Source organism: Spirosoma liriopis, assembly GCF_023196085.1.
Taxonomy (GTDB): Bacteria; Bacteroidota; Bacteroidia; order Cytophagales; family Spirosomataceae; genus Spirosoma; species Spirosoma oryzicola.
Genome location: NZ_JALPRF010000002.1, coordinates 980416 through 1038086 on the forward strand (window position 1 = coordinate 980416; position 57671 = coordinate 1038086).

Below are 57671 nucleotides of genomic sequence, written 5' to 3' on the forward strand. Positions count from 1 at the left end.
GACTTCTTTCAAACGACGTTCCACCGCTGGCAGAATACGGGATGGGGTAAATCTGGTTAGATCTAACATTGGCTGATTGATTTTTCTTATTAAAATATCTTAGAATGAATGCGAAAAGGTTTATCATAAAAAATAAATAAACAATATTTTGATAGTAAAAACCGAACATAGTCTCAGTTATACCAGCTAAGTTGAAATATAGTATATTGCCTAATAGCAAGTATGAAACTTCTCTTTGAGAAGTCCAACTAATTATAATAGCTTTTATGATAGAATATTGTACTAAAGTGAATATGATTAGCCCAAAATATCCATAGTCAAGCGCAATTGACAAGAAAATATTATGAGGGTGCATAAATTCAGCGTTTTCATTGTCTCCAAATATATATGACCATTGCTGAGAAAGTCCCGCAGCATACTGCCCATATTCACCATAACCGAAGAGGTGATGTTCAGGCTTAAAAGCCAAAAAATCATTAAATGCGATTCCCCAAATTATTGAGCGAGCATTTCCTGTTGCCAAATCTTCCGAAGAACGTGATACGACCGCTCCATAGTCCGTTTGTGATAAAAATAATAAAGTTGAAAGAAGTAGGAATGGACCTACAAATCCGATTATCGGAACAATCCACAATAGTTTAGGTTTTTTTAGATTGGAAAAAAAGAATTTTATAGAGCAGTAAATTATGACAGGAAATATTATTGCTCCTCTACTATCAGTAAGCAATAAGGATATTAAAGATATTATTAAGCCGGATAAAAAAATATTTCGTTTTTGTTTTACTATTCCAAAGCCTATTAAGCTTAGATTGAATGCTATTCCTAATACAGCACCATAAGCATTTATTCCTGGAGATAGAAAGAATTCTACCCTTTCTATAGCTAAACCGAAATAAGATAAAATAACGGCTTGTCCAATGTTATAGTCAGAAGCTTTAAATCCTAAAAAAAATAAAAAAAGATTTATTGATAGGAAAAACAACAGTGGTTTATATGCAAAATTTACAAAAGTTGTCAGTAGATCATTATTTTTTACGTAATTGAATGCTGTATTAAAAAAAGCTATAACAAATGATAAAAACGTTAGGATTCTAAATGCTCTCAAATCGATAGAAACGTCCTTTCTGGTCGAAATGATTATACTTATAATTAATATAACAGCTAATATGTTTAATAGGCAAAAGTTTCTGTTTAAAAAGTTTATTTTAGGTTTTTTTATTATAAGTTCTTGAAAGATTATAGCTGAAAAAAAAATGATTGGTAATATTCTGACTATAGTGTAATGTGCAAAGTCAGAAAAATTTGTAAAAAGTATTATTAGGGCGATTGTTAGTCTATACATAAAAATGTTATCTAAGAGGTGCTAAGTCCTGTTGAATCATTTTTTGATAAAATCGTTTAATTTCATCCTTTCGAAAACTTCTAGTTTGCCACCTTCAGTACAGTTTACTATCTTTCGACCAAAGTGCTTATAGACTTTATCCGCAAGATCATAATGATACTCAGAACCTAGTAAATCGGGCAAGTCCCATTTTACGCCGTCTGCGAAATATTTTGGGTGAAAATGATTTGGGTCAGTTTCTCCCGCAATAGCAGTTTTATTAGATATTCCTTTTGTTTCGAAGTGGTGATCACAGCCAATAATAGCTACTTCTGAAAAACCCATATGGAATGCCAGTTGCATTGCAGTATAAGTTACTGTATGTCCTTGAAAAAGAGATATACTACAATCTCTAGCAAATTTTCGAGGTATACTTGAATAATTCACAAAGACGACATTATTTCTATTCTTGATAACATTGCTTTTGTCAGAGTTGAGAAATAATTGTATATCTGTTGAATTGTAAAAATCTTTATTTTGGTCAATTACAAAATAATTACTCGCAACTATCGCATTAGGCCTAAATTCTGTATCGTCGAACATTAAGTTGATCTTGTTTAGTCCAAAGAAATAGATGTCTGTTCCTATGAAAGAATCAAAGTCTACATTTTTCAAAGACGGTCCATTACAGATTATTATCGCTTTCTTTTTAGTATGAAAATCTTTAAGATTTCCCATTTTTTTTCTAGAAGACCAAGCGTTAGGGTTTAAATCCCATGCTAGCCTATTTTTTATGATCGAGAGAGCATTAAAGTATGGGTTTACTGTAGCCCTTTGTAATCGGTCAAATTGTTCTATTGATTCCATTTATTTGTTTATATAGGATTTGAACCAAGCTGTTAAGAAATTTATCTTCTGATTAGAGTTCATATTAGCCCTAAATAATAGGACTAATACTTTTAAATAAGATAAAGTAGAATTTTCTTTTTTTAAATAAGGTTTACTGTATTTTTGAGAAAGACTATTGAAAAAATTTAAATGTTGTTTCTCGTATTTTGTATAGTAGTTTTTATCTTTTAGTACTGAAGAGTGATTTTTAGTATGTACTCTATAGGCTGATAACTTATCCTGTAACGTTATTATTTCTCCCTCAAAAGCTGCATATCTTGTTAGCCTTATATCCACACAGATCATAGACAGATCGTCTTCTTTTAAGGGTAAAATTTTTTCTAGAAAGGATCTTTTGAAGCATTGTCCACTTGTTTGTGTGAAGAAGAAATCTAACCGTTTTGTATAATAAATGCCATCTAGAATGTTTATGCCGGAATACAGAGGCCGTTTTTCAGCATTGATTCTATTGTCTTCTTCATCAACTAGGTCAAACCTATGTTGTACGTATACAGCATTGGGATTCTTATTGAAAATTTCGACTACTTTTCTTACTTTATCTTCAAAGAACCAGTCATCACTATCCATTAAGAATATTATATCACCAGTACTTTTTTTAAAAGCTTCATTAACTGCATTTATCTGGTTCCAACAATGTCCTCTGCCGTAATTAGGTTTTGCTATTGTAATGATGTCTTTTGAAAATTTTTCAATTTTCTGTAATGACTGGTCTTTAGAGCCGTCGTCATAGACTATTACCTCAACCTTTTCGTAAGATTGGTTCAAGGCTGAAGCTATAGCTTTTTCAACATAAGCTTCATAGTTATAATTGTTTATTAATATAGATGCTTTCATAGGGAATTATGGGTGAGAAACTATAACATTAAATTGATCGTAATATAAAATAAGAACAGCAGTAGAGGTATAGTAGTCACCCGTTTCTCAAAGTTATAAAAGCTAATTGAGAGACTGTTTATTGAGAAAGAAGCTGCATACCACGCGTAGAATCCCAAGTAACCGGATAGCATTCCTATAGGAATAGCATATAATTCTAATGAGTTTATCAATGTAAAGCTAGTTACGATAAATATTATTCCGGAAATGCTATCAGCAATATGTGAAATTACATGATTAGTTGTTAAATAGAGTTGCATATGCATAGCGCCGTAACGATGAATAAAATAAGCTAATGACAACAGCAACCATAACTCGTTAGAAACAAACTTTATATCACTATTGATATACTCTAATAAATAGTTAGATGTAATGCTTACGAGAATAACTCCTATTGCAAAAACAAGGTGTGATAAGAACATTCCATGTTGTGCCTTTTGGATTAATTGTTTCATATCTCCTTGCACACGTAAACGAGCATATAATGGTATTTTACTGTAAAAGGGAGCCATTGATATCTCTCTAATTTGTGCTATAATACGTAGAGCCAGTAAGTAAGAGGCAATACTTTCGCTATTGCCGATTTGAGCATATAATACGCTGCTTAAATTGTTTAATCCATTTGACATGAAACCAGATATTCCACTTCGCCATGCCGCAGGCCATATTTTTCTGAATAATTGACGATCAAATGAATAGTCGATTTCAATAGTTTTAAATTTGTTATTTTCTACAGTTCTACTTAAAAAATAATTGCGTATGACTGATAAAAAAACCCAAAGCTGATTGATAAAAACTAGTACCAGTAAACTGTCACTTATATAAAGACCAATGATAGATGAGCTAATAGCAGCGGTTGATGTGAGCGCTTCCCAACGTCTTACAAGCGCAATTTTATTGAGGCCCTCTAGGTAATTTGAATAGATAGAACCGTAAAACCTACAAGCTGAAGCGATAATTATTATTCCCCAGGCTAGCCAAGCCGATTGTGCATCTTTTACAAATGAGATAGGGCGTACCATCGACCAGCTTCCCAAACTTCCCATTACAATGATTACCAAAGCGGTTAGCCATCCATACAGATAAGCCATGTTTGCATAGATCTTACCAACCAAGTTCCAGTTCGGACTATCTGATTTTCTAGCAACTACCTTTGCCGACACAACTTGGGTTATTTCTTCTATGCCGCCCATCGCGTACGAAATCAACCGGATGAACGTATTTCTGAAGCCCATGTCCAATAAACTTTGGAGGGCTATTATCGTAGAGAACAGGTACCACAAGGCAACTTCTCCATCATCAAAACGCTTTAATATCAGTGGTAGAACAACAAATAAGCTTAGCGCTCGTGTTGCGTAACTCATCCACGAAGTTATCGTGGGCGAATTCCAAAGCTTATCTACAATAGTTTTCACCTGCATGACTTTATCTCTGAATTGTCCGATGGAGAGCGGGCGAAGACGATTCTTTCGCCCGCTTTCAGTTGTTTAGCGCAAATAGGAATTGTTACAAATCCTTTAACACTGAGCTGATTCCGCCGTCTAGAGTCAGGTTAGCGCCATGGATGAAGCCGGAGCTCTCGGAGGCTAAGAACAAAGCCATTTTTGCTACATCGTTCGGGCAGCCGATGCGCTGTACGGGGTGAATTCTACGTAGCTCGTCCAACGCGCTTTGGTTGCCGTCGAAGCCAGCCAGTAGCATATCGGTTTCGATGGCTGCCGGGCTTATCGCGTTGACACGAACTCGCCCTTCCAGATCTACGGCTAACGCTCTGGTCAAGCCGATAAGCGCGCTTTTGGAGGTAGCGTAGCTAATGAATCGACGTTTGGTAAGCTGCTGGTGAATGCTACCGATGTTGATGATGCATCCGTTCCCTTCTTCGAGCTGATCAAGGAAATGCTGGCTTAAGAGCAGTGGCCCCGTCAGGTTTACGGCCATTGTGTGGTTCCACTCGCTTAACTTCAGGTCGTCTAGTCCATCGAGCAATTGTACAGCGGCATTGTTAACCAGTACATGAAGTTCTGGAATCAGCGCGTAAAATTTGAGCTTCCACTCCGAGCGGTACGCATCGTCGGTACTAAACCGGTGGAGGTCAAACTGAATCAGCTGGTCGGCCTGGTGATCGTCGGTATCACGAATATCCAGACCATACACGTAGTAACCATTTTCGCGGAACGATTGGGCGAGCGCACTACCGATACCACCCAATACCCCTGTGATTAGCGCCTTTTTCATAAATTATGCAACCGGTTCGGCGATTTCTAAAAATTCAAACATTGACTTGATTGCCTGATGGCTGGCGCGTTGAACACCCTGAATCGTATTGGAGCCGTTGTGCGTACCAAAGATGCAGCGGTCAAACTGGCGGAGCTCTGAATTAATTGGAAGGGGTTCGTTTTCGAATACGTCTAAACCAGCGGAATGTACTTTACCGGATTTAAGTGCGTCGATCAGGGCAGCTTCGTCAATGATTGGACCACGCGATACGTTGACAATCCGTACGCCGTCCTTCATGCGCTGAATACTTTCTGCATTGATTAAGTGCTTTGTTGCTGGCGTCAACGCGCAGGTTGTCACGACGAAATCGGCTTTCTCTAGTTCTTGCGGAAAATCAAGAAAGTTGTAGTTTGCCTCATCCGGCTCAGACTTTTTGGCGAAAGGATCATACACGTTGATGTGCATGTCGAAGGCTTTCAGGAACCGGGCTGTCGCTTTGCCAATGTCGCCGAAGCCAACCAGTGCTACCGTGTGACCAGCAAGAGACATCCCTGCTGGCTTAACCCAGTTGCCCGCCCGAACTTCACGATCAATGTAGTAGGTTTGTCGAGCCAGGCCCAGCACGTACGATACGGCGATGGTGGCCACTTCGGCTCCAAACATCATCGGCGTGTTTACGATTGGAATATCCAGTTCTTTGCACGCTTTGAAATCAACGTTGTCGACGCCAATGCCCCACTTGACAGCGGCTTTCAGCTTTCCGGCTTTGCCCGCCCGGAACACCCGCTCGGTCGCCTGATCATCACCGATAATCCAGCCATCAACGGTTGGCACCAGATCAATCAGTTCTTCTTCGGACAACGTTTGAACAACTTTCGGAGCAATTACTTCGATGCCTGCTTCTTCGAAGATGGGAAGAAATTCCGCCAACTGGCCAAGCATCGGTGGGCACGTAATTAAAACTTTCATAGGGCTAGTTCAGGATAAAGTTCAGTAAAGAGGAATTCGGCTACTTTAAAATTCAGTTCAACGTCGATGTCCTGCGCTTCGATTTCGGGAATATCGTGCATGAACGGCCGGTCACCGATACGGTTATGCTTCTGAACAAGTGTCTCTTTTTTGAACAGATACATGCAGGAGTTTTCCATGTAGAGCGGTGGTAGATCCTGGGTCCGAAGGAGGATCGCTGGATTATGGTTGACCGCCCGAACTAACTGATCCCACAACCGCACCTGCATGCGCGTAACACCAAAGAGCGTGTCGTAAATGGGGTAATTTTTTAGAAACTGCTGAATTCCTTTTTCAATCGTTTCGGCCGACAGTAGTGGGTTTGTGCTATGGGTCTGCAAATAAAAATCCGCCGGGATCTGCTCACAGGTATTGAGCAGGACATTGTTCATCGGAATAGCCCCGTCGCGCAGATGTTCGGGCCGTTCTAGAACGGTTACAGTCGGGTAATAGATCTCCGTCTGTTCGATGACCGTTGGGCTATCCGTGTCAATCACCACCTGGGTAATCGAAGGACACTCGAGCAGGGTATCAATAATGCGATGAAAAAGGGGTTTGCCCGCGAAATCTCGGTAGTTTTTTCCAGGAACGCGCTCGCTGGAATGACGCATGGGCACAATAGCAGCAACGGAGTATGACATAAGCTTTCTATTCGTTTACGATTTTAGCTAGTTAATTCTGATACAATACGGCCCGGCAAGGAACGCCTTCGAGGCCCTGAACTTTCAAGGGTAAACACACCAGCTGGTAGGTTCCCGGCTCTACATTACCCAGGTAAATACCTTCTAGAATGACAACCTGGTTGCGCAAAAGAATCTGGTGCGTCGCAGGTGAGTCGGCGTAGCGCTGGATTGATAAATAATCGATACCGATGACCTCGACCTGATTATCTACCAGCCATTCGGCTGCATCGGCCGCCAGTGCTGTAAACGATTGCTGAAACGGCTTCTCGTACCACTGTGTGCGTGAATTGTCGGTACGAAGCAACAACCGATTCGGTACATCGTGTCCTACGTAGCGTTCCAGCAACTCGCGCGTGATCGTGTCCGTATTTGGAATCGATACGACCCGGCAGGAGCCAACCAGCGTAGTCAAGGAGAGCGATGTCGTATCCGCCCCGTCGGCGACGAAGTGCAAAGGAGCATCCAGGTGCGTTCCTGTATGTACGTCCATGTCCAGTCGGCTCACGTTGGCGTCCGAATCGGGTCCAATCGTCTGAAGGGATTGAACCTGCACACCCATGCTGCCCGGCCAGGTAGGAAGGGTAGGGCCTAAGGTGACCGAGATATCGATTGGCGCTTGGCTATTCATACGCTATTTGTTTCATAAGCGGCTGAACGGCGTGTTCCACTTTCTCGCGCCGGAAGAACTCGTTCGGATAGTAGAACCGTTGGCGGAGCGTACGATCAAGCGTTCCTACGAAGCGGTAGCCCTGGTAAGTACCCCAGAATTGAAGCACCCGAAACATAGGTATATCAAACACATTGGCCAGAAAAGCTCCTGTTTGCATGGCAGCGCTGTAATCACTCAGAATATTGGTGATGGCCAAGTAAACGAAGTGCCAACTGTTGAACGTAGCGTGTGGCTTAAGCCGTTTAAACGCAATGGCTTCCCGGTAATACCGATTGTAGATCTTACGGGGTGTTTCTTCGTGCACGTGAACGATAACCGCATCGGCCTGGTAGGCAATTTTGTAACCCTGCTGCTGTATAGCGCCCGCCCAGTGAAGATCTTCTAGCCCCGTTAGTGACTCATCGTAGGTCATCTGTTCCCAAAGCGAGCGACGAATGGCCGTGTTGGCATTGTTGCAGAAGGGAATAGACTGGTTGCTGTTCGAAACGTCCGGGAACCACTTGGCAAACAGCTGTTGCTCCGAGAATTTGCTTAGGTGATTGCCAATCTGCCGACCGTACGTCAAGGCCACTTTAGAATCTTCGAATGGGGCCAGCATCCGGTCAATCCAGTTGGTGTAAACGGGATACACGTGGGCACTGGCAAAGAGCAGAATATCGCCGGACGCATACTGACATCCCAGATTGAGCGCTCGTCCGAAGGAAAACTCTTCGGGCCGGATTTTTATGACCTGCGCTCCTCTGCTTTCGGCAATCTGAACAGTATTATCGGTTGAGCCTGAGTCTACTAGAATTATCTCAATGGTGTGCTGACTCTCCTGACGAGCAATGCCATCAAGTAGCTTACCGATGTGTTTTTCTTCATTAAAGGCACGTATAATGATACTGCACTTCATAAGTACAAGCTTTTGTGTTCTTAAATCGTTTTCTGAAGCTCAATAGCAAATCGTTGAGGCAATGCAGACTGTATTGTTCGAAGGATTTGCTACTATGAAATGATTACCATGCTTTCTTGTCACCAGTAAGCATCTTGAAAGCTGTCCACCAGCAGATTGACAGGTCGAGCCAGGGCGATTGCTTGCTGATGTAAAAGCGGTCGAAGCGTACCCGGTGTTCCATGTCAATTAAGTTGGCCGTTTCGCCCCGGCAGCCACGTACCTGAGCCAATCCCGTTATGCCCGGTTTGACGGCGTAGCGGCTCGCGTAAGACGGCAGCGTGTACCAGTGCTGCGCATCCAGTTGGACAGGGTGTGGTCGCGGACCAACGATGCTCATATCACCTAGCAGTACATTAAACACCTGTGGTAATTCATCCAGATTCGTCTTGCGCAGAAAGCGGCCAATCGGCGTAATGCGGCTGTCATTCTTTGTCGCCTGCCGAAACTCTGCCTGTTTGTCAAACCGCATGGTTCGGAACTTCAGGCAGCGAAACGGACGACCGTTGCGGCCGGTACGTACTTGTCTGAACAGCATAGGACCGGGTGATGTCAACCTGATAAACAGACCAATAAGGGGTACGATCCAGATCAGCAGTGTAACGATAACCAATCCAGAAACAACAACGTCGAATAGTCGTTTACCCCATCTGTGTCCGCGGGACAACTTAACTTGGTGACTGACTGTTGCCGAAAACGATTCGTTAAGTACTGCTGAATCATCGAGCGATGGCAAAGAAAAGCCGAGCATATACGAGGTGGGTTGATGGTGCGTGATGTAACTAGGGCTGGTTACCGACGTTGACCAGTAGAGGCTTTCGCTATTTTAGCCGACTCTTCGTAATAACCACCATAACTGTAACCGCCATATCCGTACTGATACGAATCACCGCCAGTGCCAACTCCATTCAGGATTAAATTCAGCCGCTGGAATCGGTTTTCTTTGTAAAGCGTATCGATCATCCGTAGGTAAGCTTTCGGAGTATGATCATGGCGTACCATAAACATGGTTGCGTCAACGTGCGGAGCAATCAACTGAGCGTCTGTGACTAAGCCAATCGGAGGAGAGTCAACGATGATATAGGAGAAGCGCTCCCGTAACTCCTTGAATAGCTGCTCGAGGGCCGGGCTACTCAGCAACTCTGCCGGGTTTGGCGGGATAGGACCACAGGTGATGATGTGGTAATTCGGAAAACCCGGTATCGGTTGAAGCACATCGTCCAGCGTAGCTTCTTGGATCAGGTAGTTACTAATGCCTATCGTATTAGTCACACCCAGTACGGAGTGGATCTTAGGCTTGCGTAAATCCATTTCCAGGATGACAGTTGGCCGATCAACAAGAGCAAGGCTAGCGCCCAGATTTAAGGATAGGAACGACTTTCCTTCACCGCTGATGCTCGAGGTAAACATTATAACCTGGCTGCTGTTAGGATCACTTCGCAGGAATTGAAGATTCGTACGGAGGGCACGGATTTGTTCGGCGATAACCGAGCGCTGGTTCGATACCATGACCAGGGGCTCAACGCTCCGGCTGGCTACAATTTCTCCCAGGATTGGGACCTGTGATACCGACTCAACATCGGTCCGGCGATTTACGCGGTTGTTAAGGGCATCGCGGGCCGTCAATACACCCACGGGCATCATCAGACCAAAAAGGCCGAAGAGCAGGAAAATCATGCCTTTAACGGGTTTAATTGGCTCACTTCCCGTGCGGGGTGGGTCGATGGTACGGCTGTCAGCAACGGTCGATGCGTACGAAAGAGCTGTTTCTTCCCGCTTTGCCAACAAGTAGGTATACAGGTTGTTTTTGATTGACTGTTGACGGGTAATATCGACCAGCGCGCGCTCTTTACTAGGTATCGTGCGAATCTGATTTTCCAGCAAACGATTGGTCGCTTTTAGCTTTTCCTGTCTGCCGCTAATCATCAACTTTATATTCTGAATGTTTTCGCTCAAGCTTTCTTTGGTCGCTTTGATCTGCGAGTCCAGCGATTGCAGAATCGGGTTGCTTGGGGTCGTTGTCCGGCTAAGCTGATCGCGCTGCAACTCCAGTTCACTTACTTTACCAACCAAGCCAACAAGTACAGGATCGTTGATTGCCAATACGCTGGGAGCCACACCCCGCTCGTTGGATTTGCTGGTCACATAGCGTTCGAGTTCCTGAATAACACCCAGTTGAATAGAAGCCTGATTCAACTGATCATCGTTGTCTTTCACCGTCGACAGGAATAGCTGAGCCTGTGAGCCAAGGTCCGTAATGCCTTTCGACGACTTGTATGATTCAACACCTTTTTCAACAGTCGATAACTCGCCCGCAATGAGCTTCAACCGCTCTTCGATAAAGTTCAGCGTATTGGCAGCGACGATATTTTTATCAACAATAGCCGCCTGGTTGTACTCGGTGATCAGCTTGTTCAACATCGCTTCCCCTTTATCCGGCACGGCGTCTTCCAGGGTCATTAGCAGTACGGTCGACACTTTGCTGCTTGCGTCTACGGTCAGCCTTTTCAGGTACTTTTCTACTGTTTCGCGGTGAGGAGAAACCTGAACGATCATGGGCTCTGTAGACGCCTTTAGGGCGCGTTTTGGAAATACCCGCAAACGTCCGTACGGAGTCTGTATCGTTTGGTTAATCGGATAAACGGTACCCTCTATACGTACAGTTCTAGGACTCTCGATTGTGATCGGCAACGGTGTCTCATAAAGCTCATCATTACCTCTCTCAACGATCAGGCGTATCGGCGATTCATTGAAAATTTCCTGCTTCACCGTACTGGTGGGCCGAAAATATTGAACATCCAATCCAAGGCTCGTTACCACTTTGTCCATGAGCGCGTAGGACTTCAGAATTTCCATTTCGTTCTCAACGACCTTTTTAGGGGTGAAAATGTCCATCTCTTTCAGGATGTTATCCTCACTCAGGCCCTTCTTGTCGTCTTTGATCAAAAGGCTGGTCTGTACCTTATAGATTGGCGTCTGATAAATCAAGTAGGCATAAGCGGCTCCTCCTGCCAGCAAAACCGAAAGAACAAACCACTTCCAGTAATGCGCATACCGCATAAGAATCATTCGCAGATCAGGCGTAGTCTCCGCTTCGTACACTTGGTACGGAGCATAAGCATAGTTATTCTGATTCGACATGGTGATGCCTTTTAAGTGGATATAATGAGTTTTTAGAATCGAGAGAAAATGATCGCAACAAAGGATAATGCACTTAAAGCAATAGGGAGGAGCTGGTTGGCTCGGTCGGCAGTAGCTGCGCGTACGCGACCGGGCTCAACATACACGACATCGTTGGGATGTAAGTAATAGTAAGGAGAGGTAAACAAATCACGGCGGGTAAGATCAATCCGGGAGAACGTCCGCTTGCCGTTTTCTTCGCGAATGACCAGCACGTTATCACGGCGTCCGTAGATCGTTACGTCGCCCGACAGACTAAGGGCTTCCAGCAGCGTAATTTGTTCGTTGGGGATGGTGTACAAAGAAGGTCGCATAACTTCCCCCATAACCGAAATTCTAAAGTTCTGATTGCGGACATTGACCGTAGGCTCCTTCAGATATTCTTTCAACGATTCTCTAAGAAGGTCTTTGGTTTGAGCAACCGTTTTACCTTTTACGTTGACCTTGCCGATCATGGGCAAATCGATCATACCCGCGTCATCAACCAGGTAACCGTTAACGGATGGAAGAGGGGTCGTACTTGCTATTGTGTTGGTGGCAGGTCCCCGGTCGGCTACGGCAAAAGCCATGTACGGATTAAAGAAAGCTGATGCTTCAGGGTTGAGACTACTTACCTGAACGGATAAAACATCGCCCGGCTGAATTGAAGGTACATAGCGGGCGGCTAGCGCCAGAGTATCTACTTTACCCGGCTCCTGCTGAAAATAAGAAAGGCGTTTTGTGGATACGCAGCCTGTCAGGACCCAGCATCCGACAACGATACTGATTAAAATACCCGCAACACGTTGGGGTTTAATGACACTTGTTAAAGATGAGATCATAAGGTTAGAAATTTGTACGCTATTTGAAAGGGATGAAAAAGAATGATTTTGTTATCGTGAGTCCATGTATGGGAACATCTTGTCTTTTATCCTTATTTTTAACTAGTTACTTATCAGAGCTTACTATTAATGGTAATTAGGTATACTGTACTTTTCTTTTGTAAACCTTATGCAAATTTAGTAAAATTTTATTTACAAAAACAAGATAAAGTAAATTTAATAGTTCAAAAAAATACTGATTAGTTAGATGTGGTTTATTTTATTCTATAGTTTAATTATTTCTATGTTTTATTATAGAGTGTTGAACTTCAAAAGTGACCTTCATATATCTATTTTGATGCATATGCGGATGGAGGAATATATTGTTCCGATATATTAAATATTTCAGTATTAAATTCTGTTTAATGTGGGTATATTTTTAGATGAAGTAAAAAGTTCAAATGGCACTCAGCTTAGAAGGGTGTACGAATCATTTTCTCAAAGATATCTGTTTATGATAACTTAAATGTTACTTTTAGGCTGATATAGTAAAATAGATCTACTATAATTTGTTACCTTGATGAAGTACCTAGTCCTTCTAGTAGTAACTATGCTGTCATCAACTGGCTATTCGTTTCAGGCAAAGCCGGATTCTGTAGGAAGAAAAGCTTTGCCCTACTCTGTCAGTCTTCAGCTTGGAACAAGTGGAGTGGGTCTTTATTGTAACCATGTATTTAATCAGTCAAGACGGTTAGCGGTTCGAGTGGGTGGACAATATGTAGCATACCGCAAGCCCATTCGGATCGAAACCGCTCCGGATTCCTACATAGGTATCGACCCCGACTTGGTAATTAGCGTTTTGCAAGCGAGCCTTAAATGGAATCCCTTTCCGCATAACTCGTTTTTTATTGTTGGAGGGCTTGGCTACACCTGGCATCCAGCTATGCGTTTTGTCATTACCGTTAACGGCAAGCTTAATCTTGGCGGGCTGGAACTGACACCGCAGGATGTAGGAGTCGTTAAGCTCGGAGTTCGGTGGCATCCGCTTGTTGGCTACGTAGGCTGGGGCTTTGGGCAGACAATGCCTCGCAAGCGGTTTGGAATCGGTTTCGAAATGGGCGTTTACTACCTGGGCCGTCCAAGCATAAACCTTGATTATGAGGGCTTCCTGGAAACAACTACTATTGATGAGCAAGTACCGGTTGTCGAACGTAATCTGTCAGGCTACCGCTATCTGCCTTCGATCAATCTAACACTCACGTATGCCCTCCATCGTTCTCGTTAACTGCTGTATTGTATGACATACCGTCACTGGCTGTTTAGCCTTGTTGGAGCCATTGTAATCGTAGAGTCCTGCCGAAATCCACTTGATGGTGTTCAGCTTCGGACGAAAGATCCAATTCAGGCGGGCGTTGTTGAGCTCCGTCTTTACGATCCAGCCAGCAACCCGTTACCATCAACTAATCAAGTTAAAATAGCGGGACCCGACGCGGCCAACATCGTCACCACGCTAAACACGACTCGCTATAAAGTTAATGCCGACGGAAATTTATTACTGGCGGCTTCGCCAACGGTTACGTTGTCTAGCCAGACGCCCTTGCGATTCACCGCTGTCGTTGAGGCTGCCGATTACCTGACTGTAATCCAGCCCATGACGTTAACGAGTCCCAGCCGGGTAACGCGCTATGTTCGCCGAATCAATATCAATAAGCCGCCCCGCACACTTACGGCGGCTCGTACAATGGGGAGCGCTGATACCGATGGTACGGTATCCACAACCTTGAGGTTGACAACTGCCGAGCAAACGAAAGACAGCGATCACGCAACCGTCACGATTCCGTCCGGAACAAAATTGATTGATCGTGACGGGCAGGTCGTCGGTGGTAAGCTAACAATGACCGTTATTCACACGAATGCACGTAGCAGCGATGCTACCAGCCAGGTTCCGGGAAACGGTATACTGTCGTACGTTAATGGCCGTAACGGGGCTCCCTCGCTTGGAAGTTTGCGCGTGACATCGATTGCCGGTTCGGTAACGTTCGAGGTTTATAACGAGAACTACTTAGTAGCGACTAAACTCTCGCAACCGGCTCGCTGGTCAATGGAACTTAATCCGGCAACGGTCAATGGCAAAACGGGTCGGCCTGTTCGGATCGGTGATTCGATTCCTCTTTACAGCTACGACGCCTTTATGAATCGCTGGCAGGAGGAAACACCCGGCGTAGTAAAACGTAATGCCTCTGGTTCGCTTGAGTACGAAGCGCAGGCTGCTGCCGTTGGGTCGTATGTCGCAACCTGGACTGAGCCAATTTGTGACGTCGGTCCTGTATTTAAAATAGTAGGCAGTAAGCTTGCGAATGTAGACGTGAATTACCGTTGCAAACTCATTGATGTTGCGACAGGAACCCAAGTCGGTACGTTCTACGCAAACGCAAATAACAACGCTATCGTAAAGATCTATAACCAGCCCAAAGGACGTCAACTCAAGTTGCAGCTATACGACGAAACAGATGCCTGGGGCAAAGGCGCAATGGGTGGATTAATTGCTGAATCGGCTAACGGACTACCCTGCGACGAGACAGCAATTCCGCTTAATTTGAGCGCTTTACCCGTGCCGCCCATTGTGAAACTGGAATTTTATTTTTCGTGCCCCGGCGGTACAAAGCTGGATGAATCCTCACTACCGGCCGAAATACGGGTGCAGTACAGTGAAGTAGGAAAAGGAAACTGGCATGATCTTATTATCGCCACGCGTACCCAGCGAAAAGTAACGTCATACAAACTGAAAGTCGGTGAAACCTACGATTTTCGCGCGAGTACAGACGGGGGAGCTACCTGGCCGTTGCGGCAAAGCGATTATCTAATCGAAAAGCCCGAATGGACGCTGAAGATAAAAGCTGAAATGTATTGTAAGTAAGCCGATCAGGGTGTAAGATTGCTGATCGTATCTATTTCTAGGTTTCGTCCCGTACCTTTCGGGCGAATCGCTCCGCTCAGCCAGTAATCGGTTTGGGTGGGTAGTATTCGTGAATTTATAAGAAGTCGATCATGCAGTTGTTTCTTCACCGCGTTGACTTACGCCTGAAACATACATTTACCATTGCGCACGACAGTCGGGATGTGCAGCCAACGCTCATTGTCGAATTGCGTGATGGTCACTACCGGGGTTTCGGTGAGGCCACCGCTACCCGCTATTACGGAATTACGATTGATGGCATGGTTGCGGTTTTCGAAGCGCTTCGTACCCGCATCGAGACGTACAATTTGACCAGCCCCGAAGTCTTCTGGACCGACATGCAGCCCTTGCTGGCCGAAAACCCGTTTGCGCTCTGTGCACTCGATCAGGCTGCCTGGGACCTATGGGCAAAAAAACAGGAACAACCGCTTTATAAACTTTGGAATCTTGATCCTGCTACTAGCCCCTTGACCAATTACACAATTGGACTTGATACCACCGAGCGGATGGTCGAAAAGATGCAGGAGTTGCCCTGGCCGCTGTACAAGATCAAGCTGGGTCGTCCTGAAACGGATCTGGCTATTGTTCGTGCTCTGCGAGCCTGCACCGAGGCTGTGTTTCGGGTAGATGCCAATTGCGGCTGGACAGTTACCGAGGCAATCGAAAAGTCAAAAGCCCTAGCTAAGTTAGGCGTTGAGTTTATCGAACAACCGTTGCCTGCCGACGATTGGGAGGGCGCAAAAATCGTTTATAAAGAATCCGTTTTGCCCATCATTGCCGATGAAAGCTGTATTGTCGAAGCTGACGTTGACCGTTGCGCGGGCTATTTTCACGGGGTCAATATTAAACTGACCAAGTGTGGTGGCCTGACACCTGCCCGACGCATGATTGCCCGCGCCCGCGAGCTCAACCTCCGCGTGATGGTTGGTTGCATGACCGAATCGAGCGTTGGTATTTCGGCTATCGCTCAGCTGCTTCCTTTGCTTGATTACGCCGACCTCGACGGCTCGCTGCTGATTGCCAACGATCCGGCTACGGGCGTAACCTTTGATTTTGGTCGCGTTATCTATGCCAACGAAAACGGAACAGGAGCCAGTTTAATCAATACTGACCAAGCGTAGTCAAACTGATTGGTAAAGCGTAGTTTGTTACTATTTCTGAACCGCATACCGAGTTATACCATGTCCGATGCTTTTGTCGTCAATAACCTGCCTGATCGAACGATTACGTATCAGGAACGCGAGTACTTGTTTTTCAGCGGAACGGCTTACTTAGGCTTGCCGCAGCATCCTGCTTTTCAGCAACTCTTCGTTGAAAGTGTTGGCCGGTATGGTACCGTATTTGGTAGTTCGCGAAACGGTAATTTACAGTTAGGCATCTACGAGGAAGCCGAAGCCAAACTAGCCCAGTTTGTAGGGGCTGAGAATGTGCTAACGCTGTCATCGGGGATGATGGCCGGCCAGGCGGTTGTTAATGTGTTGCGGTTACAAAAAACAGAATTGATCTACGGTCCCTGCGCCCATCCCGCCATTTGGGATGGACCCGCTACGGCGCTCCCTTCCATGAGTTTTGCTGATTGGGCAGCGCAGCTACCAGCTCAGGTACAAACGATGCCAGCCGGGCCGCTGGCTATTCTATTAAATTCAATTGAAGCGGTTCGGTCCGAATACTACACGTTTGAGTGGGTCAATGCGCTACCCGATGACCGAGCTATAACGCTCGTGATCGACGATTCTCACGGGTTAGGTGTCCTCAACAACGGACGGGGTATCTGGCCACAGGTGCCCAAAAAGCCTAATGTCAATCTCATCGTTACAGCGTCTACGGCAAAAGCGATGGGACTACCGGGTGGCGCAATTATTGGCCGTACTGAAACACTCGCTGCGACTCGAAAAACAGCATTTTTTGGGGCTTGTTCACCAATTCCGCCCGCTTACCTGGATGCGTATCTACGGGCCGATGCACTTTACGCGGACCGTCGCGACAAACTGCAACAAAACCTGCTTTTAGCGGAAAAACTGTTGATACCAACGGGCCTGTTCACTCATGCCAAGGGTTACCCGGTGTTCTTTACCGAACAGGATGATTTATACCCGTTTCTGCTTGAAAGAGGTATCTTTATTTATTCGTTTGCTTATCCAACAGCCACCGACCGGGCAAATTCCCGGATCGTTATCAGCGCATTTCATGAGTTTGCCGATATTCAGAAGCTGGCGGAAGCGATCTACACGTATTCGTTTTAAGATGTATGCCTAGTGTAGTGCTTGTGGTGGCAGGTTTGAGAACCTGCCACCACAAGCACTACATCACGACTTATTATTTCAATCCTTCCAGAAAAGCCAGACTTCCGGGCATTTGTTCCATTGCGCGGGATGATTCGTCTTCGATAAAGAAATGCTTGACACCTGATTTTTTCGCTTGCTTCATAATAGCGGCAATACCCACGTCGCCCTGCCCGAGCGTAACATTCGATTCTACATCCGAATGGCCCGTGTTGGTATCTGGTGTTCCGGGCTTTCGGTCTTTCAAATGCATGAGCAGGAATCGTTTCGGAAATTTCTGTAGTAAAGCAACGGGATCAAAACCGGGCGCTTTCACCCAGAATACGTCCATCTCGAAGTTGACGTACTTCGGGTTCAGATTAGCGGCCAGATAATCGAAGAAGGTACCGTTCTGATACGGCTGAAATTCATAGCCATGCGTATGGTAGCAAAACGTGATCCCGTTGTCTGCCAGCAGTCGCCCCGCCGTGTTCAGCACATCAACGGCCCGGTCGGCATCGTAGATAGTAAATGCATCACCTGCGTGCGGAAGCCAGGCGCAGGTGACGTACTTAGCGCCCAGCGCTTTGGCTTCGGCAAGAACTTTAGGGACATTGTTGTCTAGGTCTTCGTAACTAGCCCCGGTGCTGATGGCTTTGATCCCGTTCTGATCGAGCAGTTTACGGAAGTCGGTCAGACTAAGGCCATACGTTCCGGCAATTTCAGCTTCTCGAAAACCCAGTTGTTTCACTTTTGCCATCGTACCGGGCACGTCTTTGGCAAACTCATGGCGGAAACTGTAAAGCTGCAAGCCAACCGGCGCAGCTTTCTGGGCCTGAGCTCTGAAAACGAGCAACAAAAGGCTGGTGAGCAGGATATAGCGTTTCATCTGAACAGGATAAACGTCTTTTTTCGGATAGTTTCGTGGTGTTAGCGGACCCGCTGACACCAGGAGGAAAGAGAAATATCGGGTGTTATTTCCCGGTCTGACTAGTGAATGTACTTTCGAAAATCTTGTCAGCGTTACCAGTTTCAAAACCTTCGCGCCGGTGCTGCCGCGTAATTTGATCGGCAGGTAAGTTGCGGAATTGGGGTAAAATGCGTCGTTCGGCAAACTCAACGTACGATCCGGCAATGCGAAAGGTAGCACCGTCCGCAAACTCAGCGTCAATCATTTGTGCTACAGTCGACGCTTGGCGCAAATCGCCGTCGGGACTGACTTTGATAGTGCCCCCCGCTGAGTTGAGCCGCAAACCCCGTCCGGTCAGGAAAGCCACAAACGCGTCGATTGTGTTGTAGCCCGGCTTAAGATTATGAACGCTAATCGTAAAGTGATTCAGGTAGTAGCGGTTGTAGATGACCCAGGCCGCATACTCGCTTTCCGTTAGCAACGTCTGATAGTCGGTCAGGGTCGGCGTTTCCCAGAGCGGCTGGTGCAAAAACTGGTCAACGGCTTGGGCATCGTCCAGATCGAGTGCGTCCACGGGATCGCTCGTTACCGTGTCGGTATAACGGTGAATAATGCGTTGGGCTTGTTCCGACAATTCATCGACTCGCAGCTCGCTGGCAAAAATGCGCGGATAATTTGGTGCGGGCGGAGCGTACCAGTACGCCGTAAGTTTCTTTTCAACAAAGTTGTATTCGTCACGTCGTTCGTAGCCGTAATGCAGAAAAATTTTCTCGAACGAAGCAATCCCTAAATGGGGAACACCCATCGTTCGAAAGGCAATATGATCGTTCTCAATTTCATCCGGCGATTGTATAATGCCTTCGTCGAGCATTGCGTCGAACACGCCCTGCACGTCGGGTACGCGCTCGCTGTAACGACGCATCAGGCCGCCGAGCACGGCATCCAGCGTCATTGTTGGGTCCTGAACGGGTTTGTTGGAAGGAGTTAGCATAGTTAGGTTTGGTATAACCGCCTGAGCGATGAGTTTACGAAGAAGGCACCCGCCATCGGCTATGCGCTACGAGTACTTCTTTACCTGAATCGCCGGAAGGCAGGCTACTCTGTTCAATGCGATGAATAAGACTGTCGTCGGTTTCCGCGACGGATTGAACGAGGAGCCGGTCGCCCCGGTGGCTTTCGGTACGGTAAACTAAATCAATTTCGGCTAATTCCCGCGTTTCTAACAGCTTATCATCCATTGATTCAATCAACCACGCTACATAGGCTACATTGTTGACGTGCTGGTTCTGGTCAATGCTAAGCCAGCCAACGGTTACCTCGTTTTGGTGCGTGGGTGTAAATGGATTATTCTGAAAATGGGGTTTAAGGGCTAGTTTCGGCAGCGTATTGGTTAGCTGGGGCGGTGATAAGGTACGGATAAAGTCGGGTAGGGGGACCATTGTTCGTTTGGCCGTACTGAAAACCAGCCATGTACTGGCCGCGTCAGCCAGCAGAGTGCCGTCTTCGGCAAGAACCTGAAAGTCGCGGTAGATAAAGTATTTTTCGACAAAGGTGGGATAAGTAACCACCCGAATGGTCTGACCATACCGGGGGTACTGGTGCATCCGTAGCCGGAAGCGCATCAGCATCCAGCCGTATCCTTGTTGAGCCAGATCGTTAATACCGATTTTGTAATCAATTGCGTTTCGATTCGCTGATTCCTGCATCAAATTCATCAAGGCGGGAATACTCAATCGCCCGAAGGCATCGGTTTCGTAACCGCGTAGCGTAAACGTGTCCGTTTGGATAAAAGCCATAGTACAAAAGTAGCATGGCGTACGGTTAGGTTATACCCCAGCTACGGATTAACTCTGCTGTAGTGTCTTTGTTGAACTGCTCACCTCCGTCAGCGCGATCGGTGAAGCGGAGGAAAGGGGGAGCGTGATGCGAAATTTAGTTTCCTTGCCAACCGTAGACTCGACCTTGATTTGACCCCGATGAAGTTCGATGATCCGCTGAGTCAAGGCTAAACCAATGCCGTGCCCCTGGATTGTCATCGTTGATTCGGAGCGGTAGAACGGCTCAAAAATATGCGGTAAGTCGGCGGTTGAAATACCGTACCCTCGGTTGGCGAAGGTCAAATGAACCTCACCGGGTTCGAAGGACAGCCGAACCGCTACACTTTCGTCGGGGGAGTATTTGCAGCCATTTTCCATAAGGTTCTGGAAAGCGGTTTGCAACAGCGATTCTTCACCCAGAATGACGAGGTCTTCTTCCTGATCCGGTAAGTTCTCGAAGTCGATGTCGATCTGATAATTCGGGCGTTTTTGGATGATCTGGCTTTGCGCCTGCCAGAGTAACTCGTCGATCCGCACCGGCTGGTAGTTGAGTGTGGCGACATCGGAACTAGCGCGGGCGAGTTCCAGTAACCCATTGACAAGCCGGATCATGTTTTTGACTTCGTCCAGCAGCGCATCGAATGACGCTTCGTATTCCTGAGAAGAGCGGGTCTGTAGTCGAGTCACCTCAATCTGACCCATCATGACGGTTAGCGGAGTCCGCAATTCGTGGGAGGCATGGGAAACAAAGCTTTTCTGCGAAACAAACGCTTTTTCGAGTCGGCTCAAGAGCGCATTGAAGGTCCGGGCCAGATCGGCCAGTTCGTCCCGCTGCCGCCCAACGCGAAGTCGTTCGTGGATGTTGGTTGCCGAGATAGAGTTAACCTGCGCAATTAGCTCCGCGACGGGGCGAAGGGCATCGGTTGCAAACAGATAACCCGCAATACCAACGATGAATAAACACAGTATCCAGCCAAAAATAAGGATTTGCCGCAGCCGTTCAAGCTTACTAAATCCGTAGCGATCACTGCCTGCGGCCAGGATTACGAACGATTCCTTCCGGTGGTTCTGATAACGAACCCCCACCGCTTCGATGTCGCCCAAACGAACATAACGAGACTGTTTAGGAGGAATCTTTTGCAAAAAGCTGGGCGTGACAGGAAAGCGAGGACGCTTGCTGCCCTGGCTGTACAGGACCCTGCCCTGGTTATTGTAAATAGTGATTTGCTCGTCGGCCATGACGGGCAAATCGGCCTGGGGTACTTCACCAACGTCTTCGCGCAGCCGTACGGTGGTCAACGCTTTTTCTTCTAACCGTTGCTCAAACTCCTGCTGCCGAAACTGGTCGTAGAGGTAGTACACCGACACCGAAAACAGTAACAGGATGGAAGCGACCAGCAGGACAAAAAGCAACGTTAATCGAGTACGGATATTCATTCGTTCGAGAAGTTAGGAGCTGGAGATAAGAATGGAGGAAGACTCATCGACTTTGATCATTCTATCTCCTTGTTTCTCACTCCTCTTTGAGCATATACCCCATACCGATCACCGTGTGAATTAGTTTGTGGGGAAAATCCTTGTCAATCTTTTTGCGCAGGAAATTGACGTAAACATCAATAACGTTGGTGCCTGTGTCAAAGTGTATGTCCCACACTTTCTCAGCAATATCAACCCGTGATACGACGCGTCCCCGGTTGCGCATGAGGTAATCCAGGAGTCCAAATTCTTTGGCCGTAAGCTCGATTCGCTTGTCACCCCGACGCGCTATTTTCTCGTTCAAATCTAGCTCCAGATCAGCTACTTTAAGCACATTAGCCTGCAAACCGGCTTCGCTACTGCGCTTCGTAAGTGCCCGCAGGCGAGCCATTAACTCGCGAAACTCGAACGGTTTTACCAGGTAATCGTCCGCGCCGGACTCAAAACCCGTAAGCTTATCGTCAACCGAACCCATAGCAGTTAGCATCAAGACCGGAGTGCTAACCCGCTCTTGCCGAAGCGCTTGCACCACGTCGAAGCCATTCATCTTAGGCAGGTTAACGTCCATGACGATGACATCATAGGCATTACTAAGTGCCATATTACGACCTAGTTGACCATCGTACGCTACGTCAACTTCGCAGGATTGTTCCTCCAAACCCTTTTTTACGAACGAAGCCAGTTTTGGCTCGTCTTCAACCACAAGAATCTTCATATTGGCAACATACATAGCTATTTTGTGATTTAAAAGCGACAAACCAGTTTATTAGTTTGCTAGACCCAGCTAAAAAATAGTGAAGAGCGTAAGTTGGCTCGTTCAGGCCCACTCGTTTTCTTGCCTATAACAGGAGTTTAGTCGTTAATGCACATGGCTAGCTCATTATTAATTCACTTTTAAGGTGAGCTCGACGCAGTGCGATCGCACACGGTTCGAACGTACAATTCAACACAAATTGTGTATCGTTCAATCAAAGAGATGTGTCCCGAACGGTAGAGGACTTTCGCCTGTGGAACCGGGTGAGTAAAAATGTCTACACTTCTCAGGTTGATTTCTACACCTAGCGCTATTTACAGTTTCTACAGGGTAAATTTAATAATCGCTTAGTAATGAATAACTGATTGGCAGTTAACAGGTTATTCCATGAACTGGTGATGCTGTGTAAGCGAAAAAAAAGTTGGCACAATATAGGTACGTGTAGTTGCAACAAGATGACTGACACCATGATGTGGACACCGACTCATTTCCCGGCAGCTATGCGCTCACTTAATCCAAGCACACGCGCTAAGGCTATTGAAATCGCGAACCACCTGTTGGAACAAGGCGCAATGGATAAACAGCGAATTGTTGCACACAGTGTAAGCGAAGCACGTCAGTGGGCGCGTATGGGTCAGTCCAGCGCAATGAACAGCGGGTGGCAACCTCGCGTATAAATAACCTCCTAGCTACACATAAACTCCATCAGGTGATGATTTGGAAGAAAAACATTTACGACTCACTGACCAGCTGCGCTGCCCTTTGTGACGAATTTGCGACGGAATGTTCGCGTTCTGAAGATATTGAAAATTGGTACCGCAGCATCTTCCTAAATCTGGACTGTGCCGATATGTGTCGTCAGTTGGCTATGCTCTACGTACGTGGCTCGGAAAACACGCGTCTGCTAGCGAAAGCATGCATTGAGGTGTGCGAAAAATGTGCACAGGAAGTTAGCCAGTACAACACCCAACGTTGCCAGCAGGTGTACGCTATGTGTCAGCAAACGATTTGTAGCTGTGTAGGTATTTTGGATATGGCTTACCGGACGGATAGCGAACAACTCAATCCGGCCACCACGCCCGCGTCATTGTTCTACGGAATCGATCTGCGCGAAACGCTTTATAATTAGTCTGATAGTATCGTCAGTCGGTAGTGTGGGTCATTGGTTGGGTACACACCTCCCTGATACCTTGACTATCGACTTACTTTTTTCACTCACGTTATGGAAACGAAGCCACAGAAAAACAAACAACTTGAAAAAGTCCGGGACCTAGTCGGAGATATTCGCATCGCCATGATGACGACCGTTGATGATCAGGGAAACCTGGTCAGCCGACCAATGGCTGCGCTGCAAATGGACGAAGACGGAACGATCTGGTTTTTCACAAAGCGTAAATCGCCTAAAGTTGATCAGATCGACAACAACGACCATCGGGTCAATCTGTCGTTTGCTGATGTGGGGGATGCCGACTATGTCTCCATCTCCGGTACTGCCGACGAACTAGATGACCGGGCAAAAATAGATGAGCTTTGGAATCCACAGGCTAAAGCGTGGTTTCCGGAAGGCAAAGATGATCCTGAGTTGATTCTGCTGAAAGTGCATACGCAGATGGCCGAATACTGGAATGCCAGCGACAGCACAATGGTTCGGTTATTTCAGCAGGCTACAGCGGCCATCACGGGTAACCCACCAAAAATGGGTGAGAACGAAAAGGTATATAATTAACCTAATTAGTGCCTAAGAAAGAGAGAGAGACTAGACGGAAACTTATAAATCCGTTCGGTCTCTTTTTTGCTTATAACCTTATTTCATTTCCATGATTGTTACCCAGACCGACTCAGGTTGGCAAATTATAAATCAGCAGGCGCACGGAATGCTTGCGGTCCAATTAGCATCTTGCTGGCAAGTTCAAAAACGTCCAATACACTGGTTCGAAACGCTGGTCGCCCTGACCGAGCACGATGACGGACAAGACCCCTGGGATGGGCGTAATCACCTAACAACGGCTGGTGCTCCGCTTCATTTCCAAATTCTGGAATATTCCGTTGATCAATGTCGGCGTATGATTCAGATTGGCTTGCAGAAAAGCCGCTGGAATGCGTTGATGCTTTCGATGCATACGTCATTTTTGTACGAGCCCAAACGCGGCCAGGACAAAGAGCTGGATGCTTTTCTTGATCAGCAGATTGATAATCAGAAAAAATGGCGCAAACAATACAACGCAACCAAAGCTGAAGCTCAGTATGCATACGCATTTGTACAATGGTGCGATGCGCTATCGCTGGTATTGTGTATGAATCAGATGCCGCCCGAATCGCGTCGTTTGGAGGTGAGCGTTGGACCCGATGGGATCTCGTATTACATCGTTCAGCGTAAGGATGGTTCGTTGAGCCTGGACCCCTGGCCTTTTGAAAAACCCACTATCGACGTACATATCGAAGCGTTCGACCTCAACCAGTTATTATTTGCCGATGATAATGCGCTGTATAACGCCATTCAGGACGCACCAGTGATAATAAAGCAATGGACGTTCTCGGAAAAAGCATAGCCACTGCTAGGTAGCAGTGGCTATAGGCTATCTGATTGACGTTGAATCTATTTCATGCGTAACAGTACCGAGGAGCGGGCAGGGACCGTAAATTCCTGTCCACCTTTCGTCGGTTCTGTTTCAGGATTGATCTGTCCATCGAACGTGTTGATGACTACTTCCCACATGGATTGTTTGCGACCGATCTTAGGAAGCTTGAACGGAATATCTTCCCAGAACGCGTTCAGTACCCACACCATTTGTTCGTCGCCAATGTCCTGACCATCTTCCGTTTGCTCCGTCACCTGAAGCCCGTCAATAAACAAGGCTATGCAGTGCGTTCCCGGATTATTGAGATCATCCTGGGTCATTTCATGACCGTCGGGACGTATGAACTGTACTTGCTCGGTAGTGAAAAACTTGCGCCGGCTTAGAATCGGCATCTCCCGCCGAAGCGCAGCAAGCTGACTCGTAAAGTCAAACAAAGCCTGTTGCTTGTCATTCCAGTCCCAGTTCATCCAGCTAATTTCGCTGTCCTGGTTATAACCGTTGTTGTTTCCGTGCTGCGTACGGCCACACTCATCGCCCATTACGAGCATTGGTGTACCCTGACTGAGCAGCATAGTTGTCAGGAAATTACGCTTTTGCCGTTCGCGCAGCGCGTTGATTTCTGGATCATCGGTAGGGCCTTCTGCGCCACAGTTCCAGCTCAGGTTGTCGTTCGATCCATCCTGATTGTCCTCGCCGTTGGCTTCGTTATGCTTTTCGTTGTAACTCACCAAGTCATTCAACGTGAAACCGTCGTGCGCCGTAATAAGGTTGACACTGTTGGCCGGTGACCGTCCGTCGCTCGAATACAGATCGGGACTTCCTAATAGACGCAACGATGTTTCGGCCGCTTTTCCGTCATCGCCTTTCCAGAAACCACGAAGCGCATCACGGTATTTTCCGTTCCACTCTGACCAGCGTACTGGGAAGCTACCGACATGGTACGATTGAATATCCCAAGGTTCGGCAATTAATTTTACCTGAGCTAGGATCGGGTCCTGAGCAACTGTATCGAGGAAAGAAGATACGCGTCCAGCCTCTTCATCGGTACGAATCAGCGCAGCGGCCAAATCGAACCGGAAACCGTCGACGTGCATATCGGTAACCCAGTAGCGTAGGCTGTCCATGACCATCTGCAACACCCGAGGATGGCTTAGATTGACCGTGTTACCCGTACCGGTATAGTCCATGTAATACTCCGGTTTGTCGCCCACCTGATGGTAATAAGCCCGGTTGTCTATACCCTGGAATGACAGCATTGGACCAAACTGGTTGCCTTCCGCAGTGTGGTTGTATACCACATCCAGAATAACTTCCAAGCCCGCTTTGTGCAGGTTTTTGATCATCTGCTTAAACTCCGTCACCTGCTGACCGGCCATTCCTGACGAGGAATAAGTATTCTGGGGAGCAAAGAAACCGATGCTGTTGTAGCCCCAGTAGCTTTCGTCCGTAAACTGGTGAACGGGCAACAGCTCAACGGCAGTAACGCCCAGTTTCTTTAGATAATCGATGCTTTCGGCTGATCCCAAGCCTGCATATGTACCCCGGATATTTTCGGGTAGGGTAGGATGCAAGTGCGTAAAGCCCTTCACGTGCATCTCATAAATTACCGAGCGATGCAGCGGAACGTCCGGGGCCTGATCATCTTCCCAATCAAAGCTTGAATCAACGACCACAGACTTCGGCATGGTTGGACCGCTGTCTTCTTCGCTCATGATCAAGTAACGATCATCAGACGGGTTTTTGTAGTCGTAACCTAACCACGAATCGTTGTGCGTAACGGGCTCATTGATGGCACGGGCATAGGGATCGAGCAGCAGTTTGTTGGGGTTGAAAAAGTAGCCCGCCTTAGGATCGTAAGGTCCATCAACGCGGTAACCGTACAACTGACCTGGCTGCAAGCCATCAAGGTATATGTGCCAGACAAGTTCTGTACGTTCCGTCAGTGGAATGCGGGCTGTTTCCCGACTAGGATCTCCCGCGTCATACAGGCACAGGTAGGCTGCTGTGCTGGATTCACTAAAAAGGGCGAAATTAACGCCTTCGCCATCGTACGTGGCACCGAGTGGATAAGGCTTGCCCGGTTTCGATTGGATAGTCTCTTCGTCAGAGGTAGCCGATGTGTGTTTACTCATAATATTGTATAGGAATTACCCATATGCTGTTTAAGGAATTTAAGTAGAGGGTGAGCCGAGCTGTGAGTTGGCGAAGTGCTTAAACTGACTCGGAAAGCCTTTATTTCTACTAAACTCTTCATTGATAACTTCTCGATAAAAGAGAATGTTTTTTTAGGAAAAGGATACGGGAAATGCGGTACTCATTGCTAAAATAGAAGCCACAAAAAAGCCCGCCCCCAGAAGGGGCAGGCTTTCCGATCCCACCATTCACTACACTACCAAGGCCAGACGAGCCATCGACGCGTGCGCTGACTCAATGCTCTGTTTTTGCCGCAACAGTAATTCGCGGGTGCTGGCAACTAAGTCCGTTTCCTGAAGGACAGAATTATAGTCATCGATTGCTTCGTGGTCACCACGCTTGCACTCTTCTACAGTTGCTTTATCATCATCGCTGGAGAACGTGGATTTGATATTAATCCATGCCCGGTGCAGATCAGCTACGAAACTCGTGCTGCCATCTGGCTCACCGCCCAGCGTCCGGATTTCCCGGTCTAATTCCATTGCAAATTCACCCCGTTGACGCGACTGCGTCAGGAACAGGCTTTTTAGCTCTGTGTCTTTTACGTTTTCTGAAGCTTCTTGGTATCCTTTTTCTGCATCGTGGCTACGAGTTAGCAGACGATTGAGTTGATCAAGGATTTCTCCGCGGGTTTCTTTGACTGACATAACGTTGTTTGTTTAATTGTGTAATGAATTGAAAAGATTTTGTAACGTTCGTGGTTGAGCAAATCAGAAAGTTAATTCGGTTCCTAGCTGTTACGATCCGGTATATTCTGATAGTCCAGACCGTACTACATTTAGGTTATCTATTTTGTTGGGTCATGCCCCCAGTTTTTTAGGGAATATTCCCAATTTGAGTCTTCTACCTCTTTGGGGCGTTGAGCACTGTGTCGCTTTACGTAGCTAACAACCTTACGCATGTGTGCATAATCGTCGTCCGAAAGATCACCAGCCTTAGTATTCAGTATCTCAATGATACGTTCGCCAGACTTGTGACCCACTGACTCGCTGTCGTCGCCTTTCTTCTGTCCAACCGCTTTCGATTCATCCGTTTTTAGCCACTTTTGAATCTGAGAAGCCGACATGTTCACGGCATCATCGAAGTCGTCCCTGATTTGTTTCTTCTCTTTGTCATCTAGGGTTTCGGTTGCTGCTGCCATGATCTCTTTACTTTTTAGTTACTTCACTAGCTGATTTAACAATCTTCTTGTCCCCTTGCTTGAGAACAAGAGCGGGTTCTTCGGCGGAGCCTTTACGCTTCACTTTTGTGCCCTGGACTGTCTTCGTAATGTCTTCTTTGTGGACTTCGGCAACGGTGCCTTCGGCTTTACCTTTCCCGTACTTCCATTCTACTTCATCGCCTTTTTTCACCGTTGCCATCGTCTGTTTCGTTTGCTTATTTAGTGGAGTCTAGTTTTCCATTCTGAGCGTCACGCTGCATCTGCTTATTAGCAAAAACTGCAACGTCAACCCGGCGATTTTTCCGACGGCCTGATTCGGTCGAGTTATCTGCAACAGGTTGGGTTTCGCCATATCCCAGTTCATCTACACGAGAGGATTTCACGCCTTGAGTCTCTAAAAAGCCACCAACAGCGTTTGCGCGTTGACGTGACAACTTCAGATTATAGTCGTCCGGGCCAGTTGCATCGGCGTGACCTTCGATCCGAATGTCCGTGTCTTCGTATTTATTTAGCGTCTGAGCGAATTCGATCAACTGCTTTTTCGTTTCAGGCTTCAATTCATATGAGTTCACATCGAACAGAATGTCGGATCCAAACGTGATTTTGATACCTTCGCCAACACGCTCAACTTGCGCACTTGGCATGGTCCGCTTCATTTCTTCGGCCTGCTTGTCCATCCGTCGCCCGATTACGGCTCCGGCTGCGCCACCGACTGTTGCGCCTATGATCGCACCTAATGCGGTGTTACCTTTTGCGTATTTTTTACCGATAATGCCTCCAACCAACGCACCTCCGCCAGCGCCTACGGCAGCACCTTTTTGAGTTTTGTTTAAGTTGTTTTTCTGAGATTTACAGCTGGTTATCACATTGGTTGTCAAAAGGCTTGTCATTAAGAGTGCAACAAGCGATTTCTTACTAATAGATTTAAGCTGACTTTTCATGGATTGTGAATGATTGGTACTACCCTTTGACAGCCAAATGTTGTACCAGTTTAATTGAAGCGTTGTAGTATAGCCATGATTAAGTCATTGTTTATTGGTTAAATGTCTATTAGACAGTTAGTTGACTATTGCTTTGGATGCTTTAGAACAGCGCTAAATTTTTGAGACAAAACAAACAAACGGTTGTAAAGCGGGAAGGTGAATGCCTACTTTGTGGAGTCGGTTCCACAAACACCACAGTTGTTTAGTAGATTATTGAATTGTCACCTTTATTGTAGAAATGACAAAGGTATTACCTGGCGAAAAATCAGGTTTTACTCTTTGGTTAGTATGCTGGTAGTCAGTATTATATCTAGTTGTTGTAGCATAAATTATTCGATCTGAAAACAAACGAAAACAGCATAGACGACGTTATTTTAACCTACAGGTACTTTCTTGTTTTTCGTCAACTCGTTCATGATAACACTCAAATCGCTTTTGTCCTTACTACTGGTTGGGGGAATACTGCTGCTGACACCAACCAGTTGTAAACAGAGTAACAATACCGACCCCGTAAACCCCGCGCCCGCCCGCGTCTTAACCAAGAGTTCGCTGATCGGCGAATACACCAAAGATCAGTTACGAAGTCGCTACACAGGTGCCTCTGTGCTGTTGCAGGCCTTCGTTCGGAACGACATCAGCGCTTACCGACTGGAATACACTACCACTAACACCGATGGAAAAAGCATTGCCGCATCGGGGCTATTGTTGATTCCCAAGGTCAACACGGCTCTGCCTTTGCTCAGTATGCAACACGGTACAATAACAAGTGATAACGACGCCCCTTCGAATTATCAATCAAGCAGTGAAGCCTACAGCCTTGGTTCTGTGTTTGCATCGTTGGGCTACATCATAGCCGCTCCAGATTACATTGGCTACGGTGCATCTAAAGATCTGCCGCACACCTACGAACACCGAAATGGGCTAGCTACGGCTTCGCTTGATATGCTACGGGCCACCCGCGATTTTTTAAGCGATAAAAACGTAAACTGGAACAAGCGGCTTTACGTCGCCGGCTATTCAGAGGGTGGGTATGCCACACTGGCGCTTCAAAAGAAAATTGAAGAAGAAACCGGCAGTGAATTTAACTTGGTGGCTTCGAGCTGCGGAGCGGGCGCTTATGACAAACCAGCTTTTATGAAGCAGATCATTAATCAGCCCAGCGCAGGCGTCGATTACATCAACCGGCTTTATATCTGGGTATTGCAAACGTATGATCGCATCTATGGCATAAACCGTCCGGCAACGGGCTATTTCAAAGAGCCTTATGCAGCACAGGTTGTCGCCAACGGTATGAATGCGTCAATTAACGTGAGCATCAATCAGGCATTTAGTGATAGCTTTAAGCAGGGGATCAACAACGGTACAGACAAAGCGTTTCTGGATGCCGTACAGGATAATGATATCCACGACTGGAAGCCAAAAACGCCGACGCGCCTTTATCACGGCACTGCCGACGAGATTGTGTCCTACCTGAATTCGCAGAATGCCTACGATGCGATGCAGAAACGGGGAGCCACTAATGTTCAGCTGATGCCGATCCCTAATGCAACGCACGCGACGGGGATCTTACCGTTCATTTCAGGCACCTATGATTTCTTTAATACGAATCAATAGATCTCGGTTTAGTAGAACTGGCAAGCATTACCGAATGGTAATAATTGTGTAAGCTGCTTGGTGAGGTTGGCGTTCGCGCAACCCCACTTTTGTTTTAGCCCGGTCGTCGTCGTGAATCAATAAAAGCCGGTTATTATCTAAAATAGTCAGGTCTTCCGCTTTGTGCCCTAAACGCAACGGCTGGCCCTGAACATTTCGAATAAACGTAAACGGCTTGTTGGCGTAGAGGTCGCTGGGTTTGATCGACCACAAATACGCATCCAGTTTGCCATTGGCTTCGAGCGATGTCAACAGCCAGAACCGCTTCCGCTTAGGGTCGTATTCCAAACTTGACAGGGCCAAAGGCTGTGGTAATGTTGACTCTACGTTAGCCGGATTGAAGTCTGCGATCAGTTTCCAGTCGTCAGCCAAACGAATGCGATTGGTTTTGTCGACGTTGTAAGAGACGGCAACCACTTTGATGCGGTGTTTAAATTCACTGTATGATTTACCTTCCTCGCGAATGCCAAATAACAGTTGACGGTCGGTAGCCGCTAATCCTTCCACTTTGAAATAAGGAATAGCCCCCGGAAATTCGTTTGTAGCCAGTACCTGCGCAATGCGTTGACGGTAAGCAATGGAGGTCGTGCTGTTATCATCAGGAGCCAACACGCGTGGGTGCTCGGGATCGCCGGTACGCCAGTACAGAATCGTATTGTAGCCATCCCAGTCGTGACTGTTGGGTTTAACGCGGTCGAAGGCGGTTGTTAAAAAAACAAACTTACCGTCGGGAGTACGGGCAAAGTCTTCGTATTTGTGCGCTTCTGTAAAAGCAGGCTGCGTCAGATAAGTAGGCGGTTTCGTTGAGTCCGAGAGAGTATTCGGTGCTTTACTGAACACGGAACTTTGTCCCGCAGGCATGTCTTTGTCGTTGGCGACTAGGATCTTATTGCCGTCAAAAAGAACCGCTGAAGCTTCGCACCAAACGGGTTGACCGTTCACTGAGGTACCTGGTGTAAAGCAGTTTAACAATCCTTCTTCCGTGATAGCGCCAACCGTAGGAGGCTTGCTGAATGGCGATGTAAGCGTCTTGCAGCCGTAAGAAACGAGCGCTACTGACAGCAGGATTGTGGATAGGCGATTTAGCATAGGGGTGGTGTGCGAGAGCAAAAACAAACGTACAAGAATCGGTATAAGCGGCAAAGATAACGCTAATCTGCTCTACCAAAACCGTATTCATAGGCAAATGAAAAAGCCCGGAACCTGCTGGCTCCGGGCTTTTCAAGAACGTAACAGAAACGGATTACTTATTTGAGCTATCGCTCAGATTCGTTCCGTATTTCATTTCACCACGATCTTTTTCAACGGCTGAACGACCTTCTTTCATCCAGATGGGCATAGCCGCGTCTTTCAAGTAATAATCAAAGAACTGATATAGTCTGATGCTCAAATCTTTGGCGTTGTGCCGCTGGGTCAGGTTGTGGCCTTCACCGTTGTAGACCAGCATCCAGACGGGTTTGTTCAACCGGCGTAGTGCCGTAAACATCTCGATACCCTGGTACCAGGGGACGGCTCCGTCGGCATCGTTGTGGGTCATCATCAACGGCGTTTCAATCCGGTTGGCGAAGAAAAGCGGAGAATTCTCGATGTAATTCATGGGCTTATCCCAGAGCGTTCCCCCAATTCGGCTCTGCGTCTTTTCGTACTGGAATTGGCGAACCAGTCCCGTTTCCCACCGGATACCACCGTAGGCCGAGGTCATATTCGCCACCGGAGCGCCCGCTTCAGCCGCCCGGAACAGGTTGGTACGCGTGATGATGTAAGCAGTTTGGTAACCGCCCCAGCTTTGCCCCTGAATACCTAGCCGGTTGCGATCAACGAAGCCTTTGTCAACCAAACTCAACACGCCCGGTACGATGCAATCATAAGCGTTGGGACCCGGCTGACCTGTTGTGTACACAATGTCCGGTACGAATACCAGATACCCGTTCGAAACGCAATACGGAATGTTAATGGTCGAACGGCTGGGTGCTGGAACCCGGTAATCGTTCAGGGTTTCGGCATTGCGCTCGTAAAAATACGTCAGCATGGGGTATTTCTTTTTCGGATCGAATCCTTCTGGTTTGAAGAGAAGACCTTCGAGCTGAATCCCGTTCGTGCCCATCCATTTAACGATTTCGACGCTACCCCACCGAACGCTGTCCTGCTGTGGATTCACTCGGGTCAATTGTACGGGTGAAGCCAGTGTCGTGTCGGTCTGGAAGATATTGATAGGCTCCTGGAAGTTGCCCCGGTAGAAGGTAACGACGGATGCGTTCTTCGCTTTGTTCAAGCCGAAATAGCGGTGATTGCTGCGGGTAAGAACGGTTGGTTGGGCAACGGCCAGGCCATTTTTGCTTTTTAAAATGCCGGTTGCTTTGTCACTTTCCCAGATTCCGGTCAGGAACAACTCATTTTTCGGGTCAATGGCTTTTTCTGCCGAGCGCCGGAAAGGAGAATCATCGCTGTCGCTGTCGAGATCCGCACGACGCAGACGAATTTTGTTTTTGCGTCCCCAGCCAGCCGTTAGATTCGTTGGCTTTTCGCGGCCTGTTGGGTCGATCTGCCAGATGTCGTAACGGTCGTAGAGCCACACATACCGGTCGCCGGTTGTCCACCCTGCTGAACCGTAAGCACCAGGTAGGTTAGGCGTGTCGTGTTCTTCATCGAAGAATTTGCTGGGTAGACTGCGCGTCAGGTCAATCCGTTTGCTGTCGGCAATGGACCAGGCACGCCAGAGCGAATCGCGCTCATCGAACCAGTAGGCATAGCTACCGCCAGGCGACAATCGGGGCTGTGACGCCATAATGTCATTGGCAATCCGCTTCTTTTCGCCGGTCTGGGTATCAATCAGGTATAAATCAGTATGACCGGGGTCCCACGACGCTTGTACCTGATAAGGCAGGTCGCTCAGGCCGAGTAAGTAGCGTGTACTCTTTTTTTCGTCGAACGTAACCGTCGGAATTTCGCGATTAGCCAAGGGTATTACTTTGTCCGCTGCCAGGTCGTAAAGCGTAAGAAACCCCCGCTCTTTTTCTTCCTTAAGCCGACGTTGCTGCATGGGTTGCAGGCGGCTATCTGTCCAGGTCCAGATGTCCATCTTGACTTTCTCATCGTCGGGCGTCAGCGTATCTTTTGTGGGCTTCGGCGGAATCGGTGACGAAGAGAAATAAAGCCGTTTGCCATCCTCCGAGAACTTAGGCTCCCGGAACTCGTTGACCGACCATCCTTTCGGTAAAGCTTTTGTCGTTGTATCGACCACCGTGCGGAAAGGTGCTTCTGTTACGGGTGTTTTGCTTTTCTTTCCTTTGGCCGCAACGGGTGCTGACAGGTTTTTATAGTAGAGTGTAAAGACTTTTACGTCGGCACCGGCGCTATCTGCCGAAGCCATCCAGGCAAGTTGATCACCCGCTTTGTCGACGGCTAAGCCTTTGTAAATTTTTCGCTTCGAACTGGTATCGACCAGCATCGTCTGGCCGTTAGCTGTATTGAACAGAAATACCCCCGGCACGGCATTACTCCCCGCTTTCAGCGAGTCGTTGGCGGATTCTTTGCTGTAGAAAATGGTACGGCCATTATCCGAAACAACCACGTTTGAAACGTAACGAACGGTCTTCCGCGTGCCATCGGCCATGTTCAGGAGCGTCAGATCGTCGCCTTTCGGTTTTTTAACGGGTCCTTTGCGCGTTGCTACGGTAGTGGTCGAAACGGGGGGAGCGGGCGTCAGCGTATCTTTTGTAGCAACGGGCTTCGTCGCGGGCGTTTCCCGACTTTCCTGGCGTACCTGCACAACCGCTAGCCACGACCCCGCATCTTTCCCGAACGCATAGGACTTTACGTTTGGCATCTTGGTTGGCTTACCCGTTGCCAGGTTCAGGACCAGCAGACTGTCCTTGGGCATTTCGTCCGGCTTTTTCTTTTTCAGTTTAGCCTTTTTTGTGTCGGCTGCCAAAGCCTTTACTTTCATAACCAGAAACTTGCTGTCGGACGTAAACTGGGCCATGTAACCACGCGGGAAAACGTAACGAGTCCGGTTAGCACCCGATCCGGTGCTGGTAACTTCAAGGCGTCCGTCGCCTTCCTGTGGATCGATCTGGTAGGCAATCCAGCGGCCGTCGTTCGATAGTTTCTCCGACCGAACGCTTTGCCAGCGATCATAATCACCGGCATTCAATGGCCGCTTGGTGGTCTGGGCAAATAGCGAACTGGAGAGTAATAAGCAAAAGAGAAGTCGATTGAAGAAGGTCATACATGAGGAATGTTACAACCAACGAAAATACTGAAAAATTAATTAGCAGGCAGATATTATTAGGTGTGAGTATATAGAATATATGAATTGTGCTATTGGAACAATGGAGTCACAGTAATTATACTTATAGATTTGGCTACGTACGAAAACTAATGAAAAGTGATCTTTATAAGAAGGTTTAGATCGGTCATCGAACAGACCCGCGTCAATCAATTCTTACTACATGCTGACGAATGGCAAGAACTGGTTGACACGGGTTATAACTAACGCAATTGGACTAACCTCGGATGAGTTCTGCCAGACCTACACCCGAATCAGCTGCACCGTAGTAAACCCAGATGCGCCCGTCGGGCCATTGTATCCATCCATTGGAAAATACTACATTCGGGAAAAAGCCTTCGCGCTCCCACGGTAGCTCAGGCGTCAACAGGGGAGCGTCGGAGCGGTCAATTACCCGTGCGGGATCGTCTTTGTCGAGTAAGGCTAACGCCAGCGCATACGAATGCGTCGGATCGGCTCCGTGGTAGCACAGCAGCCAGCCTTCGTCGGTCAGAATAGGTTCCGGACCCGCACCAATCTTGCCGCCTTCCCAGGCAAACGGATTATCAGGTAAACCCCGACCACCAAATAAAAACCGATGATTCCCCCAATGAACGCCATCGGTCGATTCGGCCAGCCAAATAGAAGGTTTGCCAATTTCGGAGACCATAGGCCGGTGCAACAGCATGTACTTCCCGTTGATGCGCTGCGGAAATAAAGCAACGTCTTTGTTCGGTGGAGGCAAAATCATACCCACGCGCTCGACCGTTCTGAAATCGGTGGTTACGGCTAACCCCACGCCGGGTCCATGTTCAGATACCGCCGTGTAGGTGATCCAGTATTTTCCTTCCAGGAACGTAATGCGCGCGTCTTCTACCCCAAAGGATTCATCCATCCGGGCCGGGAACAGAAAAGGCTTTTCGTCAATCGTAAAATCAATGCCGTCGCGGCTACGGGCAATGCGCAAATGGCTCAACGAAGTCAGATACACTTTGCCTTCCAGGGACACTACGCGTGGGTCGTAGGGGTATGCAGGCTCCGCAAACTGTTTGACGGTTAAAACCGGAATGCCGTCTTGTTCTTCGATAAGCGGTACGGCAATAAAGCCTTTTTCGGAACGGGGCGCTTCGGCAACGCGCAAAAGCAGAATGACTTCATCGCCTACCAAACAGGCTGCGGGATTGAAAGCGCCAAGAACCTCAAATCCGTCGACGGAAGGCTTAACATCACTTGTTTTCAGGATTGGCTGGCCGGATAATCGGCGAAGCTGGTAATTTTTCATCAGAAATTTTTCAGGTTGTCATTCGTAAATTTCTGTGTATCATTTAGAGACAGTTAGTTCAGGATTGTCTTTTTATCAACTCGAAATTCATCCTGGTGTTTATATCCGTTTAGTCAATAAATTTACGACGCGGCTAACCTTCCAGCAAAGAGCCGCGTTATGACGTTTGAAATCACTTAATAGACTCTTTCTACCATGATTTACCAGCCAACGTTTGATCAGGACGAAGACGTGCTGATGTTGAACCCCGACCCTGAAACTGCCGCCTTTGACGACGAGGATGACGACGACTTCGACGGAGCCGAATTTGACGACCTGGGCTCCGGGGCTACCAGCGGTTACGGCGAAGACGACCTAGCCGACATTGAAGATGAGTTCGATGATGACGATCTCGATGAAGATTTAGACGACGACAGCATCGACGACGATCTGGACGATGACAGTATGGAGTAAAATCAGAAAAATGATACACAACTAACCACCAGAAAGCATGACGCCATCTGAAGAAGAACCACTGATCACTACGGCTGATGCCGACAATGAGGGCACTGCACCCGACTCCGATACCCAGTCTTCGGCTGCCAGTGAGTCCGGCAACCGCACGTCTGAAGAAGGCCCGCGTTCACCAAACGAACCTGCCGAAGGTGGGGATGTGGATGTGTAGGTAGTTTACGATTTTCGGCTTATAATTTTACGAGATACGCAGTTTTTACCAGCGAACTGCTACCCGTGAATTATAAGCCGAAATTGCTTTATTGCTGACTGATTACCGACAGAAGCGTCTGGCATTTCATTTCAGTTTCCTGCCATTCGAGCTGAGGTACTGAATGCTCTGTCAGTCCGGCACCCGCGTAGAGCGTAGCTACGTTTCCTTCCAGCTTCATGCAGCGGATATGCACAAACAGATCGCTGGCCGGTCCTTCGTTATTGGTGTTGATATTGACCGGACCCACAAAGCCACTGTAAAGTTCGCGGTCGTGGGTTTCGTGTTGATTGATAAAGTCGAAGGCAATGTCGCGGGGAGTTCCACAAACCGCCGATGTCGGGTGCAGTAACCGAAGCATTACTGTTCCAAGTTGTGGATAACGAACGGCCTGCGTATCGACCGTAAAGCTCGTTGCCAGGTGCATCAGATTCCCGGCTATAATTGTTTTCGGCCCTTCTTCCTGATACTCCCGCAGACGGATTTTTTTAAAGCATTCGATGATGTAGCGGCTTACCAACGCCTGCTCTTCAATTTCTTTCTGCGACCACATCGCTTCGGGTGGCCGTTTAGGCGTTCCGTCCGGTTCAAACGCCGATTGCGTTCCCGCCAGTGAGTTGGTTCTGAAAATGCCGTTCGCGTCCACGCTTACGAGCCGTTCGGGAGTGGCGCTTATCCAGATCTGACCTTTCTCGGGGATAGATACCGCCGAAATAAAGGCAGTAGGGTACTTCTGACACAGTTTGTCAAATAACTGAACGGCATTCGGTGCGTCCGCAAAAAGTAAGCGCTTTGTTCGGGAGAGCACTACTTTCCGAAATTCTCCGCGCTGCATGGCCTCGACTGCTTTGGCAACATTGGTCGTGTAGTGCTTTTCCGCTTCGGGATCGACCAGCGCCGTGGGGACCATCGGGGCTAATTGGGTCGTGCTGTTCGTGTCAAATTGCTCGGTAAGCAATTTTTGAAATCGATCCGCTATTTCGCCATTGTTGTTTACGGAGAAAGATTGGTTATCGTCTGAAAAACGAGCCTGAACATCAGCGCGTAGAAACAATGTCCGGCTGGGAGTAGCCGTGTCGGTGTTTAAATTGTCAAATGGGCCAACAAGGAAACCGGCGGGCAGCTCTTCGAGATCGGCTGAGACCTGCGGTAAGATTTCGTCAAAAGACACAATCAATTGTTTTTCCTGCTGGTTGGGTAAGCGCCAAAGGGCTGCGGGCAAACCTAAGGCACGGGAAGTTTCCCAAAAATCAACAGGGTTAAGCCGACGTTCGGTGGATTGCGTACTCGAAACTTCTATACGAACAGAATCAGATTGCATAATCAACGACCAACCGGATTAGGGGCGGTTGTTGATATAACAGTTTGTGAGGAAAATTTGTGCGAAATAGAATAAAACTGTTGTAGTCTTTTGTGGCAGAAGCTGTAACGAATGTCAAGTAGTCTAAAACAAAGGTACTTGTGTTTGCCAGGCGTCTTGTTAGCAAACCGATATTGGAAAGCAGACAGGTTAGTTTTGCTCTTTGAATTCCAGTATCATACCGTTTATACGGGAGCTGGCGGGAGCTGTTCCGTTAAATTCCGCTACTACAGAGCCGTCGGTTGAATAAGCGCCACCTGTGTTATTGCGGAGGTAAATGCGCTGGCCGCTAGGCTGGTACAAAGCCGTGATCTTATATTGACCGATAGGAATGTCGGGAAAGCGGGCAAACTCATCCGTGCCCCGTGGGCCACAATGCACGGTTTCGGGCTGGGCCGTTGAGCCGTCAATGCGCGGGCTAATGGGGGTAAACGTAAAGGCGATGTTCTCGATATCTGTTATCTGGCTCGATTCGTTTTGCGTTATCTTTACTTCTCCGCCGTAATACTGGTTAGGCTGGTTGGCTTTGGGGCCGTAAAGCCGCCATTCGAAATTACAGACAACGCCATCCTGACCCGTAAATACTTCGGGATGGTCAGGATGAAGCATTAACTGAAATCGCCGTCCGTGGTAGATTCGCTCTAGTTCCGCCGACATTTTCCAGGCACCAGCCGGGATTTTTATTCGGTAATTGCCATTGGTATCGGTTGTACCAACCAGCCGCTTGTGGTCGCTAAGGGTGCTGGTGGCGCTGATTACAGCGTCGGGAATTGGGTTACCCCGCATGTCGAGAACCTTCCCGACCGCATAGCCAGCATCGGAGCCCGGCGCGTAGCCGTTCTGTGTTTTACAGCCTGCAACGAAAAGAAAAAGGGGTAGTGTCAGTAGAAAGATTGTCTTTTTCATGCGTTGGTCGAGTGGTATGCATTCGTCGGAATCAAGCGATGTTCCGGCAACAGATTAGCCTACTCTTTTTCTCTACACAAAGCTATCGTCGTCAATCAGGCAGGAAAGGGGAAATTGTATGAACTGTAGATATTGACGTATGAAGTGTAGAAATAGTGGTTCGACCAATTGCATCACTTTCCCATCCAGTCTTTGAACGGCGTCAGTTTTTCCCGACTGACGATTACGTCTTTATCAATAACTGGTTTGAGCTGAACCGCCAGCCGATTCCCGAAATAAGGCTGAATCTGATCGACGCTACCGACGGACACCAGAAACGACCGGTTGATTCGGAAAAACTGACTTGGGTTGAGCATCGTCTCCAGTTCGTCTAGTGTGTAATCGATGGCTATCTTTCGGCCATCAACCGTTTTGAACTGGTTCATTTTGTTGTCACTGAAAAAGTAAGCGATCTGCTGCGTATCGACTGCGATGAGTTTGTGTGCGTAGGTTACCAGAAACCGCTGCCGGTACTCTCTGGGCTGTAGCCGCTGCTGAATTTGCTGCACCAGTTTCTCAACACTCAGCGGATGCTCCGCACGGATCGATTGGTAATGCGCCTTCAAGCGATGAAACTTTTCCAGAGCGGCCTGCAATTCATCGGCCTGAACGGGTTTCAGCAAGTAATCGATGCTATTGACCTTAAAAGCTTTTATGGCGTACTCGTCGTAAGAAGTCGTAAAAATGACCGTGCATGTCACGTCGATTTCGTTGAAAATTTGAAAGCTTTGTCCGTCAGCTAATTCAATGTCCATCAGGATCAGATCCGGAGCATCCGGCTGACCGGGTTCGTTTGATCGGAGCCAGGCCACAGTTTCCCAGATGCTGCTCGTAACACCGACGACAGTTGCCCCTGGCTCAACGGACGTAAGCGTTTTTATAAGCTTTTTGGCCGCCATTTCTTCATCTTCGACAATCAGAATTTTCATAAAAAGACTGGTTTGGATAGGGTGGTCGATGGAGACAAACGGACTAACCGTTCATGAGCGGAACCGTAACTGCAAACTCAAGCTCGGTTTCTTCGACGGTTATTTCGCGTTGGTTCAGGAGTCGGAATTTTGCCGCGATATTAGCCAGTCCGATTCGCGTTGATGGTACGTTTTGAACCTTCTTTTGCAGGTTGTTTTTCACCGTAAGCAGACCGTCGGGCCGAGTGATGATCTGGACCGTCAACGGTTGCGTTTTGTGGATGATGTTATGCTTGACCGCGTTTTCAAGCAGGAGCTGCAAGGTTAACGAAGGCAGCAGATACGCTTCAAAACGGGGCTCGATGGCTAACTGTAAATGCAGACTGTCGCCGTAGCGGGTTTTAAGCAAATGAAAATATGAGCGAATAAACTGCATTTCGGTAGCCAGGTTTGTCAACTCATTCTCGTTGTTCCGCAGCAGATAGCGATATACTTTACTGAGTTCGTCGAGAAATTTTTCGGCCTGCTTTGCATCATCGCCGATCAGGTACGAAAGCGTATTCAGGCTGTTAAACAGAAAATGCGGGCTAACTTGCTGTTTCAAGCTTTCAAGCTGAGTCTGTAGATTTTCTTTCTTAAGCGCTTCCGTTTCTTTTTCTGCTTTTATGAGTCGAGCGAAATAATAAGCCGCTTCCTGAACGCCTACAATCAAGACGCAGTAAATCAATGCGCCGGGGATGCTGTTGATGTACGAGGTTAGCGGATAAGGAGCGTGGTAGCCAGTACTATTGACAACAAACATGTCCAGCCAGTCAACCAGTACAGAGGCTACCCAACAAACCGGAAGCACCAACAGGATGCGCTTTTTAGTCTCGGAAAGAAGCGGAAACCAGTTGCGGAAGCGTACCAGTATCCAGCGATTAACTTCCCAGGTTATCGTCGTTAGTACCAGAAATTCAAGCACGGCCTTGACCGTTGCCAGGCCAAAGGAATGGACAAACGTTTGTGCTGAATACAGATCAAGCAGTAACAGCAGGCTGATACCACTGATGCGTACCCATCGATCATCAACTGGTTTTAAAGGATGGTTGGTCAAGAAAATTAGCTCATAGTTGATCCGAAATAAGTAGCAATGATCCTGACAGCCAAACACATTCTGGTTGGATTGATGAAAAACGGGGATGAACTGTCACTGGTGGCTGAACAGTTGCCAACTCTTTGCACGATGTAGCGGTAAACCGTCACCAAACCGCCGTACAAAAGCACGCATTTGGAAGGCACCAATCCCCAATTGAACGAGCGCTTTCCCCGGTTCAGCCTGGTTTGACTTTCCGTTCGTCAACGGGTGGTTCATCTTTATTTGCCCGGATTAGCATTAGCTACCGCTAACCGTCTACCGGAGCGGACTCTTTTATGAACAAACTAATCATTTTTGCGCTCATCATTTGGGCTACACACCGAGAAGCTCATGGCCAATCGGCTGTGCCGACACTAGCTACCGATTTTCAGTCGCTGGTGGAAGCCGAACGAGCGTTTGCTGCCTATACGGAACAGGAAGGTATCAAAGCTGGATTTTCCCGGTTTTTGTCGCCGGAAGCTGTCGTTGTCGTACAGGGAAAGTTTGCCATCGGTAAGCCATTGTACGAAAAAGCGCCTTTCATCCCCGGCATTTTATCGTGGCGACCGGTTTATGCCGACATTGCTGCTTCGGGCGATTTTGGCTACACGACCGGACCCTTCGAAGTACGCGCTACAAGCAAAACAGATACGCCGACCGGCTTTGGTCATTACACGACCGTCTGGCAGAAGAATGACGCGGGCGTTTGGGAAGCCATCGCCGATGTGGGAGTGATCCACGATGCGCCCAGGCAAACCATCGCCCATCTGATTCCCCCGGCTACGTTCAACCAGAAATTACTGGAAAAAGTCGATACGCTTTCGCGACAGACCGAACTACAAATCGCCGAGCAAAAACTAGGGCAACTGGCTCGAAACTATTCGTTACAGGCGGCCTATGACTATGCGCTAGCCGGTGGTCAGGCTGTTCGGCTTTATCGGGCTGGTGACCTTCCAATTACTGGAGCTGATGCCTCAGCGAATCGCGAAACCGCGACAGCTATCTATACGCTTAGTCGCGTTGCTGTGGCATCGTCCGGCGATATGGGTATTGCGTATGGATACGTCGAATATCAACAGAAAAAAGGGCCTTTTCTGCGGATCTGGAAGCGCCAGTCCGACTCATCCTGGAAGGTTGTGCACGAAGTACTGGATTTGTAACGCAGACATCCTGTCTGCATTACGTCTAGCAGCGTATGTCTTTCAGCATCAGTTGCAAAGAAACGTTGCCATTGTAAACGTTTTGTTCTACCTGATAACAGATGGAGAACGTTTTACCGTACCGAAGCTGATCGGCCATGTGTCCGAAGCCGAATCCAACCCCCGTCAGTGTATGACCAGTCCGACCCTGGCGCACGCTGATCTTCAGGTGCTTTTCTTTCATGATAACCGGATCGCTGACCAGATACACATCCTCCGTCATAAACACGGGCTGCATGTTGTGCGGGCCAAACGGACCCATTTGTCTCAGAATCCTGAAAAGTTTGTCGTTGATCTCGCTGAAATCGATGGGCAGATCAATATCGATCAGGGGGGTTAGGTGTTCCTCCTTAATCTTACGCGATACCACTTCCTCAAATTTCTGACGAAACGCGTCAATGTTGTCTACCGGCATGGTCATTCCGGCAGCAAAAGTATGGCCTCCAAACTGTTCCAGTAAGTCGGCGCATTCTTCAATGGCTTCGTACACATCAAAACCCGGCACCGAGCGAGCCGACCCGGCAGCTTTGTCGTGCGATTGGGTTAGTATAATGGTTGGTCGGTGAAAATGTTCAATGCAGCGCGACGCCACGATGCCAATGACACCCTTATGCCAGTTGGCATCGTAGAGCACAGTCGTCTTGGCTGTCAACATGGTTTCGTTTTGCCGAATCATCGACAAAGCCTGTTCCGTAATCGTGCTGTCGAATTCGCGTCGGCTGTTGTTGTGCTTATTAATCGCCATCGCAAACGCATCGGCTTCTTCTTCCGATTCGGCCAGCAAAAGTTGGACAGCCGCTTTGGCGTGTTGAATTCGTCCGGCGGCATTGATCCGGGGACCTAATCCGAAGACCACATTGGTGATGTCCAGTTCCCGCGAAAAACCGGCTATTTTGATCAGAGCTTTTAAGCCCGTGCGTGGACTCGAATTGATGTATTTCAAGCCAAAATACGCCAGTACGCGATTTTCGCCCGTCAGCGGTACAATGTCGGAGGCAATACTAACCGCTACCAGATCGAGGTACGGGTAGAGTTCGCCCAGATCAATCTGCTGACGCAGGCAGAAAGCGTGCAGTAATTTAAAACCAACACCGCAGCCACTCAGTTCTTTATAAGGATACGCACAGTCGTCACGCTTAGGGTCTAGCACAGCCGCTGCATCAGGAATGTCGAGGCCGGGGCGGTGGTGGTCGCAGATGATGAAATCAACGCCAAGTGCTTTAGCTTCGGCTACCCGATCAATTGATTTGATACCGCAGTCAAGGGCAATGATCAGGGTAAAACCGTTTTCGGCGGCCCATTGGATACCTTGTTGCGAAATGCCGTACCCTTCTTTGTAACGATCCGGTATGTAATAATCGATAGCGGTGTGATAGTTTTTTAGAAAACCATAAACCATGGCTACCGATGTAGTACCGTCAACGTCGTAGTCGCCATAGACCAGAATCTTTTCCGGCTGTTCGGTGCGCATTGCCCGTTGCAGCCGCTTGACGGCCCGGTCCATGTCCTTCATAGCGAAGGGGTCATGGAGGTGGCCGATTTCGGGCCGGAAAAAGGAACGGGCTTCGTCGAAGGTATGAATACCACGTTGCACCAGCAGTGCCGCCAGGAAGGGACTGACGTTGAGCGACTGTGTCAATGATTCAATCGCCGACCACTGTTCCGCCGAACTGGGGAAGGTTTTGGAGATCCATCGTTTTTGCGGAGGTGGCGGCTGGGCTATCATAATTGCAAGTTAAATCCGTTTTTACAAAAACACTGTATCTATGCTCATTTTGCTTTCGGCTTTAAGCCTTTTTATGTCCGGTGGAGAACCGGTCAAATCGCCTAAAAAGGCTAATCTACAAGTTGACATACAGAACGTCCGCACCATGAAAGGTGATGTGTACGTGGCCTTGTTCAACGCCAAGAATGCGTTCCCGGAAGGGAAGCCGCTGGAAGGGAAAAAGCTGGAAGTCAAAGAAAAGAGCGTACACACAACGTTTTCTGTCGATCCGGGCGACTACGCCATCGCTGTGTACCACGACGAGAATGGAAACGGGAAAATGGATAAGCGCGTGTTTGGCATCCCCAAAGAGCCTTACGGGTTTAGTAATAATTTCCGACCAACCATGTCAGCCCCAAAATTCAGCGACTGTCAATTCAGCGTCGGTGACGGGGGTAAGTCAATCAGTATCAAGCTGAATTAAAGGGTGCAAGATCACCCCTGGCTGCAAAAAAATCTGGTCTTTCTGCTTTAGTGTACGCTATTTATCTCTTTCTTTAAGGTGCTTAACGTCATACTATGTTCTTATGATCGTTTCTATCTCGATCAAGTCGTAGCGTAACGTTAGGCCCTTACTGAAAGTGTATTCGTGAAAATCTTCCCCATCAGGCGAAACAAGCCTGTTTTCTGCCTTCGAAAGCATTCTATTCTGCTTAGGTAAAGACCCGTTGGTACTATTTACCCGACACATATTCCATCCGTAACTTTTTGTCTATATCCATAATGCGTAAATCGTTTACCCTTTTTTTCCTCTTTATCGTACTCGTTAGTGCCTGCCGTAAAGCGGACGACCCGCAACCTGATCAGCCCCCTGTTAACCGACCCCCGGCTACCTTTTCGGTATCGGCTAAACAGGCTGCGGTCGATGCTGATGTAATCCTGACCTGGACCAAAGCCAAAGACCCCGACGGTGACCCAGTTACGTACGCTGTGGTCTGGAAAGACACGCTGGCCAAAAACCTGACCGATACCACGTACACGCTCAAGAATGTAGGGTACACGGCTGCGCTGAGCGGAACCGTCGTGGCTACCGACAGTAAAAAAGCGACAACTACAGCTGTTTTTAGTTTTACGACCGGTGCCTATCCGTACTCTGCCATTCCCGACGCCAATTTTGAGAAAGCCTTGATCGGCCTTGGAATTGATGATGTTCAGGATGGAAAAGTACTGACTGCCAATGCGCAGAAGGTGACACAGCTTAACTTATCATCAAAAGGAATCAAAAGCCTGCAAGGTATTGAGGTCTTTTCCAATCTGACTATACTGGGTCTTCCGGCCAATAGTCTGACCACACTGGATATCAGTAAAAACACGGCGTTGACCGTACTGGATTGCTCGTTTAATCAGCTAACGGCGTTAGACGTCAGCAAAAACACCCTGCTGGTGGAGTTGAATTGCAGCAGCGACCATCTGACCTCGTTAGACCTCAGTAACAATTCAAAGCTGACAAAACTTAGCTGTGGTACCGATGCCATCGTTTCACCGGGTATTAACCTGACCTCGTTAGACCTCAGTAAGAATCCAGCGTTGACCTACCTTTCGTTTGGAGGTAGCCGTGTAGGCTCGGTAGATGTCAGCAAAAACACCGCATTGACTTACCTAGATTGTAGTAGTCTAAGTTCATTGAATGTCAGCAACAATACGGCGCTTACGTACCTATATTGCAGCGGTCTCAGTTCATTGGATGTTAGCAACAATACGGCGCTTACCTATCTGTCCTGTGGATACGGTAGCCTGGCTACGCTGGATGTGAGTAAAAATGTGGCGCTGGAGAGGCTGGAATGTAGTCGTACCAATCTAGCCGCGTTGGATGTCAGTAAGAATCCCAAATTAACTCGCCTGTATTGTGCTGGGAATAAGCTAGCCACGCTGAACGTTACTAACGCTACGGCTTTGACGTTTCTAAGTTGCTACGAGAATCAATTAACGGCATTAGATCTTCGGAGTAACAGCAAGCTAGCGGAGATGTTCTGTGGCAAAAACAACATTCGAACTATCTGCGTCAGCAGTCTTTCTGTGGTCACCAAAGACTGGAGCAAGGATGCGTCTGCTAACTACCAGGTTTGTCAGTAATCGCTAAGTGCCTATCGAAGCCCGTATGATTGGCCGAAACCACGCATACGGGCTTTGTCGGTTATAGCCATCAACACCCGCAAACTCGTTATAGACGGTGGCTCGTAGCCTGCGTCTGGTACAGAAAGTAAGATGCTGCTTTTTGGCGATTCAAAAATTATCTGTAATTTTATCCGGCAAATAACATCACCTGTTTATTTGCCATGAGCTTAGATACGAGCAAGTTTCTTTACGAGGCTCTCACCTACGACGACGTATTGCTGTTACCTGCCTATTCGGAGGTTCTCCCACGCGATACAAACACAACAAGCCAGCTTACCCGTACCATCCGACTGAACATTCCGCTTATCTCGGCGGCTATGGACACCGTTACGGAGTCGGCACTGGCGATTGCGATGGCGCAGGAAGGAGGCATCGGAATCATTCATAAAAACATGAGTGTTGAGGCTCAGGCCGACGAGGTCCGCAAAGTCAAACGCTCCGAGAGTGGGATGATTATCGATCCCATCACCCTCTCTGAAACCGCTACGCTGGCTGACGCGCTCAAGATCATGCGCGAGTTCAAAATCGGCGGTATTCCCGTTGTCGATGAGACCGGTAAGCTAGTTGGTATTCTGACCAATCGGGACTTACGTTTCCAAAACGATCTGTCGAAACCTGTAGCGGGCATCATGACCCGCGAAAAGCTGATTACCGCCCGCGAAGGATTAACGCTGGAAGAAGCTGAAAGCATTCTTCAGGAGTATCGCATCGAAAAGCTGCCGATTGTGAATGACGATTATCATCTGGTCGGCCTGATTACCTACAAAGATATTTTAAAGAAGAAAAGCCATCCTAACGCCTGCAAAGACGAATTGGGTCGGTTACGTGTAGGGGCAGCCGTCGGCGTAACACCCGACCTGAACCGACGCATTGAGGCTCTCGTAAAAGCGGGGGTTGATGTGATCAGCGTCGATACCGCTCACGGTCACTCGAAAGGGGTACTGGATGCTGTTCGCAACATTAAAGCGCAGTTTCCAAAACTACAGGTTATCGCCGGAAACGTAGCAACGGGCGACGGAGCCAAAGCACTTGCCGATGCGGGTGCCGATGCCGTTAAGGTCGGCGTTGGACCAGGTAGTATCTGTACCACCCGGATCATTGCCGGAATCGGTATGCCGCAGCTGTCGGCGGTTTACGAAGCGGCCAAGGCGTTACAAGGTACCGACGTTCCGATCATTGCCGACGGTGGTATTCGCTTTTCGGGCGACATCACAAAAGCCATTGCCGGAGGAGCTAGTACGGTTATGATTGGATCGTTGCTGGCCGGAACCGAAGAGGCACCGGGTGAAGTGGTACTGTACGAAGGTCGTCGGTTCAAAACGTACCGGGGCATGGGGTCGGTAGAAGCAATGGAGGACGGTTCGAAAGACCGGTACTTCCAGGATGCCGAAGACGACATCAAAAAACTCGTACCGGAAGGCATCGTGGGTCGGGTACCGTTCAAAGGCAAAGTAGCCGAAATCACCTATCAGATGGTTGGCGGTCTGAAAGCGGGCATGGGCTACTGCGGAGCTCCCGACATTCCAGCTTTACAGCAAGCGAAGTTCGTGAAAATAACAACGGCCGGTTCGCGCGAAAGCCATCCGCACGATATTTCGATTCAGAAAGAAGCACCAAACTATTCGGCCCGGTAAGCGCACCCGCGATTGCTGCACGTAGTTAGTAAGTAGTGGCTCTGGATCTCATAATCGGACAACTCATGTCGATTATGAGATCCAGAGCCTTTTTGTTGGAGACTGGTTTGAAGGCCGTTGCCTTTTTCGGGTCGATGGGCTTCATTTTTGAGAAAACTGTTTCGGAAAGGAGGTAGTTGTTAAAAGACTGTCGTACACTAAGCAGCGATGGAAATTTAAACAGACAACGTAATGGAAAAACGCAAAATTGGCCACTCAGAACTGTCGGTAGCCCCGCTATCGTTCGGCGGCAACGTGTTCGGGTGGACGGCTGATGAGTCTACCTCTTTTCAATTGCTGGATGCCTTTGTGGCCGCTGGTTTTAATCTTGTCGATACCGCTGATGTGTACTCGCGCTGGGTGCCGGGCAACAATGGTGGTGAATCAGAAACGATCATTGGTAAATGGCTAAAACAGAGCGGCAAACGCGATCAGGTCGTTATTGCTACTAAACTCGGTGCCGAGATGGCTCCCGACAAAAAAGGATTGTCGAAGGAATATGTCAAACAGGCGGTGGAAGACTCACTACGACGGCTGCAAACCGACTACATTGACCTGTACCAGACGCACTACGACGACCTGAACACGCCGGTTCAGGAAACGCTGGAAGCACTCGACAAACTGATCAACGAAGGTAAAGTGCGGGTGATCGGCGCGTCGAACTTTACACCCGAACGGTTAAAGGAATCACTGGAAGTAAGCGAAAAATTGGGGTATGCTGCTTACCAGAGTCTGCAACCCGAATACAATTTGTACGACCGGCAAAATTACGAAACGCAGTACGAGCCTATTGTGCAACAATACGGCCTGAGCGTCATTAGTTATTATTCGCTGGCCAGCGGTTTCCTGACCGGCAAATATCGTTCGGAAGCCGATTTATCGAAAAGTCCGCGCGGGCAGGGCGTTAAAAAATACCTCGACGACCGTGGTCAATCCATTCTGAAAGCGCTTGATGAGGTTGCGGAGCAGTATAATGCCACGCCCGCTCAGGTGTCACTGGCCTGGTTGATGGCTCGTCCGGGGATCACGGCTCCCATTGCCAGTGCCACCAGCGTGGATCAATTGCACGAAATCGCCAAAGCCGCCGAGTTGAAGCTGGACGAAGCCGCAATAGATAAATTGACGACTGCCAGCGCGTGGTAGCTGTTTTTTTGACAGGATTTACGAGATCGGTTTGTAAACTTGACATCTCGTAAGTCCTGTCTTTAAAACAAAGTACGTATGAACCCACCAACATCATCCAAACTGATGTTGCATCAGGTGGTTACGCTGGTCATGTCGGTGTATGTCGTCCTGACATTACTCGTCAGGGAACTTGTGCCCATGCACAAAGAAACCCGGCAACTGCTCGATCAGATCGACACGGGCGTCTGCATTTATTTTTTGTTTGACTTCTTTGTCCGACTGTACCAGGCTCCCGACAAGCGAAAATTTCTGCGTTGGGGTTGGATCGATCTGCTGGCGAGTATCCCGACGCTTGACTGGCTGCGGTTAGGTCAGCTCGTGCGCGTTATCCGCATTTTACGCATGGTTCGTGCGTTTCGTTCCCTGCGCGAATTTCTGACCTACCTTTTCCGCAACCGTGCCAACGGTACCCTGTCGGTAGTCCTGCTCAGTTCCGTACTACTGATGATCTTTGGGGCCATATCCATTTTGTACGCCGAGCGGGTGCCGGAAGCTAACATAAAAACCCCGTCCGACGCCTTGTGGTGGGCGTTTGTTACCATCACGACCGTTGGTTACGGCGACCGCTTTCCGGTGACGACCTTAGGCCGGTTTATTGCCGCCGTGCTCATGATTGCGGGGGTTGGCTTGTTTGGTACGTTCACCGGTTACGTAGCCAATTTCTTCGTTGAAGAGGAACAGGATAAAGACAAGGACGATCTACACGCACTTGTTGACGAAATTCGCCAGCTCCGCCAGAAAATAGAAGCATTGGAAAAACGCCTGGATTCGTAACGGATAAAGACTGCATTGCCAAGCGCCAAACGCTATCGATCTTCTTTTGATAGGCTAGTCGGCAGGTCGTACAGTAGCCACGTCTTGTTTTCAATAGCCGCTGACTTCTGCCGGATTAGATTGATAAAATCAGTGATACCCAACGGCTCATTTCCGTTGGCGTGAATAAGTACCAGACTGCCTTGCTTGGGCTGTTGATTTTTAGCCAGCCAGGCATCGCTACCGATGGGTAACAAACCAAAATCCAGAATTTTATCGAATACAGCTTTATCGGAAACGAGTCCCGGAAATCGGAAAAAAATGGATGGAACCAGCCCGTTTTGAAGCATTGCCTGTTCGTTGAGCAGTACTTCATCATCGATGTTTGTATTGGCTTCCAATAGGAAATTTACCGGAAGCGGCAGACGCGGATTGAAGCGATGGTGGTACGAATGGTTGACCCACGTAATGGCAAGTTCACCCCGGCTGACCAGATCTTTTAGATAAGCCAGATCGTCCTGGTGCTTTTCCATCCAAAGTCCGGTAATCGTTATGGTGACCGGTATCGGCTTTTCTTCGGGCTCGAAGGCGCGGATCAACTGCTCAAATACCGAACGCGTTAAGGGTTTGGTCGATGGGCAAAGATCAATGGTCAGGCTGAAACCGCGCTCGGTTGTATCGGTTCGTTCCAGACCCGCATCCTGCAAATGCTGATCGCGCTGTTGCTCAGCCTGCAAAGCCCGGACGTAAGGCGTCTTCTGAAATGCCTGAGTTAGTTGCGACCAGGGCAACGTCTGAATATCATTAGCCGATAAACTGGCGACACTGGTTTTGAGCGTTTCGGGATTGACCAGGAGGTAGCGCGTTTGCCGGTTTTGCTGCCATTGGCGCAGTACTAGCTGCTGGGGTTGGGCACGGGTTTTCCCGAAATAGACACGATACTTGGTAATCTGGCCAAAAGCCGTAAAACTAATGAGCACGAATAAGCAACTGACACGCAGAAAACGGGACACTGGACGAATAATGGGGTTAGTGATGTACAACGGACAAGCTCAAAGGTAATGCACCGTGCTGTTGGTGCCGTGTGTCGTGAGATTGATTTCCCGGATACCAATGCAATAATTGTCGACAACCATGTCAGGGGTATCCTGCTTCAGTTGGACGAATGTCGAAGGGGTTAGTAACGCTATCAGGTTTCCTCGCTGAACCACTTTTTCGGCGTGATAATGACCGCAAACCACCGTGATATGGCAGGGCGAACTCTTCATCAGTTGCAGAAAATCGTCGCTTTGCCGAAACGGGTAATGGCTGTCCATGTAGATCGCATCAGCTGGTAGGGGCGGGTGATGCATGAAAACAAGCAGGTTGTTGTGGCGCAAAGCGGCCACGTAGTCCTTTAGCCACGTCCACTGCTTGGGTGATAATTCCCCTTTGGCCGTATCCAGAAATAGGGTGGGCCGACCTTCGAGGGGCAAGGCGTAGTAAAACTCGTTATCCTGCAAATGCTGCTTTCGCCCGAACACATCAGCCAATATTGCCGGGTCGTCGTGATTACCGGCAATGAGGTAGTAGGGGTAAGGAAGTTTGTCCAGTTCCTGCTTGATCCATGCGTAAATGGCATGGTCGCCAACCGCATTGGCGAGGTCACCACCGATGACCAGGCAATTTGGATTTATGGTAGGCAGAAAAGCGAGCGCCTTCAAAAAGTTTTGCCGCACATCGACGCCCATTGGGTTCTGGCCTGGCGTATCGATGTGTAAATCCGTGATGAAGGCGATTCGCATGAAAATTGGGGTCAGATTGTTTTGGCTTCGTTCCAGTACACGTCCATTTCAGCCAGCGTCATCTCCTGCAAAGATTTACCGTTAGCACGCGCTTGCTGTTCTAGATACGTAAAGCGTTTGATAAACTTTTTGTTTGTGCGTTCGAGCGCTGTTTCGGGGTTGATATCGATAAAGCGGGCATAATTGACCAGTGAAAACAGCAGATCGCCAAATTCGCCTTCGGCGCGGCTGGAATCGATGGCTTCGTTCGTATCGGTATTGAACTCGTCTTTGAACTCCTTCATTTCCTCTTCCACTTTCTCCCAAACCTGTTGTTTCTCTTCCCAGTCGAAACCCGCTCCCCGTGCTTTTTCCTGAATGCGCATCGCTTTCACCAGAGCAGGCAGCGAACCCGGTACGCCACCCAGCACCGACTTATTTCCTTCTTTCAGCTTCAACTGTTCCCAGTTGGCTTTTACCTGATCTTCGGTTTCGGCAACCGCGTCGCCGTAAATGTGTGGGTGTCGGCTAATGAGTTTGTCGCAGATGCTATTGAGTACATCGGCCATATCGAAATCGCCCGTTTCTGACGCGATTTTGGCATAAAAAACTAAGTGCAATTGAATGTCACCCAGTTCTTTACGGATTTCGGTCTTATCTTTTTCCAGAATAGCATCCGACAGTTCATAGGTTTCTTCGATGGTTAGGTGCCGAAGCGTATCCATCGTTTGTTTACGATCCCAAGGGCACTGGTCGCGTAATTCATCCATGATCGTCAACAAGCGATCAAATGCCATTAGCTGCTCCTGACGGCGGGCGGGTAAATCTTGAAATTGCTTTATCTGGCTCATAGCTCAATAAGGATTAAACAGCACCATTGGTTTACGGCTAGCAGAATTTTTGAAAAAACTTCGTTTATCGACACGATCAGTAAATCTCCGGCAGCAAGGCAGACGAACGTAACGAAGCATTAATCAACACGACTAGACTCGCGACTTTAATTCGAACGAATGAGGCTGTCCGATTTTAATGGAAAACTGTCCGAGAACGGACGTAGCAGTAAAAATAGTTTTGTTAATCAATTGGTAAGCAGTTGATTGATACGATGGCACGTCACTTGATGGAAGATTTTGTACGTTGTCCGACACGGTATAGCCGGGTTGACAAAAGCTTAACTTAAACCGATATATCCATGAAAAGTTGCCTGATCCGGTCTGCATGTGCGGCAGACCATTCTCCGCGAAATACCTGAATACCCATGACGTTAGCGGCAAAAACGACCTCGGCCTCATCCAGCTCAGCAGGCAGAAAAAAGCCTTCCTGGTGCTTGGTAAAATGACGAAGCAACTGCCGTCGGGCGATGCCATTGATGCAGCCTGTTTTGAGCGAAGGCGTAAACAGCGTTTCGTTTTTAAACCAGAACAGATTCGAAGCGACGCATTCCGCCAGATAGCCTTCGGTACTCAAGAGGATTACGTCGTTTAGTTCACGTTCCTGCTTGTGTAAGCCAGCCAGCACATACGGTAACGAATTGAGCGTTTTACACGCTGAAAAAGGCGATTCCGACAACCGAACCAGGTCATAAACGGCTATTTTTGACTGTTGGGTGATAGCGAAGGACAAGCCGGGACGGGCACTAATCAAATAATTGATTTCCTGACTGGAAGGCGTGTAGAGTCCGCCGGGTTTTCGCCAGATTTGAAGTTTGATCCGTGCGGGTTGGTCAAGAAGGTTGTTGGCCGAGAGCAATTGAAAAACAAGCTGCTGGATCGTTGATGACGTAAGCTGTGTGGGAGCCCGTAAACGCAAAGCCGCCATTCCCGCCGTGAGTCGGTCCATGTGATCAGGCCAGAACCAAAGGTGGTTATTTTCGTAGCGAATGGTTTCAAAAATACCGTCGCCGTATTGAAAAGCCCGGTCGTTGATCGGCAACCGAAACTCGTCTTCAGTAATTACATCCGAATTATAAATCAGAAACATGCTTAGTTTGCGCCGTTTATCCCAAAACTATAGTAGCCTCGAAAGTAAGTTTGTATCATTGAACCATCAAAATCCAACGAACATGCAAATGGCGTGGAAACAAGTCGGGGCCCTGGCTGCTCTGCTATTAACAGCAAATTTATCAGCAACCTATGCACAAAATGCTACTACGAACGCGGCTGTTGCTTCGGCTACACCGGCACGACTGAATTTACAGCAGTGCATTGACATCGCGCAGCAAAACAACATTACTGTTCGGCAGGGGCAATTGACCGTGGCCAACAGCGATTTGCAACTGCGCCAGTCGCGGCTTAATCTACTACCGACAACCAGTTTCCAGACCAACCAGTCTATCAACGGGGGACGTAGTATCAACCCGCAAAACAACCAGTTCGTCCAGCAAACGATCCAGTCCAGCAACTATCAACTGAACGCGTCATATACCCTGTACAACGGTCTGGTACTGCGCAATACGATCAAACAGAATGACTTGGCTCTGCAAGCCAGTCAGCAGGAACTGACCGCGACGCAAAATAACGTGTCGTTAACGGTAGCGCAAAATTACCTGAACGTGCTGACCGGTGCTGAACAACTGGCAGTAGCCCAGCGTCAGGCCGACGTTACCCGCGCCCAGCTCGAACGGACCGAGCGACTGGTCAGTGCTGGATCGGCTCCCGAAGCGAACCTGTTTGAACTTCGGGCGACGCTAGCAGGTAACGAAGTCGATATTATTACTGCTCAAAATACGCTCGATCTGGCTAAAGTGGCGTTGCTTCAAGCAATGAATGTGCCCATTAATCAGTCGTTTGAGGTAGAAGCGGTGAACGTACCTGATCCGGGTCTGGACCCGTACACGGCAACGGTGCAACAGCTTTTTGATATAGCCGCGACAAATCTACCCGAAGTAAAAGGCGCTGATCTGCGGGTTAAAAGTGCAGAATTGGGCGTTCAGGTGGCAAAAGGAGGTCTGTACCCCATCTTATCATTGAACGGAAACCTGAGTACGCTGTATTCCAGTGCGGCCAGTTCCCGAATCGCAAATGGTCAGTTTTCTCAGCAAACCATTGGGTTCTACACCGATCCAAACGGTAATCAGCTACCCGTATACTCAAACATCGAGGGAACCGACGCAAGAGGAATTACGTACGGCAGTCAGCTGGAAAACAACTTCAACCAGTCGGCTTCGTTGTTCCTGCGGGTACCCATTTTTCAGGGTAACTTATCGCGAAATCGGGTGACGACGGCAAAAATTCAACAGCAAAACGCGGAACTTACGGCTCAAAATACACGCCTTGTGCTGCGGCAGCAGATCGAAACGGCTTATACAAGCATGCGGGCAGGAGCCAATAAGTACCGGGCAACGCAGGTACAGGTAGCGTCACTTGAGAAAGCGTTTCAAGTTGCCGAAAGCCGACTGAATGCCGGGGCAATCAACGCGACGGATTACAGCATCGCCAAAACAAACCTTGATCGGGCACGGGCCAGTTTGATTCAGGCGAAGTACGATTATGTCTTCCGAACCAAAATCTTAGATTATTACCAAAATAAACCACTTGCTTTCAATTAGTGACCGGGTGAATAGATGAATGAGCGGACTAGCGTTCCCGAGAGTGATTTCTCGTCAAACTATTCATAAATTCGCTCATTCACAGTTCAACCATTATGAAGAAGAAATCGAATCGAGTTTGGTGGATTATAGCTGGACTACTTGTTGTGCTTGTTGGCGGTTTAGTAGCTGCCAAGCAAGCCGGACTAATTGGAAAGCCAAAATCCACCGAAGTAGACTTTGCCACCGTAAAACGAACCAACATTACCGAACGAGTTAGCGCATCAGGACGCGTTCAGCCGCAGGTAGAAGTAAAAATTAGTCCTGACGTTTCGGGCGAAATCATTGGTCTATACGTCAACGAAGGCGATCCGGTGAAGGCCGGTCAGCTTTTGTGCCGGATTCGCCCCGACAACTACGAGTCGCTGCTGGCGCGTGCCAAAGCAACGGTCAACCAGAGCCGGGCGCAGCTGGAACAGTCGAAAGCATCCGTCGCGCAGTCGAGTGCTCGCCTGATTCGGGCCAAAGCTGATTACGATCGAAACAAAAAGCTTTTTGCCGATAAAGTCGTTTCGTCGGCTGATCTGGAAACAAGTGAGGCTAACTACAACGTCGCCAAGCAGGAAGTTGAAGCGGCTAATGCCACCGTTCGGGCGTCGCAGTTTAACATCCAGAGCGCTGAAGCCAGCCTTCGTGATGCCAACGAGAACCTGCGCAAAACCACGATTTATTCCCCCGTTACCGGTACGGTTTCTAAGCTTAACATCGAGTTGGGTGAACGCGTCGTCGGTACGTCGCAGATGGCTGGAACCGAAATCATGCGGATTGCCAATCTCCAGAATATGGAAGTGCGCATCAATGTCAACGAAAATGATATTGTTCGGGTAAACATGGGCGATACCGCTGATATCGAAGTCGATTCGTACACGATGGCGGGACGGAAATTTAAAGGAATCGTTTACGAAATTGCCAATACCGCCAACGGGCTAACAAATTCGGCAGCTACTGCGGTTTCGGCAGATGCGGTGACAGAATTTGAGGTGAAAGTGAAAATCCTCAATAATTCGTACGCTGATTTATTAAGTCAGAAAGATAAAAAAGGCTATCCGTTCAAGCCGGGGATGACCGCTTCGGTTGAGATCATCACCGACCGCAAGAATGGCGTACTGGCGGTGCCGATTGCCGCTGTCACTACGCGTGGAGCCGATATAGACGCTACTGGCCAGACAGAAAAGCCGAATGATGAAGAGAAGGACGAGCAACGACCTGCCGCACAGACCGAGAAAAAAGACATGCCCAAAGAGATTGTCTTTGTTAACGTAGGCGGTAAAGCCGTACAGCGCGAGGTGAAAACGGGGATTAGCGACTTCGAAAATATTGAAATTGTGTCGGGGCTCAAACCGGGTGAACAGATCGTATCGGGGCCGTTCGTGGCCGTGTCGAAGCGGCTCAAAGACGGCGAACTGATCGTCAAACGCGACCCGAATAAGAATAAAAAGAAAGAAGAGAAAGAGGAATAACAAAACGCCCGGTTAAATCGCCGGGCGTTTTTACTTTTAAGACAAACCTTGCTAAACGCATGAAACGCCACGTTATCCTTCTTGCTCTATCGCTATCCGTGTTTTTTTCCGCCAACGCCCAATACAAACCCACCTGGGAGTCGATCGACAGCCGACCCGTACCGGCCTGGTTTGAAGACGCCAAATTCGGAATCTTTATCCACTGGGGTCTTTTTTCGGTGCCTGCTTTCGCGCCGACCGCCCGCGATGGT

General features: G+C 48.1%; 55 protein-coding genes (3 of these 55 cut by a window edge). 20 read left to right on the top strand and 35 right to left on the bottom strand.

What is annotated here, in order from left to right:
* Window positions 1–24 carry the 5' end (the start) of a 6-hydroxymethylpterin diphosphokinase MptE-like protein gene (locus tag M0L20_RS12980; RefSeq protein ID WP_248477364.1) on the bottom strand. It extends 720 nt beyond the left edge of the window, so 24 of the gene's 744 nt are visible here — the first part of the coding sequence; it begins with the start codon at window positions 22–24; the stop codon falls past the left edge of the window.
* Window positions 1–1342 carry the 5' portion of an O-antigen ligase family protein gene (locus M0L20_RS12985; protein WP_248477366.1) on the bottom strand. The gene continues 71 nt to the left of window position 1, outside the view, so 1342 of the gene's 1413 nt are visible here — the first part of the coding sequence; the start codon lies at window positions 1340–1342; its stop codon lies off the left edge, out of view. Before M0L20_RS12985 ends, M0L20_RS12980 begins: the two co-directional genes overlap by 95 nt.
* Window positions 1343–1378: 36 nt before the next feature.
* On the bottom strand, window positions 1379–2188 hold the full coding sequence (locus M0L20_RS12990; RefSeq protein ID WP_248477368.1) for a 6-hydroxymethylpterin diphosphokinase MptE-like protein: 810 nt from the start codon (window positions 2186–2188) through the stop codon (window positions 1379–1381).
* Entirely contained in the window at window positions 2189–3064 is an 876-nt protein-coding gene (locus M0L20_RS12995) for a glycosyltransferase family 2 protein (protein ID WP_248477369.1), read from the bottom strand. It lies immediately after the preceding gene.
* 20 nt (window positions 3065–3084) lie between these two features.
* Window positions 3085–4296, bottom strand: a complete 1212-nt coding sequence (locus tag M0L20_RS13000; protein WP_248477370.1) for a hypothetical protein — start codon at window positions 4294–4296, stop codon at window positions 3085–3087.
* Window positions 4297–4609: 313 nt separating this feature from the next.
* The gene (locus tag M0L20_RS13005) at window positions 4610–5338 is read right to left on the bottom strand and encodes an SDR family NAD(P)-dependent oxidoreductase (protein WP_248477371.1); all 729 of its coding nucleotides are present in this window, start codon (window positions 5336–5338) and stop codon (window positions 4610–4612) included.
* 3 nt (window positions 5339–5341) lie between these two features.
* Window positions 5342–6289, bottom strand: a complete 948-nt coding sequence (locus M0L20_RS13010) for a phosphoglycerate dehydrogenase (RefSeq protein ID WP_248477372.1) — start codon at window positions 6287–6289, stop codon at window positions 5342–5344.
* The gene (locus M0L20_RS13015; protein ID WP_248477373.1) at window positions 6286–6969 is read right to left on the bottom strand and encodes an acylneuraminate cytidylyltransferase family protein; all 684 of its coding nucleotides are present in this window, start codon (window positions 6967–6969) and stop codon (window positions 6286–6288) included. The genes M0L20_RS13010 and M0L20_RS13015 overlap by 4 nt, the downstream gene beginning before the upstream one ends.
* Window positions 6970–7000: 31 nt before the next feature.
* A complete protein-coding gene (locus tag M0L20_RS13020) occupies window positions 7001–7639 on the bottom strand; it encodes a cyclase family protein (protein ID WP_232561405.1) in 639 nt (212 codons plus the stop codon).
* Entirely contained in the window at window positions 7632–8576 is a 945-nt protein-coding gene (locus M0L20_RS13025; RefSeq protein ID WP_248477374.1) for a glycosyltransferase family 2 protein, read from the bottom strand. The genes M0L20_RS13020 and M0L20_RS13025 overlap by 8 nt, the downstream gene beginning before the upstream one ends.
* A 103-nt stretch (window positions 8577–8679) precedes the next feature.
* A complete protein-coding gene (locus M0L20_RS13030) occupies window positions 8680–9366 on the bottom strand; it encodes a sugar transferase (RefSeq protein ID WP_232561407.1) in 687 nt (228 codons plus the stop codon).
* Between the two features lie 41 nt (window positions 9367–9407).
* Complete coding sequence (locus tag M0L20_RS13035) at window positions 9408–11756, bottom strand: GumC family protein (protein WP_248477375.1); 2349 nt, start codon at window positions 11754–11756, stop codon at window positions 9408–9410.
* 32 nt (window positions 11757–11788) lie between these two features.
* Entirely contained in the window at window positions 11789–12616 is an 828-nt protein-coding gene (locus M0L20_RS13040; protein WP_232561409.1) for a polysaccharide biosynthesis/export family protein, read from the bottom strand.
* Between the two features lie 589 nt (window positions 12617–13205).
* On the opposite strand from M0L20_RS13040, the gene M0L20_RS13045 reads away from it, so the two are divergent.
* The 4 genes from M0L20_RS13045 to M0L20_RS13060 all read left to right on the top strand — a co-directional run bounded on the left by M0L20_RS13045 (window position 13206) and on the right by M0L20_RS13060 (window position 17794).
* Window positions 13206–13880, top strand: a complete 675-nt coding sequence (locus M0L20_RS13045; protein ID WP_248477377.1) for a hypothetical protein — start codon at window positions 13206–13208, stop codon at window positions 13878–13880.
* 12 nt (window positions 13881–13892) lie between these two features.
* Complete coding sequence (locus tag M0L20_RS13050) at window positions 13893–15512, top strand: hypothetical protein (RefSeq protein WP_248477378.1); 1620 nt, start codon at window positions 13893–13895, stop codon at window positions 15510–15512.
* Between the two features lie 131 nt (window positions 15513–15643).
* Complete coding sequence (locus M0L20_RS13055; protein WP_248477379.1) at window positions 15644–16672, top strand: dipeptide epimerase; 1029 nt, start codon at window positions 15644–15646, stop codon at window positions 16670–16672.
* Window positions 16673–16732: 60 nt separating this feature from the next.
* Entirely contained in the window at window positions 16733–17794 is a 1062-nt protein-coding gene (locus M0L20_RS13060) for an aminotransferase class I/II-fold pyridoxal phosphate-dependent enzyme (RefSeq protein WP_248477380.1), read from the top strand.
* 73 nt (window positions 17795–17867) lie between these two features.
* Here M0L20_RS13060 and M0L20_RS13065 read toward each other — a convergent pair whose 3' ends face one another.
* The 5 genes from M0L20_RS13065 to M0L20_RS13085 form a co-directional block, all read right to left on the bottom strand.
* Entirely contained in the window at window positions 17868–18701 is an 834-nt protein-coding gene (locus M0L20_RS13065; RefSeq protein WP_248477381.1) for a sugar phosphate isomerase/epimerase family protein, read from the bottom strand.
* Window positions 18702–18786: 85 nt separating this feature from the next.
* On the bottom strand, window positions 18787–19713 hold the full coding sequence (locus M0L20_RS13070) for a DUF1338 domain-containing protein (protein WP_232561415.1): 927 nt from the start codon (window positions 19711–19713) through the stop codon (window positions 18787–18789).
* Window positions 19714–19747: 34 nt separating this feature from the next.
* Window positions 19748–20518: an acyl-[acyl-carrier-protein] thioesterase gene (locus tag M0L20_RS13075; protein ID WP_248477382.1), complete on the bottom strand. Its 771-nt coding sequence runs from the start codon at window positions 20516–20518 to the stop codon at window positions 19748–19750.
* A 48-nt stretch (window positions 20519–20566) separates the two neighbouring features.
* Window positions 20567–21976: a HAMP domain-containing sensor histidine kinase gene (locus M0L20_RS13080; protein ID WP_248477383.1), complete on the bottom strand. Its 1410-nt coding sequence runs from the start codon at window positions 21974–21976 to the stop codon at window positions 20567–20569.
* A gap of 76 nt (window positions 21977–22052) precedes the next feature.
* Complete coding sequence (locus tag M0L20_RS13085; protein ID WP_232561418.1) at window positions 22053–22730, bottom strand: response regulator; 678 nt, start codon at window positions 22728–22730, stop codon at window positions 22053–22055.
* Between the two features lie 494 nt (window positions 22731–23224).
* Between M0L20_RS13085 and M0L20_RS13090 the strand changes: the two genes are divergently transcribed.
* The 4 genes from M0L20_RS13090 (at window position 23225) to M0L20_RS13105 (ending at window position 25318) form a co-directional block, all read left to right on the top strand.
* Window positions 23225–23446: a DUF2188 domain-containing protein gene (locus M0L20_RS13090; protein WP_248477385.1), complete on the top strand. Its 222-nt coding sequence runs from the start codon at window positions 23225–23227 to the stop codon at window positions 23444–23446.
* A gap of 35 nt (window positions 23447–23481) precedes the next feature.
* The gene (locus M0L20_RS13095) at window positions 23482–23898 is read left to right on the top strand and encodes a four-helix bundle copper-binding protein (RefSeq protein WP_232561420.1); all 417 of its coding nucleotides are present in this window, start codon (window positions 23482–23484) and stop codon (window positions 23896–23898) included.
* 93 nt (window positions 23899–23991) lie between these two features.
* On the top strand, window positions 23992–24495 hold the full coding sequence (locus tag M0L20_RS13100; protein WP_232561421.1) for a pyridoxamine 5'-phosphate oxidase family protein: 504 nt from the start codon (window positions 23992–23994) through the stop codon (window positions 24493–24495).
* Window positions 24496–24586: 91 nt separating this feature from the next.
* Entirely contained in the window at window positions 24587–25318 is a 732-nt protein-coding gene (locus tag M0L20_RS13105; protein WP_248477387.1) for a DUF3891 family protein, read from the top strand.
* A 47-nt stretch (window positions 25319–25365) separates the two neighbouring features.
* On the opposite strand, the gene glgX is transcribed toward M0L20_RS13105, so the two are convergent.
* The 5 genes from glgX to M0L20_RS13130 all read right to left on the bottom strand — a co-directional run bounded on the left by glgX (window position 25366) and on the right by M0L20_RS13130 (window position 29644).
* Window positions 25366–27480, bottom strand: a complete 2115-nt coding sequence (gene glgX, locus M0L20_RS13110) for a glycogen debranching protein GlgX (RefSeq protein ID WP_248477389.1) — start codon at window positions 27478–27480, stop codon at window positions 25366–25368.
* A gap of 252 nt (window positions 27481–27732) precedes the next feature.
* Window positions 27733–28188 carry a ferritin-like domain-containing protein gene (locus tag M0L20_RS13115; RefSeq protein WP_232561424.1) on the bottom strand — a complete coding sequence of 152 codons (456 nt, stop codon included), beginning with the start codon at window positions 28186–28188 and terminating at the stop codon, window positions 27733–27735.
* Between the two features lie 140 nt (window positions 28189–28328).
* The gene (locus M0L20_RS13120) at window positions 28329–28682 is read right to left on the bottom strand and encodes a DUF3140 domain-containing protein (RefSeq protein WP_232561425.1); all 354 of its coding nucleotides are present in this window, start codon (window positions 28680–28682) and stop codon (window positions 28329–28331) included.
* Window positions 28683–28689: 7 nt separating this feature from the next.
* Window positions 28690–28902, bottom strand: coding sequence for a hypervirulence associated TUDOR domain-containing protein (locus M0L20_RS13125; protein WP_232561426.1), 213 nt, complete (start codon window positions 28900–28902; stop codon window positions 28690–28692).
* 16 nt (window positions 28903–28918) lie between these two features.
* Window positions 28919–29644, bottom strand: a complete 726-nt coding sequence (locus tag M0L20_RS13130) for a YiaD family glycine zipper/OmpA-like lipoprotein (protein ID WP_232561427.1) — start codon at window positions 29642–29644, stop codon at window positions 28919–28921.
* A 456-nt stretch (window positions 29645–30100) separates the two neighbouring features.
* Here M0L20_RS13130 and M0L20_RS13135 point away from each other — a divergent pair, with 456 nt between their 5' ends.
* Window positions 30101–31300, top strand: coding sequence for an alpha/beta hydrolase family protein (locus M0L20_RS13135; RefSeq protein WP_248477390.1), 1200 nt, complete (start codon window positions 30101–30103; stop codon window positions 31298–31300).
* A 27-nt stretch (window positions 31301–31327) separates the two neighbouring features.
* Here M0L20_RS13135 and M0L20_RS13140 read toward each other — a convergent pair whose 3' ends face one another.
* The 3 genes from M0L20_RS13140 to M0L20_RS13150 form a co-directional block, all read right to left on the bottom strand.
* Complete coding sequence (locus M0L20_RS13140; RefSeq protein ID WP_232561429.1) at window positions 31328–32428, bottom strand: hypothetical protein; 1101 nt, start codon at window positions 32426–32428, stop codon at window positions 31328–31330.
* A gap of 154 nt (window positions 32429–32582) precedes the next feature.
* A complete protein-coding gene (locus tag M0L20_RS13145) occupies window positions 32583–35567 on the bottom strand; it encodes a S9 family peptidase (protein WP_248477391.1) in 2985 nt (994 codons plus the stop codon).
* 277 nt (window positions 35568–35844) lie between these two features.
* Window positions 35845–36888 carry a glycoside hydrolase family 130 protein gene (locus M0L20_RS13150; RefSeq protein WP_248477392.1) on the bottom strand — a complete coding sequence of 348 codons (1044 nt, stop codon included), beginning with the start codon at window positions 36886–36888 and terminating at the stop codon, window positions 35845–35847.
* A 195-nt stretch (window positions 36889–37083) separates the two neighbouring features.
* On the opposite strand from M0L20_RS13150, the gene M0L20_RS13155 reads away from it, so the two are divergent.
* A complete protein-coding gene (locus M0L20_RS13155) occupies window positions 37084–37341 on the top strand; it encodes an adhesin (RefSeq protein WP_248477393.1) in 258 nt (85 codons plus the stop codon).
* 37 nt (window positions 37342–37378) lie between these two features.
* Window positions 37379–37552: a hypothetical protein gene (locus tag M0L20_RS13160; RefSeq protein ID WP_232561433.1), complete on the top strand. Its 174-nt coding sequence runs from the start codon at window positions 37379–37381 to the stop codon at window positions 37550–37552.
* 88 nt (window positions 37553–37640) lie between these two features.
* On the opposite strand, the gene M0L20_RS13165 is transcribed toward M0L20_RS13160, so the two are convergent.
* From M0L20_RS13165 to M0L20_RS13180, 4 genes are all read right to left on the bottom strand, one after another.
* A complete protein-coding gene (locus M0L20_RS13165) occupies window positions 37641–38912 on the bottom strand; it encodes an isochorismate synthase (protein ID WP_248477394.1) in 1272 nt (423 codons plus the stop codon).
* 189 nt (window positions 38913–39101) lie between these two features.
* Window positions 39102–39857 (bottom strand): carboxypeptidase-like regulatory domain-containing protein, encoded by a 756-nt coding sequence (locus M0L20_RS13170; protein WP_248477395.1) that lies wholly within the window; start codon window positions 39855–39857, stop codon window positions 39102–39104.
* 173 nt (window positions 39858–40030) lie between these two features.
* The gene (locus M0L20_RS13175; protein WP_248477397.1) at window positions 40031–40825 is read right to left on the bottom strand and encodes a LytR/AlgR family response regulator transcription factor; all 795 of its coding nucleotides are present in this window, start codon (window positions 40823–40825) and stop codon (window positions 40031–40033) included.
* A gap of 43 nt (window positions 40826–40868) precedes the next feature.
* The gene (locus tag M0L20_RS13180) at window positions 40869–41900 is read right to left on the bottom strand and encodes a sensor histidine kinase (RefSeq protein WP_248477399.1); all 1032 of its coding nucleotides are present in this window, start codon (window positions 41898–41900) and stop codon (window positions 40869–40871) included.
* A 317-nt stretch (window positions 41901–42217) separates the two neighbouring features.
* Here M0L20_RS13180 and M0L20_RS13185 point away from each other — a divergent pair, with 317 nt between their 5' ends.
* Window positions 42218–43081 (top strand): Cif family virulence factor, encoded by an 864-nt coding sequence (locus tag M0L20_RS13185; RefSeq protein ID WP_248477400.1) that lies wholly within the window; start codon window positions 42218–42220, stop codon window positions 43079–43081.
* A gap of 25 nt (window positions 43082–43106) precedes the next feature.
* On the opposite strand, the gene recJ is transcribed toward M0L20_RS13185, so the two are convergent.
* Complete coding sequence (recJ, locus tag M0L20_RS13190; protein ID WP_248477401.1) at window positions 43107–44846, bottom strand: single-stranded-DNA-specific exonuclease RecJ; 1740 nt, start codon at window positions 44844–44846, stop codon at window positions 43107–43109.
* A gap of 40 nt (window positions 44847–44886) precedes the next feature.
* On the opposite strand from recJ, the gene M0L20_RS13195 reads away from it, so the two are divergent.
* The 5 genes from M0L20_RS13195 (at window position 44887) to M0L20_RS13215 (ending at window position 50632) form a co-directional block, all read left to right on the top strand.
* Entirely contained in the window at window positions 44887–45309 is a 423-nt protein-coding gene (locus M0L20_RS13195; RefSeq protein ID WP_232561440.1) for a DUF2141 domain-containing protein, read from the top strand.
* 299 nt (window positions 45310–45608) lie between these two features.
* Window positions 45609–46958: a leucine-rich repeat domain-containing protein gene (locus M0L20_RS13200; RefSeq protein WP_248477402.1), complete on the top strand. Its 1350-nt coding sequence runs from the start codon at window positions 45609–45611 to the stop codon at window positions 46956–46958.
* A gap of 203 nt (window positions 46959–47161) precedes the next feature.
* The gene (gene guaB, locus M0L20_RS13205; protein ID WP_232561442.1) at window positions 47162–48634 is read left to right on the top strand and encodes an IMP dehydrogenase; all 1473 of its coding nucleotides are present in this window, start codon (window positions 47162–47164) and stop codon (window positions 48632–48634) included.
* Window positions 48635–48865: 231 nt separating this feature from the next.
* Entirely contained in the window at window positions 48866–49816 is a 951-nt protein-coding gene (locus tag M0L20_RS13210) for an aldo/keto reductase (protein WP_248477403.1), read from the top strand.
* Window positions 49817–49894: 78 nt separating this feature from the next.
* Window positions 49895–50632, top strand: a complete 738-nt coding sequence (locus M0L20_RS13215) for a potassium channel family protein (protein ID WP_232561444.1) — start codon at window positions 49895–49897, stop codon at window positions 50630–50632.
* Between the two features lie 32 nt (window positions 50633–50664).
* On the opposite strand, the gene M0L20_RS13220 is transcribed toward M0L20_RS13215, so the two are convergent.
* The 4 genes from M0L20_RS13220 to M0L20_RS13235 form a co-directional block, all read right to left on the bottom strand.
* A complete protein-coding gene (locus M0L20_RS13220) occupies window positions 50665–51624 on the bottom strand; it encodes a polysaccharide deacetylase family protein (protein WP_248477404.1) in 960 nt (319 codons plus the stop codon).
* 39 nt (window positions 51625–51663) lie between these two features.
* Entirely contained in the window at window positions 51664–52395 is a 732-nt protein-coding gene (locus M0L20_RS13225; protein ID WP_248477405.1) for a metallophosphoesterase family protein, read from the bottom strand.
* Window positions 52396–52406: 11 nt separating this feature from the next.
* Window positions 52407–53225: a nucleoside triphosphate pyrophosphohydrolase gene (gene mazG, locus M0L20_RS13230; RefSeq protein WP_248477406.1), complete on the bottom strand. Its 819-nt coding sequence runs from the start codon at window positions 53223–53225 to the stop codon at window positions 52407–52409.
* Between the two features lie 325 nt (window positions 53226–53550).
* The gene (locus M0L20_RS13235; RefSeq protein WP_248477408.1) at window positions 53551–54354 is read right to left on the bottom strand and encodes an aminotransferase class IV; all 804 of its coding nucleotides are present in this window, start codon (window positions 54352–54354) and stop codon (window positions 53551–53553) included.
* Window positions 54355–54442: 88 nt separating this feature from the next.
* On the opposite strand from M0L20_RS13235, the gene M0L20_RS13240 reads away from it, so the two are divergent.
* From M0L20_RS13240 to M0L20_RS13250, 3 genes are all read left to right on the top strand, one after another.
* Window positions 54443–55921, top strand: a complete 1479-nt coding sequence (locus tag M0L20_RS13240; protein WP_248477410.1) for a TolC family protein — start codon at window positions 54443–54445, stop codon at window positions 55919–55921.
* A gap of 95 nt (window positions 55922–56016) precedes the next feature.
* Window positions 56017–57420 carry an efflux RND transporter periplasmic adaptor subunit gene (locus M0L20_RS13245; RefSeq protein ID WP_232561450.1) on the top strand — a complete coding sequence of 468 codons (1404 nt, stop codon included), beginning with the start codon at window positions 56017–56019 and terminating at the stop codon, window positions 57418–57420.
* 59 nt (window positions 57421–57479) lie between these two features.
* Window positions 57480–57671, top strand: partial view of an alpha-L-fucosidase gene (locus M0L20_RS13250; RefSeq protein ID WP_248477412.1) — the 5' end (the start) only. 1185 nt of this gene lie beyond the right edge of the window; only the first 192 of its 1377 coding nucleotides appear in the window; the start codon lies at window positions 57480–57482; its stop codon lies off the right edge, out of view.

Excerpts from the sequence above, each read along its gene's own strand:
- M0L20_RS13060 (WP_248477380.1), top strand. The coding sequence starts at position 16,733 with ATGTCCGATGCTTTTGTCGTCAATAACCTGCCTGATCGAACGATTACG.
- M0L20_RS13040 (WP_232561409.1), bottom strand. The coding sequence starts at position 12,616 with ATGATCTCATCTTTAACAAGTGTCATTAAACCCCAACGTGTTGCGGGT.
- M0L20_RS13165 (WP_248477394.1), bottom strand. The coding sequence starts at position 38,912 with ATGCAATCTGATTCTGTTCGTATAGAAGTTTCGAGTACGCAATCCACC.
- M0L20_RS12995 (WP_248477369.1), bottom strand. The coding sequence starts at position 3,064 with ATGAAAGCATCTATATTAATAAACAATTATAACTATGAAGCTTATGTT.
- M0L20_RS13065 (WP_248477381.1), bottom strand. The coding sequence starts at position 18,701 with ATGAAACGCTATATCCTGCTCACCAGCCTTTTGTTGCTCGTTTTCAGA.
- M0L20_RS13245 (WP_232561450.1), top strand. The coding sequence starts at position 56,017 with ATGAAGAAGAAATCGAATCGAGTTTGGTGGATTATAGCTGGACTACTT.
- M0L20_RS13120 (WP_232561425.1), bottom strand. The coding sequence starts at position 28,682 with ATGGCAGCAGCAACCGAAACCCTAGATGACAAAGAGAAGAAACAAATC.
- M0L20_RS13225 (WP_248477405.1), bottom strand. The coding sequence starts at position 52,395 with ATGCGAATCGCCTTCATCACGGATTTACACATCGATACGCCAGGCCAG.
- M0L20_RS12990 (WP_248477368.1), bottom strand. The coding sequence starts at position 2,188 with ATGGAATCAATAGAACAATTTGACCGATTACAAAGGGCTACAGTAAAC.
- M0L20_RS13130 (WP_232561427.1), bottom strand. The coding sequence starts at position 29,644 with ATGAAAAGTCAGCTTAAATCTATTAGTAAGAAATCGCTTGTTGCACTC.
- M0L20_RS13235 (WP_248477408.1), bottom strand. The coding sequence starts at position 54,354 with ATGTTTCTGATTTATAATTCGGATGTAATTACTGAAGACGAGTTTCGG.
- M0L20_RS13015 (WP_248477373.1), bottom strand. The coding sequence starts at position 6,969 with ATGTCATACTCCGTTGCTGCTATTGTGCCCATGCGTCATTCCAGCGAG.
- M0L20_RS13240 (WP_248477410.1), top strand. The coding sequence starts at position 54,443 with ATGGCGTGGAAACAAGTCGGGGCCCTGGCTGCTCTGCTATTAACAGCA.
- M0L20_RS13185 (WP_248477400.1), top strand. The coding sequence starts at position 42,218 with ATGAACAAACTAATCATTTTTGCGCTCATCATTTGGGCTACACACCGA.
- M0L20_RS13135 (WP_248477390.1), top strand. The coding sequence starts at position 30,101 with ATGATAACACTCAAATCGCTTTTGTCCTTACTACTGGTTGGGGGAATA.
- M0L20_RS13195 (WP_232561440.1), top strand. The coding sequence starts at position 44,887 with ATGCTCATTTTGCTTTCGGCTTTAAGCCTTTTTATGTCCGGTGGAGAA.
- M0L20_RS13075 (WP_248477382.1), bottom strand. The coding sequence starts at position 20,518 with ATGGCTTTTATCCAAACGGACACGTTTACGCTACGCGGTTACGAAACC.
- M0L20_RS13030 (WP_232561407.1), bottom strand. The coding sequence starts at position 9,366 with ATGCTCGGCTTTTCTTTGCCATCGCTCGATGATTCAGCAGTACTTAAC.
- M0L20_RS13115 (WP_232561424.1), bottom strand. The coding sequence starts at position 28,188 with ATGTCAGTCAAAGAAACCCGCGGAGAAATCCTTGATCAACTCAATCGT.
- M0L20_RS13215 (WP_232561444.1), top strand. The coding sequence starts at position 49,895 with ATGAACCCACCAACATCATCCAAACTGATGTTGCATCAGGTGGTTACG.
- M0L20_RS13085 (WP_232561418.1), bottom strand. The coding sequence starts at position 22,730 with ATGAAGATTCTTGTGGTTGAAGACGAGCCAAAACTGGCTTCGTTCGTA.
- M0L20_RS13150 (WP_248477392.1), bottom strand. The coding sequence starts at position 36,888 with ATGAAAAATTACCAGCTTCGCCGATTATCCGGCCAGCCAATCCTGAAA.
- M0L20_RS13210 (WP_248477403.1), top strand. The coding sequence starts at position 48,866 with ATGGAAAAACGCAAAATTGGCCACTCAGAACTGTCGGTAGCCCCGCTA.
- recJ (WP_248477401.1), bottom strand. The coding sequence starts at position 44,846 with ATGATAGCCCAGCCGCCACCTCCGCAAAAACGATGGATCTCCAAAACC.
- guaB (WP_232561442.1), top strand. The coding sequence starts at position 47,162 with ATGAGCTTAGATACGAGCAAGTTTCTTTACGAGGCTCTCACCTACGAC.
- M0L20_RS13140 (WP_232561429.1), bottom strand. The coding sequence starts at position 32,428 with ATGCTAAATCGCCTATCCACAATCCTGCTGTCAGTAGCGCTCGTTTCT.
- M0L20_RS13175 (WP_248477397.1), bottom strand. The coding sequence starts at position 40,825 with ATGAAAATTCTGATTGTCGAAGATGAAGAAATGGCGGCCAAAAAGCTT.
- M0L20_RS13095 (WP_232561420.1), top strand. The coding sequence starts at position 23,482 with ATGATTTGGAAGAAAAACATTTACGACTCACTGACCAGCTGCGCTGCC.
- M0L20_RS13005 (WP_248477371.1), bottom strand. The coding sequence starts at position 5,338 with ATGAAAAAGGCGCTAATCACAGGGGTATTGGGTGGTATCGGTAGTGCG.
- M0L20_RS13035 (WP_248477375.1), bottom strand. The coding sequence starts at position 11,756 with ATGTCGAATCAGAATAACTATGCTTATGCTCCGTACCAAGTGTACGAA.
- M0L20_RS13155 (WP_248477393.1), top strand. The coding sequence starts at position 37,084 with ATGATTTACCAGCCAACGTTTGATCAGGACGAAGACGTGCTGATGTTG.
- M0L20_RS13010 (WP_248477372.1), bottom strand. The coding sequence starts at position 6,289 with ATGAAAGTTTTAATTACGTGCCCACCGATGCTTGGCCAGTTGGCGGAA.
- M0L20_RS13100 (WP_232561421.1), top strand. The coding sequence starts at position 23,992 with ATGGAAACGAAGCCACAGAAAAACAAACAACTTGAAAAAGTCCGGGAC.
- M0L20_RS13000 (WP_248477370.1), bottom strand. The coding sequence starts at position 4,296 with ATGGGCGGCATAGAAGAAATAACCCAAGTTGTGTCGGCAAAGGTAGTT.
- M0L20_RS13145 (WP_248477391.1), bottom strand. The coding sequence starts at position 35,567 with ATGACCTTCTTCAATCGACTTCTCTTTTGCTTATTACTCTCCAGTTCG.
- M0L20_RS13160 (WP_232561433.1), top strand. The coding sequence starts at position 37,379 with ATGACGCCATCTGAAGAAGAACCACTGATCACTACGGCTGATGCCGAC.
- glgX (WP_248477389.1), bottom strand. The coding sequence starts at position 27,480 with ATGAGTAAACACACATCGGCTACCTCTGACGAAGAGACTATCCAATCG.
- M0L20_RS13105 (WP_248477387.1), top strand. The coding sequence starts at position 24,587 with ATGATTGTTACCCAGACCGACTCAGGTTGGCAAATTATAAATCAGCAG.
- M0L20_RS13025 (WP_248477374.1), bottom strand. The coding sequence starts at position 8,576 with ATGAAGTGCAGTATCATTATACGTGCCTTTAATGAAGAAAAACACATC.
- M0L20_RS13050 (WP_248477378.1), top strand. The coding sequence starts at position 13,893 with ATGACATACCGTCACTGGCTGTTTAGCCTTGTTGGAGCCATTGTAATC.
- M0L20_RS13170 (WP_248477395.1), bottom strand. The coding sequence starts at position 39,857 with ATGAAAAAGACAATCTTTCTACTGACACTACCCCTTTTTCTTTTCGTT.
- M0L20_RS13045 (WP_248477377.1), top strand. The coding sequence starts at position 13,206 with ATGCTGTCATCAACTGGCTATTCGTTTCAGGCAAAGCCGGATTCTGTA.
- M0L20_RS13125 (WP_232561426.1), bottom strand. The coding sequence starts at position 28,902 with ATGGCAACGGTGAAAAAAGGCGATGAAGTAGAATGGAAGTACGGGAAA.
- M0L20_RS13090 (WP_248477385.1), top strand. The coding sequence starts at position 23,225 with ATGACTGACACCATGATGTGGACACCGACTCATTTCCCGGCAGCTATG.
- M0L20_RS13080 (WP_248477383.1), bottom strand. The coding sequence starts at position 21,976 with ATGAATATCCGTACTCGATTAACGTTGCTTTTTGTCCTGCTGGTCGCT.
- M0L20_RS13055 (WP_248477379.1), top strand. The coding sequence starts at position 15,644 with ATGCAGTTGTTTCTTCACCGCGTTGACTTACGCCTGAAACATACATTT.
- M0L20_RS13020 (WP_232561405.1), bottom strand. The coding sequence starts at position 7,639 with ATGAATAGCCAAGCGCCAATCGATATCTCGGTCACCTTAGGCCCTACC.
- M0L20_RS13200 (WP_248477402.1), top strand. The coding sequence starts at position 45,609 with ATGCGTAAATCGTTTACCCTTTTTTTCCTCTTTATCGTACTCGTTAGT.
- M0L20_RS13070 (WP_232561415.1), bottom strand. The coding sequence starts at position 19,713 with ATGCTAACTCCTTCCAACAAACCCGTTCAGGACCCAACAATGACGCTG.
- mazG (WP_248477406.1), bottom strand. The coding sequence starts at position 53,225 with ATGAGCCAGATAAAGCAATTTCAAGATTTACCCGCCCGCCGTCAGGAG.